56 protein-coding genes (2 of these 56 only partly in view) are annotated in these 54,520 nt (G+C 71.3%); 20 read left to right on the top strand and 36 right to left on the bottom strand.

Annotated elements, in window-relative coordinates; translation table 11 throughout:
- A protein-coding gene (locus ABD169_RS02210) for a TIM barrel protein (protein ID WP_344028724.1) crosses the window boundary here: on the bottom strand, positions 1 to 841 show its 5' portion. The gene continues 80 nt to the left of window position 1, outside the view; only the first 841 of its 921 coding nucleotides appear in the window; the start codon lies at positions 839 to 841; its stop codon lies off the left edge, out of view.
- A gap of 156 nt (positions 842 to 997) precedes the next feature.
- Between ABD169_RS02210 and ABD169_RS02205 the strand changes: the two genes are divergently transcribed.
- Positions 998 to 1,597 carry a TetR/AcrR family transcriptional regulator gene (locus ABD169_RS02205; RefSeq protein WP_344028721.1) on the top strand — a complete coding sequence of 200 codons (600 nt, stop codon included), beginning with the start codon at positions 998 to 1,000 and terminating at the stop codon, positions 1,595 to 1,597.
- Positions 1,594 to 3,399 carry an alpha/beta fold hydrolase gene (locus tag ABD169_RS02200; RefSeq protein ID WP_344028719.1) on the top strand — a complete coding sequence of 602 codons (1,806 nt, stop codon included), beginning with the start codon at positions 1,594 to 1,596 and terminating at the stop codon, positions 3,397 to 3,399. Before ABD169_RS02205 ends, ABD169_RS02200 begins: the two co-directional genes overlap by 4 nt.
- Here the strand turns inward: ABD169_RS02200 and iolD are convergent.
- The 4 genes from iolD to iolC are packed head-to-tail and all read right to left on the bottom strand — an operon-like array spanning position 3,396 to position 8,276.
- Positions 3,396 to 5,321, bottom strand: a complete 1,926-nt coding sequence (gene iolD / locus ABD169_RS02195) for a 3D-(3,5/4)-trihydroxycyclohexane-1,2-dione acylhydrolase (decyclizing) (protein ID WP_344028717.1) — start codon at positions 5,319 to 5,321, stop codon at positions 3,396 to 3,398. The two genes, ABD169_RS02200 and iolD, sit on opposite strands and share 4 nt — an antisense overlap.
- The gene (gene iolB / locus ABD169_RS02190; RefSeq protein WP_344028715.1) at positions 5,318 to 6,292 is read right to left on the bottom strand and encodes a 5-deoxy-glucuronate isomerase; all 975 of its coding nucleotides are present in this window, start codon (positions 6,290 to 6,292) and stop codon (positions 5,318 to 5,320) included. The genes iolD and iolB overlap by 4 nt, the downstream gene beginning before the upstream one ends.
- On the bottom strand, positions 6,289 to 7,230 hold the full coding sequence (locus tag ABD169_RS02185) for a Cgl0159 family (beta/alpha)8-fold protein (RefSeq protein ID WP_344028713.1): 942 nt from the start codon (positions 7,228 to 7,230) through the stop codon (positions 6,289 to 6,291). Before ABD169_RS02185 ends, iolB begins: the two co-directional genes overlap by 4 nt.
- Positions 7,227 to 8,276: a 5-dehydro-2-deoxygluconokinase gene (gene iolC / locus ABD169_RS02180; RefSeq protein ID WP_344028711.1), complete on the bottom strand. Its 1,050-nt coding sequence runs from the start codon at positions 8,274 to 8,276 to the stop codon at positions 7,227 to 7,229. Before iolC ends, ABD169_RS02185 begins: the two co-directional genes overlap by 4 nt.
- A 175-nt stretch (positions 8,277 to 8,451) precedes the next feature.
- Between iolC and ABD169_RS02175 the strand changes: the two genes are divergently transcribed.
- Complete coding sequence (locus ABD169_RS02175) at positions 8,452 to 9,210, top strand: GntR family transcriptional regulator (protein WP_344028709.1); 759 nt, start codon at positions 8,452 to 8,454, stop codon at positions 9,208 to 9,210.
- Between the two features lie 29 nt (positions 9,211 to 9,239).
- Entirely contained in the window at positions 9,240 to 10,019 is a 780-nt protein-coding gene (locus ABD169_RS02170) for a hypothetical protein (RefSeq protein WP_344028707.1), read from the top strand.
- A 209-nt stretch (positions 10,020 to 10,228) separates the two neighbouring features.
- Here ABD169_RS02170 and ABD169_RS02165 read toward each other — a convergent pair whose 3' ends face one another.
- From ABD169_RS02165 to ABD169_RS02130, 8 genes are all read right to left on the bottom strand, one after another.
- Positions 10,229 to 11,737 carry a CoA-acylating methylmalonate-semialdehyde dehydrogenase gene (locus tag ABD169_RS02165; protein ID WP_344028705.1) on the bottom strand — a complete coding sequence of 503 codons (1,509 nt, stop codon included), beginning with the start codon at positions 11,735 to 11,737 and terminating at the stop codon, positions 10,229 to 10,231.
- 259 nt (positions 11,738 to 11,996) lie between these two features.
- Positions 11,997 to 13,244 carry a glycosyltransferase gene (locus ABD169_RS02160; RefSeq protein WP_344028702.1) on the bottom strand — a complete coding sequence of 416 codons (1,248 nt, stop codon included), beginning with the start codon at positions 13,242 to 13,244 and terminating at the stop codon, positions 11,997 to 11,999.
- 105 nt (positions 13,245 to 13,349) lie between these two features.
- Positions 13,350 to 14,114, bottom strand: a complete 765-nt coding sequence (locus ABD169_RS02155) for an ABC transporter permease (protein ID WP_344028700.1) — start codon at positions 14,112 to 14,114, stop codon at positions 13,350 to 13,352.
- The gene (locus ABD169_RS02150) at positions 14,111 to 14,920 is read right to left on the bottom strand and encodes an ABC transporter ATP-binding protein (protein WP_344028698.1); all 810 of its coding nucleotides are present in this window, start codon (positions 14,918 to 14,920) and stop codon (positions 14,111 to 14,113) included. Before ABD169_RS02150 ends, ABD169_RS02155 begins: the two co-directional genes overlap by 4 nt.
- 2 nt (positions 14,921 to 14,922) lie before the next feature.
- Complete coding sequence (locus tag ABD169_RS02145) at positions 14,923 to 15,288, bottom strand: DUF1048 domain-containing protein (RefSeq protein ID WP_046454877.1); 366 nt, start codon at positions 15,286 to 15,288, stop codon at positions 14,923 to 14,925.
- Position 15,289: 1 nt separating this feature from the next.
- On the bottom strand, positions 15,290 to 15,673 hold the full coding sequence (locus ABD169_RS02140) for a PadR family transcriptional regulator (RefSeq protein ID WP_344028695.1): 384 nt from the start codon (positions 15,671 to 15,673) through the stop codon (positions 15,290 to 15,292).
- Between the two features lie 184 nt (positions 15,674 to 15,857).
- Positions 15,858 to 16,721, bottom strand: coding sequence for a pentapeptide repeat-containing protein (locus tag ABD169_RS02135; RefSeq protein ID WP_344028691.1), 864 nt, complete (start codon positions 16,719 to 16,721; stop codon positions 15,858 to 15,860).
- A gap of 23 nt (positions 16,722 to 16,744) precedes the next feature.
- Positions 16,745 to 17,074: a PadR family transcriptional regulator gene (locus ABD169_RS02130; RefSeq protein ID WP_046454880.1), complete on the bottom strand. Its 330-nt coding sequence runs from the start codon at positions 17,072 to 17,074 to the stop codon at positions 16,745 to 16,747.
- A 266-nt stretch (positions 17,075 to 17,340) separates the two neighbouring features.
- Between ABD169_RS02130 and ABD169_RS02125 the strand changes: the two genes are divergently transcribed.
- From ABD169_RS02125 to ABD169_RS02100, 6 genes are all read left to right on the top strand, one after another.
- Positions 17,341 to 17,571: a heavy-metal-associated domain-containing protein gene (locus tag ABD169_RS02125; protein WP_046454881.1), complete on the top strand. Its 231-nt coding sequence runs from the start codon at positions 17,341 to 17,343 to the stop codon at positions 17,569 to 17,571.
- An 80-nt stretch (positions 17,572 to 17,651) separates the two neighbouring features.
- Positions 17,652 to 20,093, top strand: coding sequence for a heavy metal translocating P-type ATPase (locus ABD169_RS02120; RefSeq protein ID WP_344028687.1), 2,442 nt, complete (start codon positions 17,652 to 17,654; stop codon positions 20,091 to 20,093).
- 247 nt (positions 20,094 to 20,340) lie between these two features.
- A complete protein-coding gene (gene katG / locus ABD169_RS02115; protein ID WP_344028685.1) occupies positions 20,341 to 22,542 on the top strand; it encodes a catalase/peroxidase HPI in 2,202 nt (733 codons plus the stop codon).
- A gap of 195 nt (positions 22,543 to 22,737) precedes the next feature.
- Entirely contained in the window at positions 22,738 to 23,382 is a 645-nt protein-coding gene (locus ABD169_RS02110) for an MIP/aquaporin family protein (protein WP_046454993.1), read from the top strand.
- 189 nt (positions 23,383 to 23,571) lie between these two features.
- Positions 23,572 to 24,966, top strand: a complete 1,395-nt coding sequence (mtnC, locus tag ABD169_RS02105; protein WP_344028682.1) for an acireductone synthase — start codon at positions 23,572 to 23,574, stop codon at positions 24,964 to 24,966.
- Between the two features lie 58 nt (positions 24,967 to 25,024).
- Positions 25,025 to 25,612, top strand: a complete 588-nt coding sequence (locus ABD169_RS02100) for a 1,2-dihydroxy-3-keto-5-methylthiopentene dioxygenase (RefSeq protein WP_344028680.1) — start codon at positions 25,025 to 25,027, stop codon at positions 25,610 to 25,612.
- Positions 25,613 to 25,719: 107 nt separating this feature from the next.
- Here the strand turns inward: ABD169_RS02100 and ABD169_RS02095 are convergent, their stop codons facing one another.
- The 6 genes from ABD169_RS02095 to ABD169_RS02070 form a co-directional block, all read right to left on the bottom strand.
- Entirely contained in the window at positions 25,720 to 26,118 is a 399-nt protein-coding gene (locus ABD169_RS02095; protein WP_046454991.1) for a hypothetical protein, read from the bottom strand.
- 31 nt (positions 26,119 to 26,149) lie between these two features.
- Positions 26,150 to 27,508, bottom strand: coding sequence for a dihydrolipoamide acetyltransferase family protein (locus tag ABD169_RS02090; protein WP_046454990.1), 1,359 nt, complete (start codon positions 27,506 to 27,508; stop codon positions 26,150 to 26,152).
- Positions 27,509 to 27,519: 11 nt separating this feature from the next.
- Entirely contained in the window at positions 27,520 to 28,521 is a 1,002-nt protein-coding gene (locus ABD169_RS02085) for an alpha-ketoacid dehydrogenase subunit beta (protein WP_344028677.1), read from the bottom strand.
- A complete protein-coding gene (locus tag ABD169_RS02080) occupies positions 28,518 to 29,705 on the bottom strand; it encodes a thiamine pyrophosphate-dependent enzyme (protein WP_344028674.1) in 1,188 nt (395 codons plus the stop codon). Before ABD169_RS02080 ends, ABD169_RS02085 begins: the two co-directional genes overlap by 4 nt.
- A gap of 67 nt (positions 29,706 to 29,772) precedes the next feature.
- Positions 29,773 to 30,879, bottom strand: a complete 1,107-nt coding sequence (locus ABD169_RS02075) for a histidinol-phosphate transaminase (protein ID WP_344028671.1) — start codon at positions 30,877 to 30,879, stop codon at positions 29,773 to 29,775.
- 9 nt (positions 30,880 to 30,888) lie between these two features.
- Positions 30,889 to 32,298, bottom strand: a complete 1,410-nt coding sequence (locus ABD169_RS02070; protein ID WP_344028668.1) for a tetratricopeptide repeat protein — start codon at positions 32,296 to 32,298, stop codon at positions 30,889 to 30,891.
- Positions 32,299 to 32,390: 92 nt separating this feature from the next.
- Between ABD169_RS02070 and ABD169_RS02065 the strand changes: the two genes are divergently transcribed.
- A complete protein-coding gene (locus ABD169_RS02065) occupies positions 32,391 to 32,804 on the top strand; it encodes a phage holin family protein (protein WP_046454986.1) in 414 nt (137 codons plus the stop codon).
- A gap of 4 nt (positions 32,805 to 32,808) precedes the next feature.
- A complete protein-coding gene (locus ABD169_RS02060) occupies positions 32,809 to 33,336 on the top strand; it encodes a low molecular weight protein-tyrosine-phosphatase (protein WP_344028665.1) in 528 nt (175 codons plus the stop codon).
- Here ABD169_RS02060 and ABD169_RS02055 read toward each other — a convergent pair.
- Positions 33,258 to 33,926: a GNAT family N-acetyltransferase gene (locus ABD169_RS02055; RefSeq protein ID WP_344028662.1), complete on the bottom strand. Its 669-nt coding sequence runs from the start codon at positions 33,924 to 33,926 to the stop codon at positions 33,258 to 33,260. The genes ABD169_RS02060 and ABD169_RS02055 overlap by 79 nt on opposite strands.
- Before the next feature lie 89 nt (positions 33,927 to 34,015).
- Between ABD169_RS02055 and ABD169_RS02050 the strand changes: the two genes are divergently transcribed.
- The 5 genes from ABD169_RS02050 to ABD169_RS02030 all read left to right on the top strand — a co-directional run bounded on the left by ABD169_RS02050 (position 34,016) and on the right by ABD169_RS02030 (position 38,543).
- A complete protein-coding gene (locus ABD169_RS02050; RefSeq protein ID WP_344028659.1) occupies positions 34,016 to 34,606 on the top strand; it encodes a hypothetical protein in 591 nt (196 codons plus the stop codon).
- A gap of 105 nt (positions 34,607 to 34,711) precedes the next feature.
- Complete coding sequence (gene purB / locus ABD169_RS02045; protein ID WP_344028657.1) at positions 34,712 to 36,097, top strand: adenylosuccinate lyase; 1,386 nt, start codon at positions 34,712 to 34,714, stop codon at positions 36,095 to 36,097.
- 4 nt (positions 36,098 to 36,101) lie between these two features.
- Positions 36,102 to 37,016: an LssY C-terminal domain-containing protein gene (locus ABD169_RS02040; RefSeq protein WP_344028654.1), complete on the top strand. Its 915-nt coding sequence runs from the start codon at positions 36,102 to 36,104 to the stop codon at positions 37,014 to 37,016.
- Positions 37,003 to 37,590, top strand: a complete 588-nt coding sequence (locus ABD169_RS02035) for a hypothetical protein (protein WP_344028651.1) — start codon at positions 37,003 to 37,005, stop codon at positions 37,588 to 37,590. The genes ABD169_RS02040 and ABD169_RS02035 overlap by 14 nt, the downstream gene beginning before the upstream one ends.
- A gap of 89 nt (positions 37,591 to 37,679) precedes the next feature.
- The gene (locus tag ABD169_RS02030) at positions 37,680 to 38,543 is read left to right on the top strand and encodes a siderophore-interacting protein (protein WP_344028648.1); all 864 of its coding nucleotides are present in this window, start codon (positions 37,680 to 37,682) and stop codon (positions 38,541 to 38,543) included.
- A gap of 38 nt (positions 38,544 to 38,581) precedes the next feature.
- Here the strand turns inward: ABD169_RS02030 and ABD169_RS02025 are convergent, their stop codons facing one another.
- From ABD169_RS02025 to ABD169_RS01980, 10 genes are all read right to left on the bottom strand, one after another.
- On the bottom strand, positions 38,582 to 38,863 hold the full coding sequence (locus ABD169_RS02025) for a hypothetical protein (protein ID WP_046454980.1): 282 nt from the start codon (positions 38,861 to 38,863) through the stop codon (positions 38,582 to 38,584).
- On the bottom strand, positions 38,860 to 39,405 hold the full coding sequence (locus tag ABD169_RS02020; RefSeq protein WP_231580822.1) for a hypothetical protein: 546 nt from the start codon (positions 39,403 to 39,405) through the stop codon (positions 38,860 to 38,862). Before ABD169_RS02020 ends, ABD169_RS02025 begins: the two co-directional genes overlap by 4 nt.
- A gap of 184 nt (positions 39,406 to 39,589) precedes the next feature.
- Complete coding sequence (gene dnaB, locus ABD169_RS02015) at positions 39,590 to 40,969, bottom strand: replicative DNA helicase (RefSeq protein WP_046454979.1); 1,380 nt, start codon at positions 40,967 to 40,969, stop codon at positions 39,590 to 39,592.
- Between the two features lie 521 nt (positions 40,970 to 41,490).
- The gene (gene rplI, locus ABD169_RS02010) at positions 41,491 to 41,940 is read right to left on the bottom strand and encodes a 50S ribosomal protein L9 (protein ID WP_344028643.1); all 450 of its coding nucleotides are present in this window, start codon (positions 41,938 to 41,940) and stop codon (positions 41,491 to 41,493) included.
- 11 nt (positions 41,941 to 41,951) lie between these two features.
- Positions 41,952 to 42,212, bottom strand: a complete 261-nt coding sequence (rpsR, locus tag ABD169_RS02005; RefSeq protein WP_046454977.1) for a 30S ribosomal protein S18 — start codon at positions 42,210 to 42,212, stop codon at positions 41,952 to 41,954.
- An 84-nt stretch (positions 42,213 to 42,296) separates the two neighbouring features.
- Entirely contained in the window at positions 42,297 to 42,845 is a 549-nt protein-coding gene (gene ssb / locus ABD169_RS02000) for a single-stranded DNA-binding protein (protein ID WP_344028640.1), read from the bottom strand.
- A gap of 3 nt (positions 42,846 to 42,848) precedes the next feature.
- Positions 42,849 to 43,208: a 30S ribosomal protein S6 gene (rpsF, locus tag ABD169_RS01995; RefSeq protein ID WP_046454975.1), complete on the bottom strand. Its 360-nt coding sequence runs from the start codon at positions 43,206 to 43,208 to the stop codon at positions 42,849 to 42,851.
- Positions 43,209 to 43,352: 144 nt separating this feature from the next.
- Positions 43,353 to 44,228, bottom strand: coding sequence for a hypothetical protein (locus ABD169_RS01990; RefSeq protein WP_344028636.1), 876 nt, complete (start codon positions 44,226 to 44,228; stop codon positions 43,353 to 43,355).
- A gap of 75 nt (positions 44,229 to 44,303) precedes the next feature.
- The gene (locus ABD169_RS01985) at positions 44,304 to 45,101 is read right to left on the bottom strand and encodes a PIG-L family deacetylase (protein WP_344028633.1); all 798 of its coding nucleotides are present in this window, start codon (positions 45,099 to 45,101) and stop codon (positions 44,304 to 44,306) included.
- Positions 45,098 to 46,525: a CCA tRNA nucleotidyltransferase gene (locus ABD169_RS01980; protein WP_344028631.1), complete on the bottom strand. Its 1,428-nt coding sequence runs from the start codon at positions 46,523 to 46,525 to the stop codon at positions 45,098 to 45,100. The genes ABD169_RS01985 and ABD169_RS01980 overlap by 4 nt, the downstream gene beginning before the upstream one ends.
- Positions 46,526 to 46,601: 76 nt before the next feature.
- Between ABD169_RS01980 and ABD169_RS01975 the strand changes: the two genes are divergently transcribed.
- Genes ABD169_RS01975 through trxA form a run of 3 tightly spaced genes read left to right on the top strand, consistent with a single transcriptional unit; the run spans position 46,602 to position 50,203 of the window.
- The gene (locus ABD169_RS01975) at positions 46,602 to 48,911 is read left to right on the top strand and encodes a DUF6049 family protein (protein ID WP_344028628.1); all 2,310 of its coding nucleotides are present in this window, start codon (positions 46,602 to 46,604) and stop codon (positions 48,909 to 48,911) included.
- Between the two features lie 7 nt (positions 48,912 to 48,918).
- Complete coding sequence (trxB, locus tag ABD169_RS01970; RefSeq protein WP_046454969.1) at positions 48,919 to 49,845, top strand: thioredoxin-disulfide reductase; 927 nt, start codon at positions 48,919 to 48,921, stop codon at positions 49,843 to 49,845.
- 34 nt (positions 49,846 to 49,879) lie between these two features.
- Entirely contained in the window at positions 49,880 to 50,203 is a 324-nt protein-coding gene (trxA, locus tag ABD169_RS01965) for a thioredoxin (RefSeq protein ID WP_344028625.1), read from the top strand.
- A 91-nt stretch (positions 50,204 to 50,294) separates the two neighbouring features.
- Here the strand turns inward: trxA and ABD169_RS01960 are convergent, their stop codons facing one another.
- The 6 genes from ABD169_RS01960 to yidC all read right to left on the bottom strand — a co-directional run.
- Positions 50,295 to 50,765, bottom strand: coding sequence for an SRPBCC family protein (locus ABD169_RS01960; RefSeq protein WP_344028622.1), 471 nt, complete (start codon positions 50,763 to 50,765; stop codon positions 50,295 to 50,297).
- A gap of 68 nt (positions 50,766 to 50,833) precedes the next feature.
- Positions 50,834 to 51,937, bottom strand: a complete 1,104-nt coding sequence (locus ABD169_RS01955) for a ParB/RepB/Spo0J family partition protein (protein WP_344028618.1) — start codon at positions 51,935 to 51,937, stop codon at positions 50,834 to 50,836.
- Positions 51,937 to 52,842 carry a ParA family protein gene (locus ABD169_RS01950; protein WP_046455001.1) on the bottom strand — a complete coding sequence of 302 codons (906 nt, stop codon included), beginning with the start codon at positions 52,840 to 52,842 and terminating at the stop codon, positions 51,937 to 51,939. The genes ABD169_RS01955 and ABD169_RS01950 overlap by 1 nt, the downstream gene beginning before the upstream one ends.
- Positions 52,843 to 52,888: 46 nt before the next feature.
- On the bottom strand, positions 52,889 to 53,578 hold the full coding sequence (rsmG, locus tag ABD169_RS01945) for a 16S rRNA (guanine(527)-N(7))-methyltransferase RsmG (RefSeq protein ID WP_344031610.1): 690 nt from the start codon (positions 53,576 to 53,578) through the stop codon (positions 52,889 to 52,891).
- Positions 53,579 to 53,606: 28 nt separating this feature from the next.
- Positions 53,607 to 54,107, bottom strand: a complete 501-nt coding sequence (locus tag ABD169_RS01940; RefSeq protein WP_046454965.1) for a Jag family protein — start codon at positions 54,105 to 54,107, stop codon at positions 53,607 to 53,609.
- A gap of 13 nt (positions 54,108 to 54,120) precedes the next feature.
- Positions 54,121 to 54,520: the 3' portion of a membrane protein insertase YidC gene (gene yidC / locus ABD169_RS01935; RefSeq protein ID WP_344028613.1), read on the bottom strand. Its footprint extends 548 nt past the window's final position; only the last 400 of its 948 coding nucleotides appear in the window; the start codon falls outside the window, past its right edge; it ends in the stop codon at positions 54,121 to 54,123.

Here is a 54,520-nt window from a genome sequence, read left to right as displayed (position 1 = left end):
CGGCCTCGGGCAGCACGTCCTGCTCGACGACGATCCACCCGGCGTAGCCCGCCCGATCCATGGCGTCCATGATGGTCGCGAGGTCGATGTCGCCGTCGCCGAACGCCGCGAAGGCGCCCGAGCTCCAGACCTCGACCATGCCTCCGCCCGCGTCGATGACCCGGGCGAGCTCGGCGCGATCCACGTCCTTCAGGTGGAGGTGGTTGATGCGGGGAGCCCAGCGCTCGACCACGGCGGCGGGGTCGCCGCCGCCGAGCAGCAGGTGCCCGGTGTCGAAGGTGAGGCCGACGTCGACCCGGTCGAGGAACCGCTCGACCTCGTCGGGCGACTCGACGAACGTGCCCGCGTGGTGGTGGAAGGTCGGCTCGAGCCCGGCCGCGCGAACGCGCTCGGCCGCGCGGGCGGCGTTCGCGGCGAGCCGGTCCCAGCCGGCGGCGTCGAGCGGATCGACCGCGAGGCCGGGTCGCGCCTGGCGCGCTTCGGAGCCGGAGTCGGCGAGCGTCGGCTTGGGGCGGAACGCGGCGGGCCCGCCGAGCGCTGCGGCCGCGTCGGCGAACACCGTGATCGCCGCGTCGAGCTCGGGCAGTGCGGCCTCGAACGCGTCGTCGTCGCTCATGGGCAGCTGCACCCAGCCGCCGGCGAGGCCGAAGTCGTGCGCGCGCAGGCGGGAGATCAGCGCTTCCCCCTCGCCGAGGTACCCGGCGGGGCCGAGGTCGATGCCGGCGTAGCCGGTCTCGTCGAGGATCTCGAGCATCTGATCGGGGGCGATGGTGTCGGCTCCCTCGGGGGTGAGCTCGAACACTCCGAAGCTCACCGGGGCACCGGCGACTCGTGCGTCCATGCGTGCGCCTCCTTGCGCTGTTCGATCGCTCGGGCGGCCTTGCCCGAGGCTTTGATAAGACAATAGGGCATTTCGGGAATGCTCGCCATCCGCACCCGCCCGAACGCACTCCATAGCATTTGTCCACAATATGTAGACCGGTCTATTATTTGGCGTATGACCTCCAAAGGCGACCTCACACGGGCCCGGCTCGCGGCTTCCATGCTCGAACTCATCCAGACCAGCGGCTACGCCGGCACCGGCCTGAACGCGGTCATCGAGCACGCCGCCGCCCCCAAGGGATCCATCTACTTCCACTTCCCGGACGGGAAGGAGGGCCTCGGTGTGGCAGCCGTCGAGCTGGCTGAGGCCCAGTTCGCGGCGCTGATCGCCGAGGTCGCCGAGACGGCCGGCAGCGCGGCCGGTGCCGCGCGAGCCGCGATCGAGGCCCTGGCCGCTATCGTCGGCGAGAGCGACTTCCGGCTGGGCTGCCCCGTCTCCGTCGTCACCCTCGAAATGGGCGCCGAGAGCGAGCGGCTGCGGCAGGCCTGCGCGGCCGCCTTCGCATCGTGGATCACCCCGACCACCGAGTTGCTCGTGGGCAGCGGACTCGCCGAGTCCGAGGCCCGCTCGCTCGCGACCGTCGTCGTCTCGATGATCGAGGGCGCGGTCATCGTGTCCCGCGCCACCCGGAGCACCGAGCCCCTGCACGCGGCCGCCGACGTCGTGGCCGAGCTCATCGAGGGGCGCGTCGCTCAGGTCGGGGGCGCCCGATGAGCGCGGAGCTGTCCACCCGCAACGCGCTGGTCTTCGGGGCCTCTGGCCTCGTCGGCCGCACCCTCATCCGCTCCCTCGTCGCGGCGAGAGCGGACGTCACCGCCGCCGTGCGCAGCGTGGAGTCGGGTATCCGGCTCGTGCGCTGGTTGCAGGAACGAGGCGTGACGCAGAGCATCTCCGTCGTGCTCGTCGACTTCGAGACGCCCGAGCTCCTGCCGGGCGGACCTGCGGCTTTCGCGCACATCACCGAGATCCACAACTGCGCCGGGTCGTTCCGATTCGGCATGTCGGCGGAGGAGGCGCGCCGCGCCAACGTCGGCATCGTCGAGAAGCTCGTCGACTTCGCCGCCGAACTCCCCCGGTTGCAGCGTCTGCTGCACATCTCCGGCTACCGCGTGGGCGGCCAGGACCCCGCAGCGGTGCCGTGGTCCGACGAGCACCGGGCGGCGGTGTACGCGGAGCTCGGCGGCTACGAGGCGTCGAAGGTGGAGTCCGACGCGATCTTCCAGGCCCGGGCCGCCGAGCGGGGCGTCCCCTGGACGATTATCAACCCGGCCACCGTGATCGGCGACAGCGTCACCGGGGAATCCGACCAGCACATCGGCATCGCGAGCACGATCGAGCAGGTGTGGGCGGGCACCGCCACCGCGCTGCCCGCGGGGAGCTCCACGTTTGTACCCGTGCTCACCGTCGATTACATGACGTCGTTCATGGCCGCGGCGGCGATCGATCCCGACGCCGCGGGGCAGGCGTACTGGATCCTGGACGACCGGACGCCGCCGCTCACGGAGCTGCTCGTGCACGCCGGCCGGCACCTCGGAGCGCAAGTCCCGAAGCTCCGGATCCCCGTCGGCGTGATCAAGCGCCTCCCGCAGTGGGTCACGGGGGCGGACCCCGAGACCCTCGGCTTCCTCTCCTCCGACCGCTACCCGACCGGTCCCGCCGTCGCGCTCGCCGCGCGGCACGGCGTCACCATGCCCGACGTGCGCACCTCGCTCGAACGGTGGGTCGATTACATGGCCGCGCACCGGTTCGGCACCGCGAAGGGCGGCGACCGCCGGTTCATCGACGCCGGAGGCGTGCGGACCTTCGAGCTGGGCGCCTCCGACGCACGGCGACTGATCCTGCCCGGGCTGCCGGTCAACGCCGACACCTGGGCCGATGTCGCGGCGGGCATCGGGGCGCGTGCGGTCGACCTGCCCGGGCTCGGGCTGAGCGGCGGCATGGGCATCCGCGACTGGGGGCGCTGGCTGCCCGCGGTCCTGGGCGAGGAGCCCGCCGAGATCATCGGCCACTCGATCGGCGCGGCCGCGGCGGTCACCGCTGCCGACCGGTTCCCCGAGCGGGTCGAGTCGCTCACCCTGGTCGCGCCGTTCTTCCTGCAGTCTCCGGCGGGCGCCGGGACTCGCCTGCGACCGCTCGTGCGCGGCGTGCTGCGCCGCGCGAGCGCGAGCGCGCTGTCGCGCCGCCTCACCGGTTCGGAGGCGAGCGCCGACCGGCTCACGAGCAGCGCCCAGGACCTGCGGCGGGGTCGTGCCAGGGCCGTGGCCGAGCACCTCGCGCAGGCGGGCTCGGAGCGCTGGCGCGCCGAGCTCCGCGAGGCGCTCGGCCGGTACGACGGACCCGTCCGCATCGTCACCGGAAGCGATGACCCGCTCGATCCGCGTCTCGCCGCGGCGCTCGCGGCACGGCCGAACGTCGAGATCGTGACGGTGCCGGGCGCCGGGCATCATCCGCAGCTCACCCATCGCGAGGCGCTCGTCGGGCAGTTCGCCGGGTCGAGGGCGGCCCTGCCCGGTTAGCCCAGCAGCGGCCGCTGGGCGCGCACGTGCTCCTCGTACTCGGCGCGGGCGCGCTGCGTCGATTCCAGATCCGAGACCTCGGCCACCGGCACGTCCCACCAGCCCTCGCCGTCGGGCGCGTAGACGAGCGGGTCGCTGTTGATGTGGATCACGGTCGAGCGCGGCGACGCCTTCGCCGCGACCACGGCCTCGCGCAGCGCCTCGGCGGCACCCGGCGCGACCGGGATCTCGACCACGTCGACGCCGTAGCTGCGCGCGTTCATCGCGAGATCGACGGGCAGCACCTCGTCTCCCTGGAAGTTGCGGGCCTCGGCGTCGTAGCGCCGGTACTTCGTGCCGAAGCGCTCCGAGCCGACCGTCTCCGACAGGTGCCCGATCGAGGCGTAGCCGTGATTCTGCACGATCACCACGACGAGTTTGATCCCCTCGGCCACGGCCGTCGCGAGCTCGGTGCTGAGCATCAGGTACGAGCCGTCGCCGACCATGACGATCACGTCGCGGTCGTCGCCCGCCGCGTCGAGCCCGCGCTTCGCGCCGAGTCCGCCCGCGATCTCGTAGCCCATGCACGAGTACGCGTACTCGACGTGGTACCCGAGCGGATCGCGCACGCGCCACAGCTTGTGCAGATCGCCCGGCAGGGATCCCGCGGCCTGCACGATCACGTCGCGCGGGTCGCTCGCCGCGTGCACCGCGCCGATGATCTCGGACTGTCCGGGCAGCTCCGCACCGGTCGGCGCGAGGGCCGCGTCGACGACGCCATCCCACTCGCCCTTCTCGCGGGCCAGGCGCTCGGCCGAGTCGGCGCCGAGCCGCCAGTCCGCGAGCAGCGGCGCGAGCTCGAGCAGCGTCTCGCGGGCGTCGGCCACGACGGGCAGCTGCGATCCGTGCTTGACCGCGTCGAACGCGGCGACGTTGATGTTCACGAAGCGCACGCCCGGCTCCTGGAACGCGGTGCGCGACGCCGTCGTGAAGTCGCTGTACCGGGTGCCGATGCCGATCACGAGGTCGGCCTCGGCCGCGAGCCGGTTCGCGGCGGTGGTGCCCGTGGCTCCGACGCCGCCGAGGTACTGCGGGTGGTCCCAGGGCAGCGATCCGCCGCCGGCCTGCGTCGTGCCGACCGGGATCCCTGTCGCCTCGACGAGCTCCCGCAGCGCGTCCTCGGCACCCGAGTAGATGACGCCGCCGCCGGCGACGATGAACGGGCGCTTCGCGGATCGAATCGCCGCGACCGCGGCGGCGAGCGCATCGCGCTCGGGGCGCGGGCGCCGGATCCGCCACTCGCGCGGCTGCAGGAACTCGGCGGGCACGTCGAACGCCTCGGCCTGCACGTCCTCGGGCAGCGAGATGGTCACGGCGCCGGTCTCCGCCGGATCCGTGAGCACCCGCATCGCGCCGAGCGCGATCGAGAACAGCTGCTCGGGCCGCTGCACCCGGTCGAAGAAGCGCGAGAGCGGCCGGAAGGCGTCGTTCACGGTCAGCCCGATGTCGTGCGGCTGCTCGAGCTGCTGCAGCACGGGATCGGCGACGCGGGTCGCGAAGGTGTCGCTCGGCAGCAGCAGGGCGGGCAGGCGGTTCGTCGTGGCGAGCGCCGCGCCCGTGAGCAGGTTCGTGGCGCCGGGCCCCACGGAGGCGGCGGCCGCGAAGGTGCCGCGCCGGCGGTGCATGCGGGCGTAGCCGACGGCCTGATGCACCATGGCCTGCTCGTTGCGGGCCTGGTAGTAGGGCATCAGCGCGGGATCCTGCGCGTTGAGCTGCTGCAGCGCCTGGCCGACGCCGGCCACGTTGCCGTGCCCGAAGATCCCGAACACGCCGGGCACGGTGCGCTCGCGGATCTCGGCGCCGGAGGCGTCCCGGTCGACGGTCCACTGGTTCGCCAGGAACTCGATCAGCGCCTGGCCGACGGTCATGCGTCGCGCGGTCATCGTGCGGTCTCCTCGGTGTCGGGCGCGGGCTGCGCGTCGGGGGCGAAGGGCAGGCGGGCGTCGATGCCGAGCCCGTCCCAGGTACTGCGCACCCAGCCGTGCGCGGGATCGTCGCTGATCAGCCAGACCCGCTCGGGGTCCGGGCCGGCCATGACGTTCAGGTAGTAGAGGTCGTAGCCCGGAGCCGCCACGGCGGGGCCGTGGTAGCCGAAGGGGATCAGCGCGACGTCGCCCGTGCGCACCATCGCGTCGATCTCGATGTCGCCCGCGGGCGACGAATAGGTGCTGAACATGCCGAAGGCGTGCGCTTCGCTGGCCTCGGCGGCGGCGCCGCGCGCCGGGGCGGACTCGAAGTAGTAGATCTCCTCGAGCCGCGACTCGTGCCCGGGCACGTGCTCGTCGTGCTTGTGCGGCGGGTACGACGACCAGTTCTCGGCCGGGGTGATCACCTCGCAGACGATGAAGCGGGAGGCGTCGAGCGCCTGCGGGGTGCCGAAGTTGTGCACCTGGCGGCTCGACGCGCCCCCGCCGCGCAGCTCGACCGGCACCTCGTCGGCGCCGATGCGCCGGCTCGGCAGCACGCGGTCGGTGGGCGAGGTCGCGACGGCGAACCGACCGGGCCCGCCGACCGCCTCGACCGATGCGGTCTCGACCGCGGCCGAGAGGTAGAGCACGTCGGTGGGACCGTCGAACACGGACGCACGGCCCGCGAGCTCGATCGTTGCAGCGCCGTCGGCGGCTCCCGGTTCGGTGCGCGTCACCGCGAAGGATCCCGAGAGCGGCACGATGAGCCGTTCAACGCCCGCACCCTCGAGCGCGATCCGTTCGCCGGCCTCGAGCCGCGCGACCCGGAGGCCCGTGTGCGCCCAACCCGGCGTCCGCTCGTCGACGACGGTCTCCCAACCGTCCGCGCCGAGCGCTCCCCGCCGATGGAACCAGCGCTCGCCGGATCCGTTCGCCTCCGCGGTCATGCCGCCCCCTCCGTCGCCGTGGTCGTCGCCGTGGTCGTCAGATCACCGTGCACCAGTCGCGCGGCCGTGTCCACCGCGGCGGTCACGTCGCCGTCCTGCGGGTAGAGCAGGGTGCGCCCGACCGTGAGGCCGCGCACGCCGGGCAGCGCGAGCGCCCGCTCCCACGCGGCGAACGCGGCGTCGGGATCCCCGCCGCCCTCGCCGCCGAGCAGCAGGGTCGGCATGGTCGTCGCCTCCATCACCCGCTCCATCTCGTCGACCACGGGGAGCTTCATCCAGGTGTAGGCGCTGGAGCGGCCGAGACCCGCTGCGATCGCGATCGAGAGGATCACGGCCTCGGGGCTCAGATCGTTGACGACGCGGCCCGTGCCGGCGTCGCGGCCGGAGAGGAAGGGTTCGAGCATGATCGGGAGCCGCGCGTCGGCGGCCGCGTCGACGGCGCGCGCCGTGGCTTCGAGCGTGGGGGCGGTGCCCGGGTCGTCGAGGTCGACGCGGATCAGCGTCTTCGCGAAGTCGAGCCGCTGGGCGACCATCGCGGGGACGTCGTACGCGGTGTAGCGGTCGTCCATCTCGAAGGAGGCGCCGCGCAGGCCGCCGCGGTTCATGGATCCGACGACGATCTTGCCGTCGAGCAGGCCGAGGGCCGCGAGGTCATCGATCACGTCGGGGGTGCCGAGCACCCCGTCGACCCCGGGGCGGCTGAGGGCGTGGGCCAGGCGGTCGATGAGCTCGCCGCGGTTGCCCATCGCGGTGGCGTCGCCGCCGGCGGCGAGCGCACCGCGCGCGGGGTGGTCGGCGGCGACGATGAAGAGGCGCCCGTCGCCCGCGAGCAGCTCGCGCCGTTCGCGGGTGGCGAGGTACTCGCCGATCGCCTCGGGATGTTCAGCGCGCACGGCGCGGAGCCGGGCGAGGTCGGCGTCGCTCAGTCGCAGGTTCATCGGACCGCGCCTTCCGCTGCGAGACGGGCCGCGTCGCGCGCCTCGGCGTCGCGCGCCTCGGCGTCGCGCACGGCGTCCGCCGATCCGCCGGCGAGCACGGCCTCGACCTCGGCGGCGCTCGGCATGGCCGTGGAGCACTCGCGGCGGGTGGCGACGATCGCGCCGGCCGCGTTCGCGTACTGCAGGATCCGTTCGAGCCCCCAGCCCTCGAGCAGGCCGTGGCAGAGGGCACCGCCGAACGCGTCGCCCGAGCCGAGGCCGTTCACGACCTCGACGAAGTGCGGCGGCACCTCGACGGTCTCATCGGCGGTCTTCGCGAGCACGCCCTTGGGGCCCTGCTTCACGATGGCGAGACGCACGCCGCGTTCGAGCAGCGCGTCGGCGGCGCGCAGCGGCTCGGTCTCGCCGACGGCGACCTCGCACTCCTCGCGGTTGCCGACGGCGACGGTCGCGTGCGCGATGGCGCGGGCCACCTGGGCGCTCGCCTCGGCGGGATCCGGCCAGAACATCGGGCGGTAGTCGAGGTCGAGCACCGTGTGCTGCGCCGTCGGCGCGGGCGCTGCGCTGCGCGCCTCGAGCGCCGCGTGGTGGGCGGCCCGGCTCGGTTCCTGGCTCAGTCCGGTGACGGTGAGCCAGAGGATCCGGGCGGCCCGGATCGCGTCGAGGTCGAGATCCTGCGGGGCGATCTCGAGGTCGGGCGCCTTGGGCTCCCGGTAGAAGTAGAGCGGGAAGTCGTCGGGCGGGAAGATCTCGCAGAAGGTGACGGGCGTCGCGTAGCGCGGGTCGACGCGCACCTCGCGCGGGTCGACGCCGAGGCGGGCGAGCTCCGCGAGGAGGTAGCGGCCGAAGGGGTCGTCGCCGACACGCGAGACGAGGGCGCTCGCGTGCCCGTAGCGCGCCGCGGCCACGGCCACGTTCGCGGCGGATCCGCCGAGGTACTTGCCGAAGCTCGTGACCTCCTCGAGCCCGACGCCGTCCTGCAGCGGATACACATCGACGCCGAGGCGGCCCATCACCAGCGCGTCATCGGGATCCCGGTCAGCCATCGCCGACCTCCTCTCGGGGCATCTTTGCCGTCATGTTTGTCCTAACAATATCACTTTCCCGGGGTCCGTCCAGATCCGCAGCCGCCGGAATCCACCGCGGGGCTCACCCGAATCGGCGTAGGGTGGACTCACGTCTGGTTGTCCGCACAAAGTGCGGAAGGGGGAGGAGGGCGAGATGAGCGCAGAACCGGTGTGGCCCGAAGAGCTGTTCGTCGACCTCGACCGCAACGGCCCCGTGCCCCTCTACTACCAGGTGTCGTCCCGCCTCGAGGAGGCGATCCGCTCGGGCCGCATCCCCGCCGGAGCCCGCCTCGAGAATGAGATCTCGATCGGCGAGCGCCTCGGACTCTCGCGCCCGACCGTGCGCCGCGCGATCCAGGAGCTCGTCGACAAGGGCATGCTCGTGCGCCGGCGAGGGATCGGCACCCAGGTCGTGCAGGGCCGCGTCAGCCGCCCCGTCGAGCTCACGAGCCTGAACGAGGACCTGAGCCGCACCGGCCACGCCCCCACCACCGAGGTGCTGGAGGTCGTGCGCGAGCCCGCGAGCGACGAGATCGCCGCGCAGCTCGGCGTCGAGCCCGGCACCGAGGTGACCCGGATCCGCCGCCTGCGCCGGGCCGACGGCACCCCCATGGCCGTCCTCGTGAACTACCTGCCGCCCGAGTTCGCCGACCTCACCGCCGAACAGCTCTCGGAGCGCGGGCTCTACGAGATCCTGCGCGCCCGCGGCATCGCGATCCGCATCGCCAACCAGACGATCGGTGCGCGCCGCACGCACGGCGACGAGGCCGAGCTGCTCGACATCGCGAAGGGCAGCCCGCTGCTCACCATGGACCGGGTCGCGTTCGACCACTCGGGCCGCGCGATCGAGGCCGGCCACCACTGCTACCGGCCCGACCTCTACTCGTTCGAGACCACGGTCGTCGCCCGCTAGGCCCGGCCGGAGCCCGGAAGGATCCTCGGATGAGCACCACCGATCCCGTCGCCGAGCGCCGTCGCCGGGAGGCCGCGAAGCTGGGCGCGCCCCGGTACGCCGTCGCGCTCGTCATCAGCGGCGCGGTGATCGCGGCCGGCGCGGGAGTGCTCGCCGCCATGCTGCTCTCGTTCGGCGCCCTGGACGAGTTCACCGAGGCCGCCCCGTTCCCCTGGCCCGGGCTCGGCATGGTCATCGGGCTCCCCGCGATCATCTTCGGCATGCTCGCCCACACCGGCTTCGCACGCAAGTACACCGGGCGACTGCTGGCCTACCCCCTCGTCGGCCCGCTCACGCTCATGCTCGGCGGCGGCGCGATCGGCGGCTGGCTCGGCTGGTTCGGTTGGCCCGCGCCCTCCGGTTCCCGCCCGGGCGGACTCTGGTGGCTCCTCCCCGCCGGCCTCACCGTGCTGGCCGTGCTCTCGCTCGTCGCCGGGGCTCGCGGCAGGATCCGCACGCGCGCCGGACGACGCGCCCTGGCCGGCGTCCTCACCACCGGCCGTATCACCGCGGGCGAGATCACCGCGATCCCCGAGATCGGCCCCGAGTCCGGCGGACTCCTCGGCGAGATGGTCGTGCGCTTCGTCGACGACGCCGGAACGGAGCGCTGGGTGCAGCGGCTCGGGCAGTGGAAGCGCCACGAGCTGCCGAAGACGGGCGACACCGTCGCCGTCCTCTTCGACCCGACGGCTCCCGGCGACACGAAGCGGATCTGGATCGGTCCCGCCGACGCCCGCACCGCCGAGGACTTCTCGCGCTGGAGCCTGTGAGTTCCGGCATCCGCTACCGCCATCAAATTCCTCGCCCAAAGAAGGAGATCCGGGCTCACAAGGAGGGCTTCGCGAACCTCAGTCCTTCTGAAGCCGGATCTCCTGCGCAAGGTCATGTCCGCAGCGGCCGGAAACGCCGAACGGGCGGGCGGTCCGAGGACCGCCCGCCCGTTCGCGGAGCTCACCGGCGCGAAGCCGGCGGACGCAGACTAGTCGTTCTGCGGGAAGCCGAGGTTGATGCCGCCGTGGGTGGCGGGATCGAGCCAGCGGCTGGTGATCGCCTTCTCGCGGGTGAAGAACTCGAAGCCGTGCACGCCGTACGCCTTCGCATCGCCGAACAGCGAGGCCTTCCAGCCGCCGAAGGAGTGGTAGGCGACCGGCACGGGGATCGGCACGTTGATGCCGATCATGCCGACCTGGATCTCGCGCTGGAAGCGGCGGGCCGCCCCGCCGTCGTTCGTGAAGATCGCGGTGCCGTTGCCGAACTGGCCCGAGTTGATGAGCTCGACGCCCTCGTCGAAGGACTTCACGCGCACGACCTCGAGCACCGGGCCGAAGATCTCCTCGGTGTAGGCGCGCGACGTGGTCGGGATGTTGTCGATCAGGGTGGGGCCGACGAAGAAGCCCTCCTCGTGACCCTCGACCGCGAAGCCGCGACCGTCGACCACGATGGTCGCGCCGTCCGCCTCGGCGATGTCGATGTAGCCCGTGATCTTGTCGCGGTGCACGTCGGTGATGACCGGGCCCATGTCGGGCTCGGGGCTCGACGCGCCGTTGCCGATGTTGAGCTTGCCGATGCGCTCCACGATCTTCGCGATGAGCTCGTCGGCGACGGGCTCGACCGCGAGCACGACCGAGATGGCCATGCAGCGCTCGCCCGCGGCGCCGTAGCCCGCGTTGATCGCCTGGTCCGCGACGAGGTCGAGGTCGGCGTCGGGCAGCACCAGCATGTGGTTCTTGGCACCGCCGAGGGCCTGCACGCGCTTGCCGTTCTTCGACGCGGTCTCGTAGATGTACTGCGCGATCGGGGTCGAGCCGACGAACGAGATCGACTGCACCTCGGGGGCGTTCAGCAGGCCGTCGACGGCGAGCTTGTCGCCGTTGAGCACGGTGAAGACGCCATCGGGAAGACCGGCCTCCTTCCAGAGCTCGGCCATCCAGAGCGCGGCCGACGGATCCTTCTCGCTCGGCTTCACGACGACCGAGTTGCCCGCGGCGATCGCGATGGGGAAGAACCACATCGGCACCATGGCGGGGAAGTTGAAGGGCGAGATGATGCCGACGACGCCGAGGGGCTGCTTGATCGAGTAGACGTCGATACCGGTCGAGGCGTTCTCCGAGAAGGCGCCCTTGATGAGGTGCGGGAACCCGGTGGCGAGCTCGACGACCTCCTGGCCGCGGAGGATCTCGCCCATGGCGTCCGAGACGACCTTGCCGTGCTCGGCGGTGATGATCTTCGCCAGCTCGGGCTTGCGCGCGTTGAGCAGCTCGCGGAAGTTGAAGAGGACGGTCTGGCGCTTCGCGATGGAGTACTCGCTCCAGATCTCGTAGCCGCGCTGCGCCGAGGCGATGGCCTCGTCGATCTCGGCCTGGTCGGCGAGGGCGACCTGCGCCTGCACCTGGCCGGTGGCGGGGTTGTAGACGGGTGCGGTGCGGCCGCTGGTCGAGGGGCGGCGTGCGCCATCGATCCAGTGCGGGATCACGGTGGTCTCGGTCATCGCTGTGCTTCCTTCGCGTGCATCGTTGGGTGCGGCTGTTCGTGCGTCGCGCGGCCGGCGCGGCGCATCGTGGGGTCGCGGGAGAACCGCGAGCTCCGACGAGTTCGAGCGTAGATCAGTCGGCCCGCTCGCGCAGGGGGCGCGGGGCGGTCTCACGGGGTTTCGCGCCGACTTCCTGACACGGTGTCCGACCGCTTCGGAGTGGCCGAACACTCTGGTGCGGATCGCTTACCAGGAGCGGGATCCGCACGAAGTGACGTCAGGGACAGTTTGTCCGGTCGAGCAGGGTGCGGTACGCGGCGAGCAGGTGCTCGGCCGAGCGGTCCCAGCCGTGCGCGAGGGCGAATCGGCGCGCTTCCTCACCCATCCGCTCCAGCCGCACGCGATCCCGCAGCAGCACCTCGATCTCGTCGGCCCAGGCCTCGGCACTGGCGCCGTCGGGCAGCAGCACGCCCGTCACGCCGTCGCGTACGGCCTCGCGCAGCCCGCCCACCTCGCGGGCGATCACGGGGACCCCCGACGCGGCGGCTTCGAGCGCCACGAGCCCGAAGGTCTCGGTGTGCGAGGGCACGAGCATCAGGTCGGCCTGCCGGATCCGCTCGGCCAGCTCGGTGCGGCGCAGCGCACCGTCGAACGCGGTCGTCGAGACCATGCCCGCGTCGACGACGGCGGCGTGCAGGGCGCGCGCGTAGTCGTCGCCGTCGGGCGGCGGAGCCCCGACGATGCGGAGCACCGGGCGCCGCTCGGCCGCGATGAGCGAGATCGCGGCGACGGCGAGGTCGAAGCCCTTGAGCGGGTGCAGCCGACCGACGACGATCACCTCGGGGCGTCCGCCCCGCTCGATCCAGTCGCGCTGCTCGGCGCACTCCGCGGTCTCGCAGGGGTGGAAGCGCTCGGTATCGACGCCGAGCGGCACGACCGCGATGCGCTCGGGATCGCCGCCGAGGCGACGCTCGATGGTGCGCCGCTCAGCCTCGCTCACGGCGAGCAGCAGGTCCGCCTCGCGGGCGAGCCGCTGCTCCCCCGCCTCGCGGCCGGGCGACTCGGCCCGCTCGCCGTCGCCGAGCGGGCTCTCGTGCGGTGCCGCGATGGAGTGGTAGCTCTGCACGAGAGGGATGCCCGTCGCGCGGGCCACGGGCAGGGCGGCGATGCCCGAGAACCAGTGCTCGGCGTGCAGCAGATCGGCGGGGTGCTCGGCCAGTTCAGCGGCGAGCGCCCGACCGAAGTCGTCCATGACGGCCTCGTGGTCGCCCTTGGCGAGCAGGCGCGCGGGCCCGGCGTCGAGGTGCACGACCGTCAGGTTCGCGCGCGTCTCGACGCGGGCGGGCACCTCGGGGTCGGCGCGCCGGGTCAGGATCCGGACCTCGTGGCCGGCGTCGGCCAGCGCCTCGGCCTGGGCCCGCACGGCGACGTTCATGCCGCCGGCGTCCTTCGTACCCGGGACGTCGAGGGGGGAGGTGTGCAGCATCACGAACGCGATGCGGAGCACGGGCAGGCCTGAGATCACCCTCCGAGGGTATCGGCCCCGCACCACGGGTGAACACGTCGAGCCCCCATCCGATCCGGATGAGGGTTCGACGCGTTCACTCGCGCGGGTCGGCTGGCTCCCGCACTACGAGATCTTCTTGCGGTAGATGACGATCGCGAAGGCGTAGGCCAGCACGAGGATCCCCAGCATCCAGGCGAGCGCGATCCAGATGCTCCCGCCCACCGGTTGCCCGGCGAACAGGTCGCGGATCGTGTTCACGATCGAGGTGACGGGCTGGTTCTCGGCGAACCAGGCGACCGGCCCCGGCATGGAGGAGGTCGGCACGAACGCCGAGCTGATGAACGGGAGGAAGATCAGCGGGTAGCTGAACGCGCTCGCGCCGTCGACCGTCTTGGCCGAGAGCCCGGCGATCACCGCGAGCCAGGTGAGCGACAGGGTGAACAGCACCAGGATCCCGGTGACCGCCAACCAGGCCCCGACGGAGGCTCCGGTGCGGAACCCCATCGCGAACGCGACACCGACGACGATCGCGACCGAGACGATGTTCGCGACGAGCGAGGTGAGCACGTGCGCCCAGAGCACGCTCGATCGGGCGATCGGCATGGACTGGAAGCGTTCGAAGATGCCGCCCTGCAGGTCGAGGAACAGCCGGTACGAGGTGTACGCGATGCCCGACGCGATGGTGATGAGCAGGATCCCGGGGAGCATGTAGTTGATGTACGACTCGGAGGATCCGGTGCGGATCGCGCCGCCGAGCACGTAGACGAACAGCAGCATGAGCGCGATCGGGGTCACCGCGGTGGTGATGATCGTGTCGGGGCTGCGCAGGATGTGACGCAGCGAGCGCCCGGTGAGCACGCGGGTGTCGCTGAGGACGTGAGCGGTCATCTCGATCCCTCCTTCTCGGTCTTCTCGGCGCCGGTCGCGGATGCGACCGACGGGCCGACCAGCGCGAGGAAGACCTCCTCGAGCGTCGGCTGCTTCTCGACGTACTCGACCTTCGCCTGCGGCAGCAGCCGCTTCAGCTCGGCGAGCGTGCCGTTCTGGATGATGGTGCCCTCGTGCAGGATCGCGATCCGGTCGGCCAGCTGCTCGGCCTCGTCGAGGTACTGCGTGGTGAGCAGCACCGTGGTGCCGCTGTCGGCGAGCGCCTGCACGGTCTGCCAGACCTCGATGCGCGCCTGCGGGTCGAGCCCGGTGGTGGGCTCGTCGAGGAAGATGATCGGCGGGTCGCCGATCAGGCTCATCGCGATGTCGAGCCGGCGGCGCATGCCGCCGGAGTAGGTGCCGGCCCGGCGCCCGCCGGCCTCGGCGAGCGAGAACCGCTCGAGCAGCTCGTCGGCGATCCCGCCCGGATTCGGCAGGTGCCGGAGCTTCGCGACGAGCACCAGGTTCTCCCGACCGGTGAGGATCTCGTCGACCGCGGCGAACTGACCCGTGAGGCTGATCGCCTCGCGTACCTCGCCGGGCGACGTCGCGACGTCGACCCCGTGGACGGTGGCGGATCCGCCATCGGCTTTCAGCAGGGTGGACAGGATCCGCACCAGGGTGGTCTTGCCCGCTCCGTTCGAGCCGAGCAGGGCGAAGATGCTGCCCCGCTCGACCTCGAGGTCGACCCCGCGCAGGACCTGCAGGTCCCCGTAGGCCTTCGTGACGCCTCGCACGCTGATGGCGGGGGCGGTCGTGGTGGTCATGATCAGCGCTCCTTCCCGGCGGCCTCGTCGATCGACTTCGCGAGGCGCGCCCGCTCCTTGTCGATCCACTGCGTGCCGCCGTACGCCTGGGCGAAGGTCTCGGCGAACTCGACGGGATCCTGTCCGACGATGTCGCGGACGGGGGTGCCGTCGGCGGCCGCGCGCTCCCAGAGGTCGGCGAGGTCGTCGAACATCTGCACCAGTGTGTCCCCGTCGGTGACGCCGCCGTAGTACATGAGGTACCGGTGGCAGGCGTTCGCGGCGACGCGGTAGGACTCGGGCAGCGCTTCGATGCGCGCCTTCGCCTGCTTGTACTGCTTCTTCTGCTCGAGCGAGCCCGTGAGGGCTTCGATCCATTTGGCGGCCATGTCAGGCTCCTTCGTTCTCGTTCGTGTCGGTGGTTCGGTGCGCGGCGGCGGGTGCCGTCGCGTCGCTGCGGTGGAGCTGATCGATGCGCTCCGTGAGGAAGCTCCAGGTCTCCCAGAAGTCGGCGAGCTGCGCCCGCCCCTGCGCGTTGAGGGAGAACACCTTGCGCGGCGGCCCCTTCTCGGACGGGACCTTCTCGACGTCGACGAAGCCTCGCTGCTCGATCCGCACGAGGAGCGCGTAGATCGTGCCCTCCGCGATGTCGGCGAAGCCCTGCTCGCGCAGCCGTGTCGTGATCTCGTACCCGTATGCCGAGCGCTCGGCCAGGATCGCCAGGACGATCCCCTCGAGCGTGCCCTTGAGCATCTCGGTCATCTGACTCGCCATCGTTCGCCTCCCTCTCTACTCTGTGTCGCTGACTACCACTACAAAGTAACACTGAGTACCGGTAGATAGCAACACTGAGTACCAACCTTTTTTCGCGGCCATTCGGCCCGCGAGAGATCCCGGCCGAAAACACGAAGCGCGTGCCGGAGCACTGCTCCGGCACGCGCTGCATGAGACACGTTCCCTATTCGACGACGACGCCCGCGAGGTCCGCGCCGAGGCCCTTGAGCCCCGCGTAGGTGAGCTTGTCCATGCGCGCCCCCGAGAAGTCGACCTTGCGGAAGCCCGTGCGGTACTTGCGGCTCCAGCCGCGGAACGAGACGTCGCGCAGCGTGGCCCCGGCGAACGAGGCGCCCGCGAGGCCGGCGTTGTCGAAGCGCACGCTCGTGAACCGTGCGCCGCCGAAGTCGACGCCGCTGACGTCCGAATAGCTGAAGTCGACCCCCACGAAGCTGCAGCCGTCGAACTCCACGCCCGTGAGGTCGGCCCGCTTGAACTTCACGTCGGTCAGCTCCGATCCCCCGAAGCGCGTCCGCTTCAGCGAAGAGGTGCTGAAGTTCGTGCGGACGAGGATCGCGCCGACGAGACTCACGCCGTCGAGGTCGCTCGTGGTGAGCACGGCATCGGTCAGGTTCGCGCGGTCGAAGGTCGCGCCGGCGAGGTCACTGCTGCGGAAGGCGCTGCCGGTGAGATCGGCGTCGGTGAAGTCGGAGTCCTTCATGGCGCTGGCCGAGAAGGATCCCTTGCGCACGGTCACGCCGGCGAAGTCGCTGCCGGTCAGTTCGCTCGCGGTGAACCGGGTCGCCATCTGGCGCTCCAGGGTGATGGTCATGTCGCTCATCTCTTTCACGGTCTCCTCGATGTCGCCGATGCTGTCGAAGGTCTCCTCGAGCGCCTCGGCCTCGCTCCTGCCCGAATCGACGAGCTCGCGGAAGCGGTCCTGCAGGTCCGCGTGCAGGTCGGATTTCAGTTCTTCGATGCTCTTCGCGCCCTCGTGGGCGGCGAAGAGGCTGTTCACGTGCTCGGTGATCTTGTCGTTGGTGCTCATTGCGTTTCCCGCTCCCGTCCGGTTCACAGCAGCCGGTCGAGCACGCGCTTCGCGTGCTGCCAGTTGCTCTTGTTCTGCTCGTAGGTGCCGCGTCCCTGGTCGGTGATGCGGAAGTACTTGCGACGGCCGCCCTGCGACTCGTCGCCCCAGTACCAGGTGATGTCGCCGTCCTGCTCGAGTCGGCGCACGCTGGAGTACATGGTCGCCTCCTTCAACTCGTACTCCCCGCCCGACCGTTCGGCGATCATCTTGACGATCTCGTAGCCGTACCGGTCGGCGTCGAGGAGCTGCCGCAGGATCATCGTGTCCGCGTGCCCTCGCAGGAGGTCCGAGGTGACTGCGCCCGTTGCCATGGTCGCTCCTTCCATTCATGAAGAATGTACGTCCAAGTACTGTGGCTGTCAAGGTAGTTGATCCGGGAAGGATCCTCCTCCCCGATTGCTCGCGAAAAACTTCGGTCCACAGGGTTGCGGACGATACCCCTCGGGGGTATGGTTGCGTTCAGATACCCCCACTGGGTATTGCGTCGACACGGTCGGTTCCACGTGAAACACGGATCCGAGACCGTCCCGTCGCCAGAATTCCGGCCCAGCGCCGGTCCACTCCGAGGAGCACTCCGATGAGCACCACCGCCGACACCACCACCCGCGCCGAGTTCGCCGTCACCGGCATGAGCTGCGGGCACTGCGAGGGCGCGATCACGCGCGAGGTGAGCGGGATCCCCGGCGTCACGGACGTCGAGGTCAGCGCTCAGACCGGTCGCCTCTCCGTGACCGCCCAGGGCCCCGTCGATACCGCGGCCGTGCTGACCGCGGTCGACGAGGCCGGATACTCGGCCGCCACGGCCTGACCGACACGAATCGTCGCGGGGCGCCGCAGTCGACGCCCCGCGATCCCGGCACAGCACCAGAGCAGAAAGCGAGCAGCAGCATGACCCCCACCCCGGACCCGCTGGTCTTGGACATCGGCGGAATGACCTGCGCTTCGTGCGCCAACCGCATCGAGAAGAAGCTCGGCAAGATCGACGGTGTCGAGGCCAGCGTCAACTACGCCACCGAGCGCGCGACCATCCGCCCCGCGGCGGACGCCGACCCGGCGGCGAGCGCCGAACTGCTCGCGGATCCCGCGCGGTTCGTGAGCACCGTCGAGGATCTCGGGTACCGGGCCACGGTGCGGCCGTCGGTCGCCGAGCGCACGCGGGCCGCATCGCGCGAAGCGCACGCTCAGACCCCCTCCGAGCACGGGGGGATGCACGCCGGCCACGGCATGAGCGAGCACGACATGGGCGGGCACTCGGGCGGCGACATGGCCGGACACGACCACGGATTCTCGTTCGCCGATGGCGCGAAGGAGGCCGACGACGCCGAGCTCCGCGACCTGAAGCACCGCCTCATCGGATCCGTGATCCTCTCGGTCCCCGTGATCCTCATGGCGATGATCCCTGCGCTGCAATTCACCAACTGGCAGTGGCTCTCGCTCGCGCTCGCGGCACCCGTGATCACCTGGGCGGCCTGGCCGTTCCACCGCGGCACTTGGATCAACCTCAAGCACGGCGCCGCGACCATGGACACCCTCGTGTCGGTCGGCACGGGCGCCGCGTTCCTGTGGTCGCTCTACGCGCTGTTCTTCGGTACCGCAGGTCACCCGGGCATGACCCACGGCTTCGAGCTGACCGTGAACCCGGGCAGCGTCGACGGCGCGGGCAACATCTACCTCGAGGTCGCCGCGGGCGTGATCATGTTCATCCTCGCGGGCCGCTACTTCGAGAAGCGATCGAAGAAGCAGTCGGGCGCCGCGCTCCGCGCGCTCATGGAGCTCGGGGCCAAGGAGGTCACGGTGCTGCGCGGCGACGCCTCGGGCGATGCGCCCGCGACCGAGGCGCGAATCCCCATCGGGGAGCTGCGCGTCGGCGACCGATTCGTGGTGCGCCCCGGCGAGAAGATCGCGACCGACGGCGTCGTGGAGTCGGGCGCGAGCGCGGTCGACGCCTCGATGCTGACGGGCGAGTCGGTGCCCGTCGAGGTCGCCCCGGGCGATCCCGTCACGGGAGCGACCGTCAACGCCAGCGGGCGCCTCGTGGTGCGCGCCAGCCGCGTCGGATCCGACACGCAGCTCGCGCAGATGGCGCGGCTCGTCGAGGACGCGCAGTCGAGCAAGGCGGCCGCGCAGCGGCTCGCCGACCGCATCTCGGGCGTCTTCGTGCCGATCGTGATCCTCATCGCCATCGGCACCCTCGTCACCTGGCTGCTGATCGGCGCCTCTCCCGCCGCCGCGTTCACCGCCGCCGTCGCGGTGCTGATCATCGCCTGCCCGTGCGCCCTGGGCCTCGCGACGCCGACCGCACTGCTGGTCGGCACCGGTCGCGGCGCCCAGCTCGGGATCCTGATCTCGGGGCCCGAGATCCTCGAGTCGACGCGCAAGGTCGACACGATCGTGCTCGACAAGACCGGCACCGTGACGAGCGGGCGCATGGCGCTCGCCGAGGCGATCCCCGCCGCGGGCGAGGATCGTGCCGAACTGCTGCGGATCGCCGGAGCGCTCGAGGCGGGTTCGGAGCATCCGATCGCGCAGGCCATCGCGGCCGGGGCGCGCGAGTCGGATCCCGCGCTGCCCGAGGTCGAGTCGTTCCGGAACGCGCCGGGAACGGGCGCGAGCGGCGTCGTCGACGGCCGCGCCGTGCTCGTCGGGCGCGAGGCGCTGCTCGGCGACTGGGCGGTGACGATCCCCGCGGAGCTCGCGGCGGCGAAGGCCGCCGAGGAGGCGAAGGGCCGCACCGCGGTGCTCGTCGCGTGGGACGGCGTCGCGCGCGGCGTCGTCTCGGTCTCCGACCGGGTGAAGCCGACGAGCGCCGAGGCGATCCGGCAGCTGCGCGAGCTCGGGCTCGAGCCCGTGCTGCTCACCGGCGACCACGAGACGGTGGCCCGCGAGGTGGCCCGCGAGGTCGGCATCGACCGCGTCATCGCCGGCGTCATGCCGGCCGACAAGGTCGAGGTCGTGCGCGGCCTGCAGGCCGAGGGCAAGCGGGTCGCGATGGTCGGCGACGGCGTCAACGACGCCGCGGCGCTCGCGCAGGCCGACCTGGGTCTCGCGATGGGCACCGGCACCGACGCTGCGATCGCGGCGGCCGACATCACGCTCGTGCGCGGCGACCTGATGGGCGCGGTCGACGCGATCCGGCTGTCGCGCCGCACCCTCGGCACCATCTACGGCAACCTGTTCTGGGCCTTCGCCTACAACGTGGCCGCGATCCCGCTGGCAGCGCTCGGGCTCCTGACCCCCATGATCGCGGGCGCCGCGATGGCGTTCTCGAGCGTGTTTGTGGTCGGCAACAGCCTGCGGCTGCGCCGCTTCCGCAGCGTGACGAAGGGCTAGGGCGGCCCGGCCACCGGCCGTTCCCGCCGGCGCCGAGGTGCCCCGTGCTGGGTTTCTGAGCGATCGGAACCCCAGCACGGGGCACCTCGCTGCGCGGCCCTCCAGTAGGCCGTCCGGGCTCCCGGACGATCGGCGCGCCCGGGTCCTGCGCCCGGATCCTTACGCCTCCGTAAGGAAGTCGGGCGGGTGTCAGACCCCCGTGCAAGACTGCGCACGACCCCGGTAGACACCCTCGAAAGGATCCGAAATGACCGACACCGCCGGCCAGTGCCCCGTCCCCCACGGCGCCCCCTCCGCCTCGCGCACGGCACCCACCAACGCCTCCTGGTGGCCCGACCGCCTGAACCTCAAGATCCTGGCGAAGAACCCGGCGGTCGCGAATCCGCAGGGCGCCGACTTCGACTACCGCGCGGCGTTCGAGACCCTCGACCTGGCCGAGGTGAAGGCCGACATCGCCCGCCTGCTCACCGAGTCGCAGCCCTGGTGGCCCGCCGACTTCGGCAACTACGGCCCGCTGATGATCCGCATGGCCTGGCACTCCGCGGGCACCTATCGCGTGTTCGACGGCCGCGGCGGCGGCGGAACCGGGCAGCAGCGCTTCGCCCCGCTCAACAGCTGGCCCGACAACGTCGGCCTCGACAAAGCGCGCCGCCTGCTCTGGCCGGTGAAGAAGAAGTACGGCCGCTCGCTGTCGTGGGGCGACCTGATGATCCTGGCCGGCAACGTCGCGCACGAGCAGATGGGCATGCCCGTCTTCGGCTTCGCCGGCGGCCGACCGGACGTGTGGGAGCCCGACGACGACGTCTACTGGGGCTCGGAATCGACCTGGCTGGGCGACGAGGGCCGCCTCGGCGCGGACGGCGCGCAGGAGCTCTCGAAGCCCCTCGGTGCGACCATGATGGGCCTCATCTACGTGAATCCCGAGGGTCCGCGCGGCAGCGGCGACCCGATCGCCGCGGCGCACCAGATCCGCGAGACCTTCGGGCGCATGGCCATGAACGACGAGGAGACGGTCGCACTGATCGCGGGCGGCCACACCTTCGGCAAGACCCACGGCGCAGCCCCCGAGGAGGGCAACGTCGGCGAGTCGCCCGAGGGCGCCCCGATGGAGCAGATGGGCCTCGGCTGGAAGAGCGGCCACGGCTCGGGCAGCGGCAACGACGCGATCGGCTCGGGCCTCGAGGTCACCTGGACCTACCACCCAACCCGCTGGGACAACGAGTTCTTCCACATCCTCTTCGCCTACGAGTGGGAGCTCGTGACGGGCGAGGGCGGCCACACCCACTGGCGGCCGAAGGACGACGGCGGATCCGACATGGTGCCCATGGCGCAGGGCGACGGGCGCCGCGAACCGCGCATGCTCACGACCGACATCTCGCTGCGCGAGGATCCGGTCTACCGCGAGATCTCGCTGCGCTTCAAGAACGATCAGGACGCCTTCACCGAGGCCTACCGCCGGGCCTGGTTCAAGCTGACCCACCGCGATCTCGGCCCGAAGTCCCGCTACCTGGGCTCGGAGGTCCCGGCGGAGGACCTGCTCTGGCAGGACCCGCTGCCGGAGCCCGCCGGCGCACCGCTCGCCGCTGCCGACGTCGCCGCGCTCGCGCAGCGGATCGCCGACGCCGGCCTCCCCGTCGCCGATCTGGTCGGCGCCGCGTGGGCGGCGAGCGCGTCGTTCCGCGGCAGCGACAAGCGCGGCGGTGCGAACGGCGGCCGCATCCGCCTCGAGCCGCAGCGCAGCTGGGAGGCCAACCGGCCCGAGCAGCTCGGCCGCGTGCTCGACGCGCTCGAGGCGATCAAGGCCGAGTCCGACGCCGAGGGCGGTGCCGAGGTCTCGATCGCCGACCTGGTGGTGCTCGCGGGCAACGTCGGCGTGCAGCAGGCGGCGGCCGCGGCGGGCCACGACGTCGAGATCCCCTTCCTGCCCGGCCGCACCGACGCCGCGCAGGAGCAGACGGACGTCGAGTCCTTCGGGTTCCTCGAGCCCGCGGCGGACGGCTTCCGCAACTACGAGAGCGCACGGGCCCTCGGCATCCCGGCCGAGCACCTGCTGCTCGACCGCGCCAACCTGCTGACCCTCTCGGCACCCGAGATGACGGTGCTGCTCGGCGGCCTCCGGGTCATCGGCACCAACTGGGACGGCTCGCAGCACGGCGTGCTCACCGACCGCCCCGGCGCACTGACGAACGACTTCTTCGTCAACCTGCTCGACCTCGACACGCAGTGGCGCGCCCTCGATCCGCAGCAGCGCGCGTTCGAGGGCGTCGACGAGTCGAGCGGCGAGCGGCGCTGGACGGGCACCCGCGCCGACCTCGTGTTCGGCTCGAACTCCGAACTGCGCGCCATCGCCGAGGTGTACGCGAGCGACGACGCCGAAGCGCAGTTCGTGCGCGACTTCGTCGCCGCCTGGGTCAAGGTCTCGAACCTCGACCGCTTCGACGCGCACTGACCCGCAACCGAAGCGCAACCGAACCGCAACTCAGCCGCGGTCGAAGCGCCTGACCAGGGGCCGTTTCCGAACATTCGGAGGCGGCCCCTGGTCGTCGGTGACAGTTCTGCGTCGATTTCGCCTCGAAATGCTCAGGTTTTGCCATAATGAACACAAACCTGGGGGAAACCTCTCGATTCCATGAAAGAGAGCACAATGACTGGCGTCCTTCGCAACGCAGTTTCTGAAGCACTCGCGACCCTGCTGTTCGTCTTCACGATCATCGGCGCGATCAACAACGGCGGCGACTTCACGCCGCTCATCATCGGCTTCACCCTGATGGTGCTGGTCTACGCGACCGGCCACATCTCGGGTGCGCACCTCAACCCGGCCGTCTCGCTCGGCGCGCTCATCCGCGGCGCGCTCAGCGTCGGCGATTTCGTCGTCTACATCGTCGCCCAGTTCGTCGGCGGCGTGCTCGGCGCCCTGCTCGCCTCCGCCCTGTGGAAGCGCCCGGACGCCGCGGTCAAGATCGAGACCGGCCCGGCGTTCATCGCCGAGCTCGTCTTCACCTTCGTGCTCGTCTTCGTCGTGCTCAACGTGGCCACCTCGAAGGACAACGAGGGCAACTCGTTCTACGGCCTCGCCATCGGCACCACCGTGTTCCTCGGCGCCTCGACCGTCGGCCCGATCTCGGGCGGCGGCTTCAACCCGGCAGTGGCCCTCGGCCTCGCGGTCAACGGCAACTTCGACTGGGCCAACATCTGGCTCTACATCCTCGCGCCGGCCGTCGGCGCGGTGCTCGCGGGCCTCGCGTTCCGCCTGCTCAACGCGCACGACCTGAAGAAGGTCGACGCCTAAGCACCGGCACCCGGCATCGCTCACCGCGGTGCGCAGAGGGCCCGCACCGGTTCGCCGGAGCGGGCCCTCTGCCGTTCCGCCCCGGCGCCGCAATGCGACGTAATCCGGCGGGACCGCGGCCCGCGCCGCGCTTAGCATTGGCGGAGTTCCGGACCCGGCCGCGACGGCCACCGATCCCCAGGAGAGCGCATGACCGCCCCCACCCCGGTGACCGCCGACGCCGTCGTCGTCGACCTCGAGGGCACGACGAGCGCCGCAGGATTCATCCTCGGCGACCTCTACGACTACGCCCGGCCCCGGCTCGACGCCGTGCTCGGCCGCGCGGACGACGTCGTGCAGCAGGCCCGCGCTCAGGTGATCGTCGAAGCCGGCCTGCACGCCGACGCCTCCGACGCCGAGGTCGCGGACGCGCTCCGCCGCCTGATGGACTCCGACATCAAGTCGACGCCGCTGAAGACGATCCAGGGCGTGATCTGGGCCGAGGGCTTCGCCGCCGGCGAGATCACCTCGCACTTCTTCGACGACGTGCCCCCGCGGCTGCGCGACTGGCATGAACGTGGGATCCGCATCGCGGTCTACTCCTCGGGCTCCGTCGCCTCGCAGCAGCCCTGGTTCCGCAACGCCCCGCAGGGCGACCTCTCGGGCCTGGTCGAAGCCTGGTTCGACACGGTGAACGCCGGCCCCAAGAAGGATCCGGCCTCCTACGCGCGGATCGCCGACGCCCTCGGCACCGATCCGGGGCGCACCCTGTTCCTCACCGACCACCCCGAGGAGGTCGACGCGGCGCTCGACGCCGGCTGGCGGGTCGTCGCGCTCGACCGCGCGGGCGAGCCGTGGGCGGGCGCCGACTTCTCAGCCCCCGCGGTGCCGCACTTCGACCGCATCGAGGTCGTCCTGGCGGACGCACCCGCGGACGCCGACGCCGCTCCTACGGCGGGCGCAGGCGCCCCGCTCGTCCCCGCGGAGCGCCTGCGCGAGGCGGGCCGCGTGCTCGCCGCGGAGGCCTCCCGCTTCGCCGACTTCGGCTGGATGCGCGGCACGGCGGGCAACCTCTCGGCCGTGGTGCACCGTGATCCCCTGCTGCTGGCGGTGACCGCGTCGGGCCTCGACAAGTCCGAGCTCACGGAGCGCGACGTCGTGCTCGTCGACGCCGCCGGTCGCAGCGCCGATCCCGCGGACGCACGCAAGCCCTCCGCCGAGTCCGGCCTGCACGCCCACATCGCCGCACGCACCGGCGCCGAGGCCGTGTTCCACGTACACGCGCTCGACGCCGTGCTCGCCGGTCAGCTGTGGCCCCAGGGCGTCGAGATCCGCGACCTCGAGATGCTGAAGGGCATCGGGCACCCGGCCCACGACGCGACCGTGCGGATCCCCGTGATCGCGAACCACCAGGACATGGCCGTCGAGGCCGCGCGCTTCGACGAGGTGTACGCGCCCGCGACGGACGGAACCCCCGAGGTGCCCGCGCTCATCGTGGCGGGGCACGGCATGTACGCCTGGGGCCGCACGGCGACCGCCGCACGGCACCACCTCGAGATCGTCGAGTGGCTGCTGCGCCACGCGGTCGCCGCCCGAGGCCTGTGACGGCGCCCCGCCCGGGGCGCCGCGGAACCCGAGACACCCGAACCCCGAGGAGGGACCGATGACGCTGCTCACGATCTGGAACGAGACCGATCCCGCGGCCCCCGTGGTCGAGACCACCGATGAGACGGAGATCCGCACGGCGCTGAACGCGCTCGGTGCGCGCTTCTTCCGCTGGGAGGTCAAGGACTTCGCCGACGACGCGAGCCTCGACGAGATCCTCGCGCTCTACGCCGACGAGGTCGAGCAGGTGAAGCGGTCGGAGGGCTACACCCTCGTCGACATCGTCGGCCTCAGCCCCGCGCAGGCGAACTACGACGAGGTCAAGGGCCCGTCGCGCGAGAAGTTCCTGTCGGAGCACCAGCACGACGACGACGAGGACCGCTTCTTCGCCAAGGGCGCGGGCGTGTTCTACCTGCACGTGAACGGGAAGGTGCATGCGCTCTACTGCGAGGCGGGCGACCTCGTCTCGGTGCCGGCGAACACCACGCACTGGTTCGACATGGGCACCGCGCCCGAGTTCACCTCGATCCGCTTCTTCCACGATGAGGACGGCTGGGTCGGCCACTTCACGGGCAACCCGATCGCCGAGACCTTCGCGACCTTCGATCAGCTGCATGCGCGCCGAGCGGAGCTCGCCGCGGTCTGATCCGGCGGATCGCCGCACGGCGCCGCGGCCCCGAGGACCGTTGCCGCAACGGGTCCGTCTCCGGTTCACCGGAGACGGACCCGTTCGCGTTCCGTCGGGTCAGAAAGTCAGAGGATCATCGAGAAGAGCACCGAGAACCCGAGCAGGAATCCGGGCAGGCAGAGCACGGCGGCGACGATCCCCCACCACATCGCGCCCCATCGGCGCACCATTCCGGCCCAGATCGCCCCGAGCAGCGCGGACGGGAACAGCAGCAGGCAGGCGAGCCACATCCCGGCGAGCCAGCCGAGCCCGGCCCAGTTGTCGACGTTCACCAGCGCGCCGATCCAGCAGACCGCGAGCACCGCGTAGGGCAGGCCCACCATCCAGGAAGCGGCGGCGCCTCGGCGCAGCCGGCCTTCCGTCGCGTCGCGGGGAGGTTCCCACGACGCGTTCCAGCGGGTGCGCCGCCCGCGGCTCAGCCGCTCGCGGTACTCGGGCGGCAGCGGTGGCTGCTCCCAGGTCACGGGCCCGTCTCCGATCCGCCGATTCCGCCGGTCAGTCCAGCAGCAGTGCGGGCTCTTCGAGCACCGACGCGACATCGGCGACGAAGCGCGAGATCACGTCGCCGTCGACGATGCGGTGGTCGAAGGATCCGCCGACCGTGGTGACCATGCGCGGGCGCACCTCGCCGTCGACCACCCACGGCTTCTCGCGGATGGTGCCCATCGCCATGATCCCGCACTCGCCCGGGTTGAGGATCGGGGTGCCGAAGTCCATGCCGAACACGCCGATGTTCGTGATCGTGATCGTGCCGTGCTGCATCTCGGCGGGCTGCGTGCGCCCGTCGCGCGCGGTGATCGTGAGCTGCTCGATGGCCTTGGCCAGGTCGAGCAGGCTGAGGTCCTGCGCGTCCTTGATGTTCGGCACGACGAGGCCGCGCGGCGTCGCAGCGGCGATGCCGAGGTTCACGAAGTGGTGGCGGATGATCTCGGTCTCGGTGAACGTCGAGTTGACCTGCGGATTGCGGCGGATCGCCCACAGCATCGCCTTCGCGAAGATGAGCAGCGGCGAGACCTTGACCCCCGCGAAGTCGGGCGACGTCTTGAGCCGCTTCACGAACTCCATGGTGCGGGTCGCGTCGACGTCGGTGAAGACGCTCACGTGGGGTGCCTCGAACGCGCTCTCGACCATCGCCTTCGCGATCTGCTTGCGCATGCCCTTCAGCGGGATCCGCTCCTCGCGCGCCTCGGCGGGCTCCGGCGTCGAGAGGTTGCGGAACAGGCTCGCCTGCGAGGCCTGGCGCACGACGTCGTCGCGCAGGATCTCGCCCGCGATCCCCGTGCCGTGCACCTCGGCGAGGTCGACGCCGAGATCCTTCGCGAGCTTGCGGATCGGCGGCTTCGCGATCACCGGGGCCGCGGCGGCGACCGGGATCGGAGCGGCGTTCACCGGAGCGGCGCCCGCGAGCAGCGGCTCACCGCCGCGGCGACGCCGCGACTTCACGGTGCCGGCGGTGCCGTAGCCGACGAGCACGGCCCCCCCGGCGTCCTCCTCGTGCTGCACGCTCGCGGCGGCGTCCGCCACCGCGTCGCGGGTCTCGTCCGAGTCAGCGGGCGCGGGCGATGCCGCCGGAGCCGCGGCGGGAGCGTCCGGTGCGGACGGATCCGCCGCGTCGCCCGAGCGCACGCGCAGGATCGGGTCGCCGACGGGCACCGTCTGCCCGACCTCGGCCAGCAGTTCGGTGACCTCGCCGGCGAACGGCGAAGGGAGCTCGACGAGCGACTTCGCCGTCTCGATCTCGCAGATCACCTGGTTCAGCTCGACGCGGTCGCCCGGGGCGACGTGCCACGTCACAATCTCGGCCTCGGTGAGGCCCTCGCCGACGTCGGGAAGGGGGAAGATCTGCTCGCTCATCGGGGATTCTCCTAGTAGTGCATCGTGCGATCGACGGCTTCGAGCACGCGATCGGCATCCGGCAGATAGATTCCTTCGAGGCGCGCGGGCGGGAACGGCACGTCGTATCCCGAGACGCGGAGCACGGGCGCCTGCAGCGAGTAGAAGCACTGCTCGGCCACGGTCGCGGCGATCTCGCTGCCGACGCTCGCGTTGCCCTGGGCTTCCTGGGCGACGACGAGACGACCGGTCTTGCGCACCGAGGCGAGCAGCGGCTCGTAGTCGATGGGCGACACGGAGCGCAGGTCGACGACCTCGAGGCTCGTCCCCTCGGCGGCGGCCACGTCGGCGGCCTGCAGCAGCGTGGTCACCATGGCGCCGAAGCCGACCACGGTGCAATCGGTGCCGGTGCGGGCGACGCGGGAACGATGCAGCTCGCCCGGGGCACCGGTCGGATCGACCTCGCCCTTCTGCCAGTACTTCGCCTTGGGCTCGAAGAACAGCACCGGGTCGTTCGACGCGATGGCCTGCTGGATCATCCAGTAGGCGTCGTTCGGGGTGGAGGGCGCGACCACGCGCAGGCCCGGAGTGTGCGCGAAGTACGCCTCGGGGCTCTCCTGGTGGTGCTCGACCGCGCCGATGTGCCCGCCGTAGGGCACCCGGATCACGACGGGCATGGGGACGGCGCCCCCCTGGCGGCTCGTGAGCTTCGCCAGCTGCGTGACGATCTGGTTGAACCCGGGGAAGATGAACGCCTCGAACTGGATCTCGATCACGGGACGGTACCCGGCCATGGCCAGACCGATCGCGCTGCCGATGATGCCGGCCTCGGCGAGCGGCGTGTCGAGCACGCGAGCCGACCCGAACTCGGCCTGCAGCTTGTCGGTGACGCGGAACACGCCGCCGAGCGGGCCGATGTCCTCGCCCATCAGCAGCACGCGCTCGTCGGCGACCATCGCGGCCCGCAAGCCCTCGTTGATCGCGCGGACCATGGGCAGCGTCTGCCGCTCCGCCAGCGTCTGCACGGCGCTCATGCGGTGCCCTCCTCGAACGATGCCTCATAGCGCGCGAGCCAGTCGCGCTGCTCCTCGATCCGCGGATGCGGTTCGGAGTAGACGTGGGCGAACATGTCGTCGGCGTCCGGCGCCGGCAGATTCAGGATCGCGTCGCGCACCCGCTTCGCCTCGGCGTCCGCCTCGGCAGCGGTGCGCTCGACGAAGGCGTCGTCGATGAGGCCGCGATCGCGCAGGTAGCGCTCGAAGCGCTCGATCGGGTCGCGCTGCTGCCAGGCGGCGAGCTCGGCGTCCTCGCGGTACCGGGTCGGATCGTCGCTCGTGGTGTGGGCGCCGATGCGGTAGGTGAGCGCCTCGATGTAGCCGGGGCCGCCGCCCGTGCGCGCCTCGCGCAGGTAGCGGCGTCCGACCGCGTAGGCGGCGAGCGGGTCGTTGCCGTCGATCTGCACGGCGCGCAGGCCGAACCCGAGCGCGCGGCGGTAGAGCGGGGTGCGCGACTGGCGCTCGACGGGCACCGAGATCGCCCAGCGGTTGTTCTGGACGACGAACACGACGGGGGCCTGGTAGCTCGCGGCGAAGATCATCGCCTCGTTGGCGTCGCCCTGGCTGGTCGTGCCGTCGCCGTAGAAGGTGAGGCTCGCGGCGTCCGTCGCGGTGCCGGGCTCTCCCGGTTCCATGTCGGTCGTGCCCGCGCGGCGCTTCGCATCGAGCAGCTGCCCGATGGCGTGGCCGGTCGCGTGCTGCGCCTGCGCGCCGAGCACGAGCGTGTAGAGGTGGAAGTTGCCGTTGGCGGGATCGGTGACGTCCCAGCCGCCGTGGGTGAGCCCCCGGAACTGCGCGGCGAGCTGCAGGAATCCGACGCCGCGGATCCGGGCGATCGCGTGCTCGCGGTAGGCGGGGAAGAAGTGGTCCTGGGGTTCCGCGGCGCGCGCGATTCCCACCTGGCAACCCTCCTGGCCGACGCTCGGCACCCAGAGCGCCAGTTGTCCCTGCCGCTGCAGGTGCGTGCACTCGGTGTCGAAGGTGCGGGTGGCGACCATGTCGACGTACCACTGCCGGAGCTCGTCGTCGGTGACGCCTTCGAGCTCGGCGGCGTACTCCGCCGCGGTTTCGGACGGCGCGAACCGTCCGTCCTCGTCGAGGAATCGGATCGGTTCCGGGTCGGCTCCGCTGTGCAGCGGGCTCGCGCTGATCTGTTCGGCCATCGTTCCGAGTGTAACGAGGCCGCATGACGAATCGCGGATATGTTCGGGGCGTCCCGCGAGCCCGCGCCTACCCGGCCGCGAGGAACTCGCGTACGATCCCGATCACCACGGGCAGGCTCTCGGCCTCCGCGACCGTGATGCGCACGCCCGCGCCCGGGAACGGGCGCACCAGGGTGCCCTCGGCGGCGAAGGCGGCGGCGAGCGCGGCCGCGCTCTCGACCCCGCCGGGCCCCTCGGGGATCCAGACGAAGTTGCCCTGCGCCTCGGGGATCGCAAGACCCAGCTCGCGCAGACCCGCGACGAGCTCGGCGCGACGGGCGACGAGCACCTCGATGCGGGCGGCGAGCTCGGCGCGGGCGCTCGGCTGCAGCGACGCGAGCGCGGCCGCCTCGGCGACGCCCGTGACCGAGAGCGGGATCGCGGTGACCTGCGCGGCGGCGAGGATCGCCGGGGCGCCGACGGCGTAGCCGATGCGCAGACCGGCGAGACCGTACGCCTTGGAGAAGGTGCGCAGCACGACCAGGTTGGGGTGGTTCGCGAGCACCTCTTCACCGCGAACCGCCTCCGGGTCGGTGACGAACTCGCGGTAGGCCTCGTCGAGCACCACGAGGGTGTCGGCGGGCACACGCTGCATGAAGCGCTCGAAGTCGGCGCGGCGGATCGTCGGACCGGTCGGGTTGTTGGGCGTGCAGAGCAGCACGATTCGGGTGCGCTCGGTGATCGCGTCCGCCATCGCGTCGAGGTCGTGCTCGGCGTCCGCGGTGAGCGGCACGGGGACCGAGACGGCGCCCGAGCTCAGGCCGAGCGAGGGGTACGCCTCGAAGCTGGGCCAGGCGTGCAGCACTTCGTCGCCGGGGGCCGCTGCCGCGGCGACGAGCTGGAACAGGATCGCGACGGATCCGGCGGCGAGGTGCACGCCGTCGAGCGAGACGCCGAACTCGGCGGCGAGCGCGGCGCGCAGCTCGGGCATCGCGGCGGCGGCGTAGCGGTTGACCGCGGCGGGGTCGGAGAGCACGTCGACGACGGCCTGCAGCGGCGGGAACGGGTTCTCGTTGCTCGACAGCTTGAACCCGGGCCGGGTGGGTGCCGCGCCCTGGCGGTAGGGCGGCACGGCGAGCACGTCGGCCCGCAGGCGGACCGGGGGACGGGGGGCTGCGGACGCGGCTTCGCTCATCCCCTCAGTTTAGCGAGCGAGGACGACGCCGACCCCGGCGACGAGCGCAGCGGTCGCGGCGACCGCGATCGCGGTCGCCGCGAGCAGTCGAGCCGCGCGGATCGCGCCCGCGACGGGCAGGCCTTCGGCGGTCAGGCGCCGCTCTTTCGCCTGCACCAGCGCGACGAGGGTCGGGCCGGCGAACACGGCTGCCAGCCCGAACGCCACGCCGATCGCGACCACGGCTCCTCCGGCGCCCTCGCCGGAATAGACGGTCCATGCGACGATCACCGAGCCGATGGCGGCCAGGCCGGTGAGCGCGGCGATGCCGGCGACGGTGAGCCGTCCCCATCCGGTGTTCGCCTCCTCCCGCTTGATCCGGGCGATGTGGCGCAGCGTCGACGCGGAGTGCAGGCCCTCGAGCCGGCGTTCGTCGGCGCGACCGGCGAACAGGATCGCGAGTTCGGCGACGAGCAGGCCGAGGAACGGGATCCCGGCGCCGGCCCCACCGGTCGCCACGGCCCACAGCGGCCAGGGCAGGCACGCGAGCGCGAGCGGCACCGCGAAGCGCAGGTGCGGTGCCTGCTCCCAGCTGCGCCGGTACTCGCCTCGGGGGCTCGCGGCGCGCAGCCCGCCGAACAGGATGACGAGGTTCTTGATCATCAGCACGACCACGACCACGCACGCCAGTGGGAAGAGGAGGGCGACGGCGCTCCAGATCGCGAACGCCGGGATCAGGCGCCGACGGGTCCAGATGGTCTCACGGAGGGCCCACGCCGTCGCGGAGTCCGTCGGGTCCTCGGCGAGCACCGCACGGATCAGCCGGGTCGCGCCGGCATCGGTGCGCGCGCCGTAGTCGGCCTGCTGCAGCAGCAGGCCGGAGTCGGCGGGAGCGATCGCCAGGCCGCGGCGCACCAGGCGCGCGGCTTCCGCGCGATCACCGGCCCGGCCCATGACCGATGCGGCGGAGCTGAGCACCGCCGCATCGTTCGGAGCGAGCGACACCGCGATCTGCGCGTGCTGACGCGCCAGGTGGAACGCTCCGGGCTGCTGCCGGCCCACACCCGCTTCGGCATGCGCGAGCAGTAGGTTCGCCGCCGGGACCTCGGGCTGCTTCGCCACCATCCATCGGGCGAGGTCCCGCGCCTCCTCGAAGCGCTCCCGGTCGATCAGGATCAGCACGAGCGTCATCGGCAGCAGGTCGTTCTCGGGGTCGAGCCCGACCGCGGTGCGCGCCGCGTGCTCGGCGGCGGCGAAGTTCTCGCGGGCCAGCTCGATCTCGGAGAGCAGGTCCCAGAGCCGCGGATCCTCCGGGAAGCTCGCGAGCCCGGTCCCGCACTCCTCCGCGGCCTCGTCGAGGCGACCGAACCCCTGCAGCGTCTCGACGCGCCTCGCGACGTCGCTCGCAGTCGTTCCGCGCTCGCCCATCGGGTCCTGCATGCGGCGGCGATCCTCTCGTGGTCCTCGGGCCAGGATAGGAGGCTCGCGGGATTCCCGGGCGGTTCCGCGGCCCTGGTGCGAGAATCGATGGCATGAGGATCATCGTCCGCATTATCGTCTGCGCGTTCGCGCTGTGGCTCACCACGCTGATCGTGGGCGGCAGCGGCGACCACGGCGTCTGGGTCGAGCCCTACGGCGACGACTCGAGCGCCCGGATCATGAGCTTCCTGCTCATCGCGCTCATCTTCGGCATCGTGAACGCCACGCTCGGCACCGTGATCCGCATCGTGTCGATCCCGCTCCGGATCCTGACCCTCGGCCTGTTCGGCCTGATCATCAACGGCTTCCTGCTGCTCGTGGTCGCCTGGTTCGCGAACGCGCTCGGCTGGGGCCTGCACGTCGACACGTTCTGGTGGGGCGTGCTCGGGGCGCTGGTGCTCTCGATCCTGTCGGGCATCATGAACGGGATCCTCGGCACCGGCAAGCGCGCGGACCGGGATCGCTGATCCGATGGCCGGGTCGACGACCGGGGCGTCCGTCGCCGCACCCCTGCTCGTCTGCTTCGTCTGCACGGGCAACATCTGCCGCTCGCCTATGGCCGACGTGGTGTTCCGCGCCCTCGCCGAGCGGGCGGGATCGGGCGACCGCTTCGCCGTGACCTCGCGCGGAACGGGCGACTGGCACGTCGGCCAGCAGGCCGATGCGCGCGGGCGCGACGCCATGCGCCGGGCCGGCTACGACGGCGAGGCGCACCGGGCCGCGCAGCTGAGCGACGCCGACATCGCGGGCAACGACCTGCTGGTGGCGCTCGACCGCGGTCACGCGGACGCGCTGCGCGAGCGCGGAGCGGATCCCGACCGGATCGTGCTGCTGACCGAGTTCGATCCCGAGCACCCCGAGGATCCCGACGTGTTCGACCCCTATTACTCCGAGCAGCCCGTGTACGACCGGGTGCTCGCTCAGGTAGAGCGGAGCTGCGCCGTGCTGCTGGAGCGGCTCTCGGCGCGCGACGCGGCGGGTTCCGCGGGTCCCGCGTAGCTCGCCACGGGCAGCAGATCGCTCCAGCCGAGTTCGAGATAGAGGCGCCGGCCGGCCGGCGAGGCGATGAGCACGCCCGTGTCGGCGCCCCGATCCATCGCCCACCCGGTGAGCGCCGCGACCACGCGACGCCCCAGGCCGCGCCGGCGGAATCGCTCGTCGGTCGAGATCCGGTCGAGGACCACGGAGCCCGCGGCGAGCGCCGCGATGCCGCGCGCCGCCTCGACGCCGTCGATCTCGAAGGACGCCCGGACCACGTCGCCGTCCTCAGCCAGGATCGCGTCGCCGTCGTGCGGCTCCGCCGTGAGGCGCACCGTCATCATCGTCTCGACCTGCGAGACCGTCAGCAGGCCTGCGAGCGCCGTCGCGGCGGCCGGCTCCAGGTTGCCGAGCACGGTCAGCCACCGCCGCGGGCCCGAGGCGAGCGCGGCGAGGCGCGCCGCCTCCGCGGGCGACGGATCCTCGACCACGAACTCGAGGTCGCGATGCTCGTCGCCGACCCGCACCAGCCAGGCGTCGCCGTCGCGCTCGAGCGGCTTCGCCCGGCACGCGGCCCAGCCCTCGGCCCATCGATCGACCATCAGCGACATCGCTGCTCCCCTCGCTCCCCTGCCCCGAGCCTACGCGCCGCAGGTTCGGACGACCCGGACCCGTTCAACCCTACGGATATGCTCGAGTCATGGCCGCACCCGAATCGCACCGCCGTCCCCCGCGATCCGCGACGCGGACCGCCGCACTGCTCGGCGGCATCGCCCTCGCTCTCGCGGCGTCCCTGACCGCGTGCTTCCCCCTGCAGCTCCCGCCGAAGCCCGCGCCGAGCACCTCGGCGGCTCCGGAGTCCTCCAGGCCGAGCGAGTCCAAGCCGAGCCCGAACGACTCCGAACCGGACGACTCGCAAGACGATGACGAGCGGGTCTTCGGCCCCGAGGATCCCGAGATCGACGGGTCCGGCCCGGTGGCACCGCGCCTGGAGGCCCTCGGCGACCGCTACCGGCAGATGCACGACGACGGGTCGCTGTGGAAGAAGATTCCGCAGACGAAGGAGAACGAGGGGGCGTACCTGGCCTTCCAGATCATCCTCACCGACATGCGCTCGGCGACCCGCTTCGGCGTCGACGATGCGACGCAGACCCAGTACGCGAAGCGTGCGAAGCACGCCGAGACCCTCCTGCTCGCCCAGAAGCCGCTCGGCACCAGCGTGAAGTACACGCTGAAGGACGGTCGCACCTTCCGCTACGACGGCGACACGGGCGAGGTCGGTCTCGACTAGGCCGGCGTCCGGATTCTGCCCGCTCCGCGCGATCCCGCTCCCCGCCCGGACGCATGGGAGAATGATCGGAGCAGCGCACGCCACCGACTCGGGAGAACGCCGAACATGACCTCGCTTCCCACGCAGCCCATCAGCCCGCTCGACGGCCGCTACCGCTCCGCGGTCGCCGGTCTCGGCGACTTCCTCTCGGAGGCGGGCCTCAACAAGGCCCGCGTGCACGTCGAGGTCGAGTGGCTCGTCTACCTCACCGAGCACTCGCTGCTCGGCGCCTCCCCCCTGAGCCCCGCCGAGGTCGCCGAGCTGCGCGCCTGGGCCGCGGACTTCGGCCAGGCCGAGATCGACCAGCTCGCCGAGACCGAGCGCACCACCCAGCACGACGTCAAGGCCGTCGAATACCTGGTGCGCGGCAAGCTCGACGAGATGGATCTGGGCCGCCTGGCCGAGCTGACCCACGTCTGCTGCACGAGCGAGGACATCAACAACCTCTCGTACGCCATCACGGTCAAGCAGGCCGTCGCCGAGGTGTGGCGTCCGAAGCTCGAGTCGGTCATCGTCGAGCTGGCGCGCCAGGCCGAGCAGTACCGCGAGCTCCCCATGATGAGCCGCACGCACGGCCAGCCGGCCACCCCGACCACGCTCGGCAAGGAGATCGCGGTGTTCGTGCACCGCCTCTCGCGCCAGGTCGCGCAGCTCGACCAGATCGAGTACCTGGGCAAGTTCTCGGGCGCCACGGGCACCTGGGCGGCGCACCTCGCCGCCGATCCCGACGCCGACTGGCTCGCGATCTCGCGCGAGTTCGTCGAGGGTCTCGACCTCGACTGGAACCCGATCACCACGCAGATCGAGTCGCACGACTGGCAGGCCGAGCTCTACAGCCGGATCGCCCACGTCAACCGGATCCTGCACAACCTGGCGACCGACATCTGGAGTTACATCTCCATCGGCTACTTCCGCCAGATCCCCGTCGAGGGCGCCACGGGCTCCTCGACCATGCCGCACAAGGTCAACCCGATCCGCTTCGAGAACGCCGAGGCCAACCTCGAGCTCTCGAACGCGATCCTCGACTCGCTCGCCGAGACCCTCGTGACGAGCCGCTGGCAGCGCGACCTCACCGATTCGTCGGCGCAGCGCAACATCGGCGTCGGCCTGGGCCACTCGGTGCTCGCGCTCGACAATATCCTCAAGGGCCTCGGCCAGATCGACGCGGCGCCCGAGGCGCTGGCCGCCGACCTCGACGCCAACTGGGAGGTGCTCGGCGAGGCGATCCAGACCGTGATCCGCGCCGAGGTGACCGCCGGCCGCTCCACCATCAAGGATCCCTACGCGGCGCTCAAGGAGCTGACCCGCGGCCGCCGCATCGGCCAGGCCGAGCTCGTCGAGTTCATCGCGGGCCTCGAGATCGGCGACGCGGCCAAGCAGCGCCTGCTCGCGCTGACCCCCGCCACCTACACGGGCGCCGCCGCGCAGCTGCTCGACCTGCTCCGCGGGTGACGCGATGACGGCGGGCACGGAGAACGGGGCGCCCCGGCGCCGCAGGTTCTCCCTGCTCGCCGTCGCCGACGAGTTCTTCTTCATCTTCGCCGGGATCGCGGCGTTCTGGCTCGCCTGGCTGCTGCTCTCCGAGAGCTTCCACCTGGGCTGGTGGGGCATCCTCGTCTTCGTGGTGTTCTGGGGCATGCTCGCCTACCTGGTGCTCCCCCGGATCCACCGCGTGCTCACCACGATCTACGTGCCCGACTACTTCATCGGGCGCACGCGCACGAGCGACGGCCTGCTCGGCGACCCGGTCAACCTCGCACTGCAGGGCGAGGAGGCGCAGCTGCACGCCGCGATGCTCGCGGCGGGCTGGACCCGCGCCGATCCGGTGACCGCGCGCAGCTCGCTGCGCATCGTCACCTCGACGCTGAGCCGCCGGAGCTATCACGAAGCCCCGGTCAGCCCGCTGTTCCTGTTCGGGCGGATCCAGGACTTCGCGTACCAGCAGGAGGTCGAAGGCAACCCGGCCAAGCGGCACCACGTGCGGTTCTGGCGCACGCCCGACGACTGGCTGCTGCCGGGCGGCGCCCGGGTCGGGTGGCTCGCCGCGGGCACCTTCGACCGGGCCGTCGGGTTCTCGCTGTTCACCTTCCAGGTGACCCACCGCATCGATGCCGACATCGACATCGAGCGCGACTTCATCGTGGACTCGCTGCACGGTGTGTCCCCGACGATCGAGCTCGAGATCCTGCGCGATTTCTCCACCGGCTACCACTCGCGCAACGGCGGCGGCGACAGCGTCCGCACCGACGGCCACCTGCCGGTGGTCGACCTGCGCGGGTTCGACGCGGAGGGGTTCGACGCCGACGGATCCGACACCGGTGATCGCGAAACCACCGGCATCGAGGGAGGTCCGGCCGATGCACCGCGATGAACCGCGCAAGCGCTCGTCCGTCGAGTCCCCCGCGCCGCTGCTCGCGCACGAGACGGCCGTCTCGCCGCAGGCCAGGCGCCCCGGCACCACGGCCCTCGGGGCCGGGCTGACCTTCGCCCGCGCCCTCGTCGGAGCCTTCTGGCTCGGCGCGTACGCCCTCGTCTGGCGCGAGATGGGCGCCGAGATGGACCTCGACGTCGACGAGTCCCGCATCGCTCTCTGGCTCGTGCTGTTCTTCGGCGGCATCGGCGTGCTCGTGCTCCTCGTGCTCGCCTGGATGATCTGGCGGGGCAGCAACTTCGCCCGCGTCGTGACGATGGCGGGGCTCACCTTCAGCATCATCACGGCCGCGATCGGCTACTTCCGGGCCGGCCAGGAGATCACGATCAACACGTCGCTGCTGACGGTCGCCCTCGACATCCTGGTGCTGCTGGCGCTGTCCAGCCGCGAAGCGCGCGCCTGGGCGCGCGGCTCGCGGGTCCGGCGCCGCCTGCGCCGGGAGTCCCGCCGCAGCGCCCGGTCCGCTCGGCGCACCGGCTCGGCCGCGCGCGGATCCGTCGTGGGAGGATCCTGAGAAGCTCCCGCCCGACTTCATCAGATGATTGCTTCCGGCGCTATCCGTACGACAAGCTGGAGGCACATCGCCGAAAGGATCTGCTGCACATGTCGGAGTCCCAGGACACCACCGCTCCCGCTCGCTTCACCCGCGAGGGCACGCGCCACCGCTTCACCGCCCGCACCGGCACTGTCACGGCCGTGAGCCGACCGGTGGAGGCGTACGTGCGGGTGACGCTGACCGGCCCGGACTTCGCCGACTTCGTCTCCAACGGCCCCGGCGACCACGCCCGCGTGTTCTTCCCCAACCCTGCCACGGGCGAATACCTCGCGCCGACGCCCGCGGGTCCCGGCGAGGACGGCATCGTGCGGCCCGACGGCCCGATGTTCGCCCGCGATTTCACGCCGCTGAACGTGCGTCGCGATCCCGAGACGGGCGAGGTCTCGGTCGACCTCGACTTCCTGCGGCACCAGGATCCCGGCCCCGCGGCTGCCTGGGCCGAGGCCGCCGAGGTCGGCGACTCGATCGTCGTGGTCGGCCCCCGCGGTTCGCACGGCCTGCCCCACGGCGTGCGCCGCGTCGTGATCGTGGCCGACGGCTCGGCGCTGCCCGCCGCAGCCCGCTGGGCGGCGGAACTGCCCGCGGACGTCGAGATCGAGGTCATCGCCGACGTGCCGCCGGCCGACCTGGAGTGGGTCGACGAGTACCTGCGCCTGCAGGGCGGCCGCGAGGTGCTGGTCAGCGAGGTGTTCGGCGGCCTCGACGACGCCGTGCGCGATACCGGGGTCGATGCCGAGACCTTCGTGTTCGGCGCGGGCGAGGCATCCCGCCTCGTGCCGCTGCGCCGCTTCCTCAAGTACGAGCTGCAGCTGCCGCGCGAGCAGTACGCGCTGAGCGGCTACTGGAAACGCGGCACGGTCGCGTTCGACCACCACGCGCCCATCGATCCAGAGGATCCCGACGAGGAGTGAGTCCGGCGCGGCGGCCTTCGGGCCGCCGTTCCCGCTTCCTAGTGCCAGACGTCGTCGGGGTGCTGCAGGTCCTTGCGCGCGGCCTCGTCCTCGGCGCTCGGCTTGCCGCCCAAGCCGACGAGCGCCACGACCATGACGGTCACGATGAACGCCGCACCCGCGAAGATGCCCGCCAGGGCGATCTCGCGCGTCGCCATGAGGACCACGAGCCCGGCGAACACCGAGAGCACCACGGCGAAGCCGATGAGCTCGAGCGGCTTCAGCCGATCGCGACGAGACGGGTCGACGGGTTGCTTCGAAGAGGATTCGGGCTGGGTCATGCTGTGGGTCCTTGCGTGAGGGCGTCCGCGGGTGCTCCGTCTGCTGCGGCCCCGCGCGAGTCGAATGCCGAGATGCCGAGGAACACGCCGCAGACGACGGCGTACCCCCCGAAGAAGCCGATCACCGCGACCGCATCGTCACGAGAGAGGAGGACGACGACCGCGAGCAGGGCCGAGAGCAGGACGGCGGGGAGGCCCGCCGCCCGGGTCTGCGTGCCGCGGAGCACGGTCGTGAGCTGGAGCAGCGCGACGAGGATCGCCCACGCGGTGACCACGAGCGACATCGCGAGCGTCTGGTCGGCGAACGGCAGCACCGCGAGCACCAGCGCCGCGGCGATCGCCGTGCCGGACTGCAGTACGGCGGTGCGCGCCAGCGCGGGATTCTGTCGCGATGCGGCGGCCTCGCAGGCCCACACCGCACCGAGCACGACGAGCGCGGCCACGACGAGCCAGCGGTCGAACGCCGCCTGCTCGTGCAGGGTCGCGCTGAACGCGATCGCGAAGCCAATGACGAGCAGCACGCTCGCGCGGACGAACCGCACGGCGCGGAGGCTTCGATCGGCCGTCTCCGCTTGGAGGTCTCCCTCGTTCACCGCAGCTGCCACGCGTTCTTCCCGCCTTTCAGGTCCGATCCAGTCTACCGCCCGGTGCTGGGAGCCGAGCACGCTCGTGCGGGCTCCCGCAGGAACCGCCGATGCGTGCGCGACTCGAGCCGCGCGGCGCGCGTTACATGCCGCTCGGCATGTCCTGGAAGCGCGAGTAGTGGCCCTGGAACGCGACCGTGACGGTGCCCGTGGGACCGTTACGCTGCTTGGCCAGGATGAGGTCGGCCTCGCCCGCGCGCGGGTTGTCCTTCTCGTAGCTGGACTCGCGGTGCAGCAGGATCACCATGTCGGCGTCCTGCTCGAGCGAACCCGACTCGCGCAGGTCGCTGATGGCGGGCATCTTGTCGGCGCGCTGCTCGGACGCACGGTTCAGCTGCGACAGCGCGATGACCGGCACGTCGAGCTCCTTCGAGAGCAGCTTGAGCGCACGGGAGAACTCGCTGACCTCCTGCTGACGGCTCTCGGACTTCTTGCCGCTCGAGAGCAGCTGGAGGTAGTCGATCACGACCATGCGGAGCCCGTGCCGCTGCTTCAGACGTCGGCACTTCGCCCGGATCTCGACCAGCGTGAGGTTGGGGCTGTCGTCGATGAACAGCGGGGCGTCGTTGATGCGCGCCTGCGTCGCGGCGAGCTTCTGGAAGTCGCGACTGTCGAGCGCTCCCTTGCGGAGGGTCTGCATGGGGATCGTGGCCTCGGCCGAGAGCAGACGCATGGCGATCTCGGCGCGGCCCATTTCGAGCGAGAAGAAGACGGTGCAGGCGTTGGCGTGCACGGACGCGGAACGGGCGACGTCGAGCGCGAGCGTCGACTTACCCATGGCGGGACGCGCGGCGATGATGATCATCTGGCCGCCGGCGAAGCCGTTCGTCTTCTCGTCGAGCTCGGAGAAGCCGGTCGGCACGCCCATCATGCCGCCCTCCTGGTTCTGCGCCTTCTCGATCTCCTCGACGGCGGCGAGCACGGCGTCGGAGAGCGGGACGTAGTCGTCGGCCTGGGCCGCGCCGGTCACCGAGTAGATCTCGGACTGCGCCTGGTTGACCAGATCGACCGCTTCGCCCTCGGCCGCGTACCCCATCTGGGCGATGCGGGTGCCGGCCTCGACGAGTCGGCGCAGCAGCGCCTTCTCGGAGACGATGTCGGCGTAGAAGCTCGCGTTGGCCGCCGTCGGCACGATGCTCGTGACGGTGTGCAGGTACTCGGCGCCGCCGGCGCGCTGCAGATCGCCCGTCTTGGTGAGCTGGTCGGTGACGGTGATCGCGTCGGTGGGCTCGCCGTGGGAGTAGAGCGCGAGGATCGCCTCGTAGATGACCTCGTGCTTGGGGACGTAGAAGTCCTTGCCCGTGAGCAGACCGGTGACGTCGGCGACCGCGTCCTTCGACAGCAGCATGCCGCCCAGCACGCTCTGCTCGGCGAGCAGGTCGTAGGGCGGGGTGCGCTCGGTGCCGCGACCCCCCTCGTCGTCCATGAGGGGATCGGGGATGCCGAGGTGGGCGATCGACACTCGTGTGCTCCTTCGTGCTGGCCGGGGAGGGTGTTCACCCATCAGACACCGGGCCACCGACATTCACGGTAGAGGGGTGCCGCGTGACCCACAAGGCGAGCGATTTCAAGCCTGTGGATAACTCGGTGGAGAAGTCGCGGAAACCTCCCGCGTGTTATCCCCAGGCTTGTGGATAACGTGTGGATGAGTGGTGGGATCTGGCTCACCGCAGGCCCAGGATCAGGAGTTTTCCGAAATCTCGCCTGTGGAATGCGGGAACCCTCATTCGAGAGTTGAATGTTGCCGCTCGCGTCCCGATTGTGGAGAGCAGATGCCCCGCCGGAGCGCCGCGATCCCGTTTCGGAGGCATCGACGCGGGCGGGTCCTCCGCTCGGGCCGGTTCGGACGAGCGGGCGCCGGGTGCCGTCCCGGTGAACGAGCGGCGAACGCGCCGCAGAATGCACTGGGGCGGCGGTTCCGAAGAACCGCCGCCCCAGTGCGTGCTCCCACCGCTCGCCGAGCGAGCGGTGGCGCGTCAGCGACTAGCGCTGAGCGATGATCTGCAGCGTGATGTCCGCGTCGACACCCTCGAAGAGGTGGATCGTCGCGCGGTACTCGCCGGTCGCCTTGATGGTCGGGAGCGTGATCTTGCGCTTGTCGATCTGGCCGATGCCGGCCTCGGCGACTGCGTCTGCCACGTTCGCGGGCTTGATCGAACCGAAGAGACGGCCCTCAGCACCGGTCTTCGCGAACAGGCGGATCTTGCCCTCCTGGAGCTTCGCCTTGAGCGCCTGAGCGTCCTCGGCGGAAGCGTGCGCGCGCGCCTCGCGGGCGGCGCGGATCTGCGCGACCTGAGCCTCGCCACCGCGGGTCCAGTTCACCGCGTAGCCCTGGGGCACGAGGTAGTTGCGCGCGTAGCCGTTCTTGACCTCGACCACGTCACCCGCGGACCCGAGACCCTGAACCTCGTTCGTGAGAATCACCTTTGCCATGATTCGCCTCCTTAGCGGCCGGAGCCGGAGTAGGGGAGGAGCGCCATCTCGCGGGCGTTCTTCACGGCCTTCGCGATGAGACGCTGCTCCTGAACCGACACACCGGTGATGCGGCGGGCGCGGATCTTGCCGCGCTCAGAAATGAACTTGCGGAGGGTAGCGACATCCTTGTAGTCGATGACGCCGACCGTCTGCTTCTTCGCGGGCGCGGCGGCCTTCGCGTTCTTGCCGCGGCCCGGCTTGCGGCCTGCGCCGCTTGACTTGCCAGCCATATTGATCTCTTTTCGTGATCCGCCCCCGAGGGGGCAAAAGTGTAGTGAGAGGGTGCTCGCCCGAGGGCGAGCGTCCGAGCCCTGTTAGAAGGGCTGCTCGTCGTCGAAGCCGGAGCCGAAGTCGCCTGCCGACCCGCCCTGACCGCCGTTGCCCGAGTTCGCCCACGGGTTGTCCCCGCTGCGCTGGGCCGGCGCCGGCGCGGCCGACTGACCCCAACCGGGCTGCCCGGCGGGCTGTCCGCCACCGAAGCCGCCGCCCTGACCGCGCGACTGACCGCGGGTCACCTGGGTCGATGCCCAGCGGAGCGTGGGGCCGACCTCTTCGACCTCGAGGTCGAGTGAGGTGCGCTGCTGCCCCTGGTTGTCGGTGTAGCTGCGCTGGGTGAGACGGCCCTGGACGATCACTCGCGTGCCCTTGGTGAGCGACGCGGCGATGTTGTCCGCGTACTCGCCGAAGGCGCGGCAGCCGAGGAACAGCGCCTCGCCGTCCGACCAGTCGCCCGACTGACGGTCGCGCACGCGCGGCGTCGAGGCGATCCGGAACGTCACCCAGGACTTACCGGCCTGGCTGACGCGCGGTTCGGGGTCGGCAACCAGGTTCCCGACGACGGTGATCAGCGGCTCGCCGGCCATGACTTATGCGCCCTGCTTCGCGGCGCGAGCGGCCTTGGCCTGGTCGCGCTTCGACTGAGCGGCACGCTGAGCGATGAGCTCGTCGGCACGGAGGACCTTGGTGCGCAGCACGGCCTCGCTGAGGCCCAGCTGACGATCCAGCTCGTTCGTGGCCTCGGGCGTAGCGGTGAAGTTCACCACGACGTAGATGCCCTCGGACTGCTTCTTGATCTCGTAGGCGAGACGGCGCTTGCCCCAGATGTCGACGTTCTCGATCTCGCCGCCCGCGTTGCGGATGACCCCGAGGAACTTGTCCATGCTGGGGGCCACGGTGCGCTCGTCGATACCGGGATCGAGGATCACCATCAGTTCGTACGGATGCATTACTGACCCACCTCCTTCGGACTTCACGGCCACAGGATTTCTGTGACAGGAGGGTGTTTGTGCATTGTGTCCGTGGGCAGCGCGGATCGCGACGCGCACAGACAACCGTCACAGCCTATCAGTTCGAACGATTTCGCGCAGGCCTCACCGCTCGGTGATCGAAAGCCCCTGGAGCGCCGGATCCCCGAAGGTCCGCGCCGCCCAGCTCGGGCAGTCGACCTGCGCCATCAGCGCGCTGTTCGCGGGGGTGAACGCACGCAGCAGGATCGTGCGCTCCCGTTCGCCGTCGGCCGTCTGGTACCGGCTCGTGAGCCGGAGCATCTCGACGCTGCCTCCGCCGTCCAGGGGAACCGAGACCGTGCTGTCCGGCTCCACCTCCGGGCTCCCGGTGGCCCCGGTCCACGGCAGCCCGATCCTCAGCGCGGCCTCGATCGTGTCGCCCGTCGCAGCGCGGTCGCTCGCCATCGACGCCTTCGGATCCCCGGCCCCCTGGTAGGTCATGAGCACGCAGCTCGTCCGCTCGTTGCGGATCCGGTTGACCCCCTGCTGGTCGAGGATCTCGGCCGTCCAGCCGTTCGCGGAGTCGATCGTCATCGACCAGAAGGGGCCCGCCGCGAAGTCGACCCGGGTGTCGAGCGAGTTCCCGGAGCCCGCGCCGCCATCGGACGGAGCGGTCTCGCTCGGCGTGGGGGAGGGAGCGGATCCCGCCGTCGACGATCGCGGCTGCGCGCCGAGCACCCCGGCGACGAGGAACACCCCGAGGGCGATCACCAGCAGGAGCACGAGCGCCCCCGCGCCGATCCCGATCCAGGCGCCGACGGGCAGCCGACGGGCGGCGGAGGGCGGCGGTCCGTAGGGGGAGGCGGGCGGCCCGACCTGCGGGACCGGCGCCTGCGGCGGCGCGTACTGCGGGGAAGCGTACTGCGGCGGCGGCGCGTAGCGGGGCGCATCCGCGGGCGCAGGGTCCACCGGCGCGCCGCTCTGCGGGTCCGGTGCCCCCGGGAACTGCTGATCGGACATGGCGGCTCCGTTCGCTGCGAATCGCTTGCGCCTCACGATACCCGGCGCTGGGGCGCACGGACGGAATACCCCGGGTCAGCCCTCGAGCGGCACGTGCGGGACCCGGCGGAAGCGCTCGACCCGCGCGATCGGCTCCCGCTGGCCGCCGACGTGCACGATGTCGTCGCCGTCGACCGTCAGCTGCGTGCCGTGGGCGCGCAGCGCGGCGACCTTGCGCTCCATCCAGTCCGAGACGTCGTGCGCCTCGACACGATCCTCGTCGCCGGTCGCGTCGGAGGCGGTGTTCGCGTCGGAGGCGGTGATCGCCCAGAACGGCAGGCCCAGCGCCTGCGCGACCGCGCGGGACAGCCGGTGCGTCAGCACGTGGTCCGGGTGGCCGTAGCCCCCGTCGTCGTCGTAGCTCACGATCGCGGAGGCGCCCGCCTGATAGGCCGCGGCGAGCAGATCGTTCAGCGCCTCGACCGCCGGCACGCTGGTCAGCGCGTCGCGGCTCGCGTCGCCCGCGGCGATCGCGCGACCGTCCGGCCCCCAGGCCATGCCCGAGTCCTCGTAGATGGTGGGGGAGAGCTCGTCGGCACGGGCCGGGGGCACCCCGAGGAAGGCGTGCCGCTGCACCCCGAGGAAGGCGAGCGCCGCCGCCAGCTCCTGCTGCCGGTGCGGGGCGAGCCCGTCGGTCCCCTCGAGCGCCGCGAACGGCCCGGGCGTCACCTCGCCGCGCTCACCGCGGGTGAGCGTGACGAGCAGGGGCTCGCGCCCCGCCTCGGCGAGCCCCGCGAGGGTGCCGCCGGTCGTGATGGTCTCGTCGTCGGGGTGCGCGTGGACGAACATGACGCGCGCCGCCCCGTCGAACCAGTCGTGCGGATCCGTGATCATGCGAGCTCCTTCGCGGCCCATTCCCTCAGGCGCTCCTCGGCGGCCTCGGGCCCGATGGGGCCCTCGTCGAGGCGCACCTCGAGCAGATATTTGTATGCGCGCCCGACGAGCGGCCCGGGCGGCACGCCGAGCACGGCCATGATCCGCTCGCCGTCGAGCTCGGGGCGCACGGCGGCGAGCTCCTCGGCCTCGGCCAGCTCGTCGATGCGGCGCTCGATGTCGTCGTAGGCGTGCTCCAGGCGCTCCGCCTTGCGCCGGTTGCGCGTGGTCACGTCGGCGCGGGTGAGGATGTGCAGGCGCTCGAGCTCCTCGCCGGCGTCGCGCACGTAGCGGCGCACCGCCGAGTCGGTCCACTGCTGGTCGCTGTAGCCGAAGAACCGCAGGTGGAGCTCCACCAGTCGGGCCACCCGCTTGACCGTGCTGTTGTCGAAGCGGAGCGCGCGCAGCCGCTTCTTGACGAGCTTCGCCCCGACGATGTCGTGGTGGTGGAAGGTCACGCCGCCGCGCTCGAAGCGGCGAGTGGCCGGCTTGCCGATGTCGTGCAGCAGCGCGGCGAGGCGCAGCACCGTGTCCGGGGCCTCGCCCGGGTGGCGCTCGCCCTCGAGCGCGATCGCCTGCTGCAGCACGGTCAGGCTGTGCTCGTAGACGTCCTTGTGGCGTCCGTGGTCGTCCTGCGTGGCGACGAGCGCGGTCAGCTCGGGCAGGAACCGCTCGGCGAGACCCGTGTCGACCAGCAGCCGGAGGCCGGGTGCCGGATCCGCGGCAGAGAGCAGCTTCACCAGTTCGTCGCGGATCCGTTCGGCCGAGATGATGTCGAGCCGCTCCGCGAACTCGACCATCGCCTCGCGCGTCTCGGACGCGACGTCGAATCCGAGCTGGGAGGCGAAGCGCGCGGCGCGCAGCATGCGCAGCGGGTCGTCGGTGAACGACGCCTCGGCGGAGCCCGGCGTGGAGATGCGCCCGGCGAGCAGATCCTCGACTCCGCCCGAGACGTCGACGAGGCGCATCTCGGGGAGCATGAGTGCGAGCGCGTTGATCGTGAAGTCCCGCCGCACGAGGTCACCCTCGATCGTGTCGCCGTAACTGACCTCGGGCTTGCGGGAGTCGTCCCGGTAGACCTCCGCGCGGTAGGTCGTGATCTCGACGGTCTCGCCGTGGACCTTCGCGGCGATCGTGCCGAAGTCCCGGCCGACGTCCCAGGTCTGCGTACCGAGGTCGTCGAGGATCCGCTGCGTCTGCTCGGGACGGGCCGAGGTCGTGAAGTCGAGGTCGGTGACCGAGCGGCCGAGCAGGGCGTCGCGCACGGGCCCACCGACGATCGCGAACTCGTGCCCCGCGGCGGCGAACGCCTCGGCGAGCTCGCGGACGGGCCGCGAGTCGGCGATCGCACGCAGGTCGGCCATGGAATCGGCAAGGGGACGCATGGCTCCAGGGTACCGAGTGCGGCTGTGCGGCCCGCGCCTCAGGCCGCTCACGAGCCCGAGACTCTACACTGGGCGCATGCCCTGCCCGCCCGCCGCGCGCCGTCGAACGCGCCCCCGATCCGGCGCGCTCGCGCGGCTCGTCCGCGCGAGCGCCGCGGTGCTCGGGGTGACGATCGCGCTGATCGGCGGCCCCGCCTCGGGCCTCCCGCTCGGCGGCCCGGCGGGCGCGTCGGCGCATGCCGACGAGACCTCCGACTCGACGAGCGATGCGACGTCGGCCGCGAAGCCGGAGCTCGTGGTCGCACCGGCGGAACCGGTCATCCGCGACGACGCCGCGTCGGTGGTGTTCCACGTGCTCGTGCGCAACGCGACGCAGCAGGATCTGCCCGCGGGCGGTCTCGAGCTCCGGATCGATCCGAAACGGATCGCCTCGGCCGGCGCACTGGCCGACGGCCTCGCACCGCCGAAGGGCAGCGGGACCGCTCAGGCGGAGGCGGTTCCCGGCTCGGTACTCGCGACCCAGCGCATCGATCCGACGAGCGCGGGCAACGAGCAGACCGTCTCGGTGACGGTGCGCCGGTCCGATCTCGCGATCCTGCTGGGGCAGGTCCCCGGCGTCTTCGCGGTGCACGCCTCGTTCACCCCCGACTCGGCCGGGACCGGTGTCTCGCCTTCGCCGTCGCCCTCCGCGTCCCCGCTGGATCCCTCGACCGCATCGGGCGGATCGCTCGCGGACCGCCTCGACGCGAGCGCTCCCGTCGTCTGGCGCGGCGTCGCGGCGAAGCACCGCACCGCGCTCACGGTGATCGTCCCGTTCCTGCTGCCCAGCGCGGTCACGGGCATGCCCACCCGCGGCCAGCTCGGCGACGCGGCCGCCCGGCTCACGCCCCTGCTCGACGCCGCCGAGCGGCACCAGTCGACCCTGGCGATCGATCCCCGGCTCATCGCCGCGATCCGCGGCCTCGGGTCCCAGGCGCCCCAGTCCGCGCGCGAGCTGCTCGCGCGCCTCGAGGCGTCGACGCTCCCGCAGTTCCTGCTCCAGTTCGCCGACGCCGACCCGGCCGCGCAGGCCGCCCTCGGATCGGATCGCCTGCTCGAACCCAACGGGCTCGGCTACTACACCGCCACCGCACCGAGCACCGGCAGCGAGGACTCCTCCGGCCAGGATCAGAGCAGCGGCGACACTGCGCCGACCGCGGACCCTGCTGCCGCCCCCACGCTCGACGAACTCGTCGCCTGGCCGAACGGCTCCGCGCGGGCCTGGCCCGCCGACGGCCAGGCGGACGCCTCGACGCTCGCGCTGCTGCAGCACAGCGGCTCAGAGTCCGTCGTACTCGACTCGTCCAACGTCTCGCTGACGGGCGGCCCCGCCGCCCGCATCGACGGGATGCAGTCGCTCGTGGCGGATGCGCAGCTGGGCGCCTCGGTGCGCGGCGGTCTCGCGGCGACCACCGAGGCCGAACGGGGCGCCGACACCGCGGAAGCCGCCGCCCGCCTCGCCCTCCTCGCAGCACCCGACGGCACCGCGGGCAGCACCGTGCTCGCGCTCGACCGCCGCACCATGGCCGACGACGATCACCCCGAAGAGGTGTTCGAGGTGCTCGACACGCTCTCCTGGGTCTCGCCGGTACGCGAGACCGCGCAGGTGACCGGCACCGCGACGTTGCGCCCCCAAAAGCCGGCGCAGGATCGCCTCGATCTGCTGAAGGACGCCATCTCCCGCGAGTCCGCTGTGACCGACCTCGCTCCGTTGCTCGTACGCCCCGAGAGCCTCGGCGAGTACCAGCGGGTCCGCCTGCTCGCGCTGCTCTCGACCTCGGGGGCCTCGCCGGAGGCGGACTTCGCGAAGACGGCCTCCGACTACCGGGCGCGCGACGCGAAGCTACTGAACGGCGTCACCGCGATCCGCAACGACCACACCCAGCTGGTGGGCGCCTCCACACGAGTTCCCGTGCTGCTGCGCAACGACCTGCCGTTCGACGCGGTCGTCACCGTCGCCGCGTCCCCGGCCTCCGCGGCCATCTCGGTCCCGACCCGATCCTTCCCGCGCGTCGAGATCCCCGCGAACAGCGGTCGCACCATGCTCATCCCGGTCGACAGCCGCATCTCGTCGGGGGAGTCCGGTCTCATCGTCGACATCTCGCCCGTCGGCGGCTCCGAGGTGACGTTCACCGGCACGCTGCCGCTCACCATCCGGAGCGTCGTCGAGACGGTCGCCCTGAGCGTGCTCGGCGGCCTCGCCGCGCTCCTGCTCGGCTTCGGCATCTGGCGCAGCATCCGCCGCCGCAGGCGGGCCGGAATATCCGAGGCCCCCGAAGAGTTTCACCCCCTGAACCCTGACCCGGAGTCGGAGAACCCGACGGATCAGGGCCGTCCACACCCCTAGGAGTGTCATGCACCAGATCATCATCATCGGCTCCGGCCCCGCCGGCTTCACCGCGGCCATCTACGCGGCGCGCGCCGGCCTCGAACCCGTGCTCATCGCGAGCTCGGTCGAACCCGGTGGCGAACTGATGAACACCACCGAGGTCGAGAACTTCCCGGGCTTCCCCGAGGGGATCCAGGGCCCCGAGCTGATGGAGAAGATGCAGGCGCAGGCCGAGCGCTTCGGCACCAAGGTCGTGTACGACGACGTCACCGCGGTCGAGCTCGCGGGCGACGTGAAGCGGATCAGCACGGGCGACGGCTCCGTGCACGAGGCGAAGTCGGTCATCTTCGCCACCGGCTCGGCCTACCGCAAGCTGGGCCTCGCCGACGAGGAGCGCCTCTCGGGCCACGGCGTCTCGTGGTGCGCCACCTGCGACGGCTTCTTCTTCCGCGAGAAGACGATCGCCGTCATCGGCGGCGGCGACTCGGCGATGGAGGAGGCGACGTTCCTCACGCGCTTCGCGTCGAAGGTCTACGTGGTGCACCGTCGCGAGGAGCTCAAGGCGTCGAAGATCATGCAGCAGCGCGCCTTCGACAACGAGAAGATCGAGTTCATCTGGAACAGCGAGGTCGCGGCGATCCAGGGCGAGACCGAGGTCACCGGCCTGACCCTGCGCAGCACCGTCGACGGCACCGAGCAGGAGCTGCCGATCGAGGGCCTGTTCATCGCCATCGGCAACGACCCCCGCGTGCACCTCGTGCACGGCCAGCTGGAGCTCACCGAGGACGGCACCATCGCCGTCGAGGGCCGCAGCTCGAAGACCGGGATCCCCGGCGTCTTCGCGGCGGGAGACGTGATCGATCCCAGCTACCGCCAGGCCATCACCGCCGCTGCGTCGGGCACGGTCGCCGCCCTCGACGCCGAGCACTACCTCGCCGCGCTCGAATCCTGAGCGCCCCGAACACTCACAGAAACAAGGAGTCAGCATGTCCCAGGCACTCGCAGTCACCGAGTCCACCTTCATCGACGAGGTCCTGAAGAGCGAGACCCCCGTGCTCGTCGACTTCTGGGCCGAGTGGTGCGGCCCGTGCCGCGCCGTCGCGCCGATCCTCGACCAGATCGCCGCGGAGCACGCGGGCAAGATCCGCATCGTCAAGGTGAACGTCGACGAGAACCCGGGCCTCGCGGCCCAGTACCGGATCACCTCCATCCCCGCGATGAAGGTGTTCAAGGCTGGCGAGGAGGTGCGCGAGATCATCGGCGCCATGCCGAAGCCGATGATCGAGGAGCACCTGAACGGCATCATCTGAGCCGTTCGTCCCCCGAACGCGTGAGGGCCCGGATCCGAGTCGGATCCGGGCCCTCACGCGTCGCTAGCGACGCATCGCCGCGACGGGCCGCTCAGCTCGCGCTGCGCTCGGCGGCCTCGGTCTCGGCGAGCGCGGTCAGCCGATCGAGCGAAGCCTGCAGGTTCTCCGCGGTGGTCGCGCGTGCGCGCTCCTGCCGCTTCGGATCCTCCAGCTCGGTCCAGTCGTACGTGTGCCGCACGAGCGTGCCGCCCTCGACGGGGGAGAGCTCCCAGCGCCACAGGTGACCCGGCTCGGCCTCCCCTTCGGGGGCCGGCTTCCACGCGATGCGGCGGCCCTCCTCGAACTCGACGATGCGGTTGAGGCGCACGGCGCCGGCCTTGGTCAGAGCCATGCGGAAAACATCGCCCACGGCGTGCACGCGCTGGCCGGGGGCGGCCTCGGAGAGGTTGTCGTTGCCGTCCCAGCGGGGCTGCTGGGACGGGTCGGCGATCAGTTCGAACAGCACCTCGGCCGGGGCCTTGGTGGAGCCGACTGCGGAGACGATGCGCTGCTCTTCAGACATGCCGTCAGTCAATCATGCCGGGCTGAGCCCGGCATTCACCGGGCTCACAGCGGGTGCGTGGCCGAGGCCTATCCGAACCCGGGGTCGTCGATCTCGGCGAGGATCCGCTTCAGGTCCTGGATCGTCGCGAAGTCGATGATGATCTGCCCCTTCTTGGCCCCCAGCTTCACCGAGACGCGGGTGTCGAGACGGTCGCCCAGGCGATCCGCGATCTCCTCCAGCTGACCCTGGCGCCCGCCCGCACGCGGCTTCGGAGCCTTGCGCTTCGGCTCCTCCGAGGCGACGGCCTCGGCGGCGCGCACCGAGAGCCCCTCGTTCACGATCTTGTCCGCGAGATGGAGCATCGCGTCCGCGTCCCCGTCGAGCGAGAGGATCGCGCGAGCGTGCCCAGCGGTCAGCACGCCGGCCGCGACCCGGGCCTGCACGGCCTCGGGCAGCTTGAGCAGGCGGATCGTGTTGGAGATCTGGGGCCGGGAGCGGCCGATGCGCTCGGCGAGCTGCTCCTGCGTGATGCCGAAGTCCGCGAGCAGCTGCTGGTAGGCCGACGCCTCTTCGAGCGGGTTGAGCTGGGCGCGGTGCAGGTTCTCGAGCAGCGCATCGCGCAGCATGTGCTCGTCGGCGGTGGTGCGCACGATCGCGGGGATGCTGTCGAGCCCCGCACGCTTCGAGGCGCGGAGCCGGCGCTCGCCCATGATGAGCTCGTACTTCGGTCCCTCGGCGGGAGCCGGCTCGATCGCGCGGACGACGATCGGCTGGAAGACGCCGAATTCGCGCACGCTGTGCGTGAGCTCATCGAGCGCCTGCTCGTCGAATTCGGTGCGCGGCTGCACGTGGTTGGGGACGATGTCCTCGACGGCGAGGCGCGTGAGCGTCGCGCCGGGCACGGCCTGCAGCTCGGGCTCCGGCTCAGCGGGGGTGCTCGCGGCCTTCGCCTGTGCGCGCGTGCGCGGCTTGGCCGCCGTCGTGCCCGCGGCTTCGGTGCCTGCGGCCGGAGCTTCGGAATCGGAGCCGGAGCCGTCCCAGGCCTCGTCGAGCTCGGTGTCGTTCGCCGGCGCCTCGGTCACGGTGCGGGCGGGGAAGAACACGTCGACGGGACGATCGCCCTCGGTCGTCGACTGGGGGATCAGGGCTCCGATCCCGCGTCCGAGACCGCTGCGCTTCTTCGTAGCCATCAGGCTCCTTCGTTGCTGGTGTTGACGGCGGGGGCCCCGCGCTCGGCCATCTCGGCCGCGGCCTCGAGGTAGGCGAGCGCTCCGATGGAGGCCGGGTCGTAGGCGAGCACGGTCTGGCCGTAGCTGGGCGCCTCCGAGATGCGCACCGAGCGCGGCACCGCGACGCGCAGGGTCTGGGTGGGGAAGTGCTCGCGCACCTCGGCCGCGACCTCGTGCGCGAGGTTGGTGCGGGCATCGAACATCGTGAGCAGGATCGTCGAGACGTTCAAGGTCGGGTTGAGGTGCTTCTGGATCAGCTGGATGTTGCCGAGCAGCTGGCTCAGACCCTCCAGCGCGTAGTACTCGCACTGGATCGGGATCAGCACCTCCTGCGCCGCGACGAACGCGTTGACCGTGAGGAGGCCGAGCGAGGGCGGGCAATCGATGAAGACGTAGTGGAACTCGCGCTCGGAGCGCTCGAGGAACGAGACGACGGCGCTGCGGAGCCGCTGCTCGCGTGCGACGAGCGAGACGAGTTCGATCTCGGCGCCGGCGAGGTTGATGGTCGACGGCACGCAGAACAGGTTCTCGTTGTCGGTGGTCGGCTGGATCGCCTCTTCGATCTCGCTGTCGCCGAGCAGCACCTCGTAGACGCTGGTGATCTCGGACTGGTGCGGAACCCCGAGCGCGGTGGACGCGTTGCCCTGGGGATCGAGGTCGATGACCAGCACGTTGGCCCCGCGGCGCGCGAGCGCCGAAGCGAGGTTGACGGTCGTGGTGGTCTTGCCCACCCCGCCCTTCTGGTTGGAGACGGTGATGATGCGCGGCTCAGTGGGCAACGGAGATTTGGTCCTCTCGAGTTTGCGTCGACGCCTGATCTTGTCCACCAGGTGGTCGCCCACCGGGGTGTTGTTCGTTGCAGTCATGGCATCCTCGTGCGTCATCGAATCATCGGCGGAGGAGCCGGCCCGCTCACTCCGCCCGCGAGCCACGTTCTACTGTAGCCCGGAAGACCCGGGTCGTTTCGGCGAGCAGGCCCGTGCCGAGCTCCTCGACCAAGGCACCGGTCACGCGGTGCTTGCGCAGCACCTTCTCGGCGGCCCGGATCTCGGCCTCGACCGAGGTGCCCTTGAGGAACAGCATCTCGCCGCCGTCGCGCAGCAGGGGAGCGGTGATCGGCACGAGGGTGCGCAGCGCCGTGACCGCGCGGGCCGTGACCTGGTCGACCTCGAACGCGTCGTGGTACTCCTCGGCACGGCCGCGCCGGACCTCGACGTTCTCGAGCCCGAGGTGTTCGATCTGCTCGGACAGCCACGCGCAGCGGCGCTCCATGGGTTCGATCAGCAGGAACCGCGCGTCGGGCCGGACGATCGCGAGCACGAGCCCGGGCATCCCGCCGCCGGTGCCGATATCGGCCACGCGCGCACCGGAGGTGATGAGCGGCGCCAGGATCGCGCTGTTGAGCACGTGCCGGGTCCAGAGCCTCGGGGGTTCGAGGGGCCCGATGAGTCCGAGCGGCTCACCGCGCTCCGCGAGATCCGCGGTGAAAGCGCGCAGCACATCGATCCGGTCGCCCGCGATCTGCGCGGCCGATGCCGGTTCCGGCTCGACGGGAGCGGCCGGCTCGGCCTCGACGGACTCGGGGGCGTCGACCGGATCGATCGGGGTGCCGCGTTTCACGTGAAACCCCTTATGCCTGCGAGATGACGAGACGGCGGTCGCGGCCCTCGCCCCGCGACTCCGAGTGGTAGCCGCGCTCGGCGACGATGTCGTGCACGAGCTTGCGCTCGTACGACGACATCGGCTCGAGCTCGACCTCGGTGCGACCGGCGGCGAGCTGCGCCACCGCCGCATCGACGAGGCGTCCGAGCTCGGCTGCGCGTGCATCCCGCGAGCCGCCGATGTCGAGGATGAGCCGCGAGAAGCGGCCGGTGCCGCCCTGCACCGCGAGGCGGGTCAGGTCCTGGAGCGCCTGCACGGTATCGGGCATCGCGAGGCGATCGAGGTCCTCACCGCCACCCGTCACCGAGACGTAGGCGCGACCGCTCGCGACCGAGATGTCGAGATCCCCGTCGAGGTCCGCGATGTCGAGGAAGCCCTCGATGTAATCCGCGGCGAGATCGCCCTCCGCCTCGAGCTCCTCGAGGGTGGGGTCTTCATTCGTCACCACGGCGCCGTTGCTTTCGGTCATGATCCGCTCCTGCCTACTTCTTCTTCTTGGCGCGCTTGGCGCTCATCGGCTGCTGACGCTGACCCTGGGCCTCGCCGGTGCCCTCGATGCGATCGATCTCGGCGGCCTCCTCCTCGGTCAGCTTGCCCTTGGCCTTCAGGCGGGCCTGGCGCTGGCGCCACGCCTCGCTGCCGGGGGTCGGCATGTTCTTGATGACGATGTACTGCTGGCCCATGGTCCACAGGTTCGAGGTGAACCAGTAGATGTTGAGCGCGAGCGGGAAGGTCACGCCCGAGAAGATGAAGGCGAAGGGGATGATGTAGAGCAGGATCCGCTGCTGACGGTACATCGGCGAGCTCTTCGTCTCGTCCGAGACGTTCTTCGACATGATCTGCAGCTGGGTGAAGAACTGCGAGGCGATCATGAGGATCATG

Source organism: Leucobacter iarius, assembly GCF_039530105.1.
GTDB classification, from domain to species: Bacteria; Actinomycetota; Actinomycetes; order Actinomycetales; family Microbacteriaceae; genus Leucobacter; species Leucobacter iarius.
Note: the sequence above shows the minus strand (reverse complement) of the source record. Positions and strands in the feature narration are given on the sequence as shown.

Excerpts from the sequence above, each read along its gene's own strand:
- ABD169_RS02205 (WP_344028721.1), top strand. The coding sequence starts at position 998 with ATGACCTCCAAAGGCGACCTCACACGGGCCCGGCTCGCGGCTTCCATG.
- ABD169_RS02200 (WP_344028719.1), top strand. The coding sequence starts at position 1,594 with ATGAGCGCGGAGCTGTCCACCCGCAACGCGCTGGTCTTCGGGGCCTCT.
- iolD (WP_344028717.1), bottom strand. The coding sequence starts at position 5,321 with ATGACCGCGCGACGCATGACCGTCGGCCAGGCGCTGATCGAGTTCCTG.
- iolB (WP_344028715.1), bottom strand. The coding sequence starts at position 6,292 with ATGACCGCGGAGGCGAACGGATCCGGCGAGCGCTGGTTCCATCGGCGG.
- ABD169_RS02185 (WP_344028713.1), bottom strand. The coding sequence starts at position 7,230 with ATGAACCTGCGACTGAGCGACGCCGACCTCGCCCGGCTCCGCGCCGTG.
- iolC (WP_344028711.1), bottom strand. The coding sequence starts at position 8,276 with ATGGCTGACCGGGATCCCGATGACGCGCTGGTGATGGGCCGCCTCGGC.
- ABD169_RS02175 (WP_344028709.1), top strand. The coding sequence starts at position 8,452 with ATGAGCGCAGAACCGGTGTGGCCCGAAGAGCTGTTCGTCGACCTCGAC.
- ABD169_RS02170 (WP_344028707.1), top strand. The coding sequence starts at position 9,240 with ATGAGCACCACCGATCCCGTCGCCGAGCGCCGTCGCCGGGAGGCCGCG.
- ABD169_RS02165 (WP_344028705.1), bottom strand. The coding sequence starts at position 11,737 with ATGACCGAGACCACCGTGATCCCGCACTGGATCGATGGCGCACGCCGC.
- ABD169_RS02155 (WP_344028700.1), bottom strand. The coding sequence starts at position 14,114 with ATGACCGCTCACGTCCTCAGCGACACCCGCGTGCTCACCGGGCGCTCG.
- ABD169_RS02150 (WP_344028698.1), bottom strand. The coding sequence starts at position 14,920 with ATGACCACCACGACCGCCCCCGCCATCAGCGTGCGAGGCGTCACGAAG.
- ABD169_RS02145 (WP_046454877.1), bottom strand. The coding sequence starts at position 15,288 with ATGGCCGCCAAATGGATCGAAGCCCTCACGGGCTCGCTCGAGCAGAAG.
- ABD169_RS02140 (WP_344028695.1), bottom strand. The coding sequence starts at position 15,673 with ATGGCGAGTCAGATGACCGAGATGCTCAAGGGCACGCTCGAGGGGATC.
- ABD169_RS02135 (WP_344028691.1), bottom strand. The coding sequence starts at position 16,721 with ATGAGCACCAACGACAAGATCACCGAGCACGTGAACAGCCTCTTCGCC.
- ABD169_RS02130 (WP_046454880.1), bottom strand. The coding sequence starts at position 17,074 with ATGGCAACGGGCGCAGTCACCTCGGACCTCCTGCGAGGGCACGCGGAC.
- ABD169_RS02125 (WP_046454881.1), top strand. The coding sequence starts at position 17,341 with ATGAGCACCACCGCCGACACCACCACCCGCGCCGAGTTCGCCGTCACC.
- ABD169_RS02120 (WP_344028687.1), top strand. The coding sequence starts at position 17,652 with ATGACCCCCACCCCGGACCCGCTGGTCTTGGACATCGGCGGAATGACC.
- katG (WP_344028685.1), top strand. The coding sequence starts at position 20,341 with ATGACCGACACCGCCGGCCAGTGCCCCGTCCCCCACGGCGCCCCCTCC.
- ABD169_RS02110 (WP_046454993.1), top strand. The coding sequence starts at position 22,738 with ATGACTGGCGTCCTTCGCAACGCAGTTTCTGAAGCACTCGCGACCCTG.
- mtnC (WP_344028682.1), top strand. The coding sequence starts at position 23,572 with ATGACCGCCCCCACCCCGGTGACCGCCGACGCCGTCGTCGTCGACCTC.
- ABD169_RS02100 (WP_344028680.1), top strand. The coding sequence starts at position 25,025 with ATGACGCTGCTCACGATCTGGAACGAGACCGATCCCGCGGCCCCCGTG.
- ABD169_RS02090 (WP_046454990.1), bottom strand. The coding sequence starts at position 27,508 with ATGAGCGAGCAGATCTTCCCCCTTCCCGACGTCGGCGAGGGCCTCACC.
- ABD169_RS02085 (WP_344028677.1), bottom strand. The coding sequence starts at position 28,521 with ATGAGCGCCGTGCAGACGCTGGCGGAGCGGCAGACGCTGCCCATGGTC.
- ABD169_RS02080 (WP_344028674.1), bottom strand. The coding sequence starts at position 29,705 with ATGGCCGAACAGATCAGCGCGAGCCCGCTGCACAGCGGAGCCGACCCG.
- ABD169_RS02075 (WP_344028671.1), bottom strand. The coding sequence starts at position 30,879 with ATGAGCGAAGCCGCGTCCGCAGCCCCCCGTCCCCCGGTCCGCCTGCGG.
- ABD169_RS02070 (WP_344028668.1), bottom strand. The coding sequence starts at position 32,298 with ATGCAGGACCCGATGGGCGAGCGCGGAACGACTGCGAGCGACGTCGCG.
- ABD169_RS02065 (WP_046454986.1), top strand. The coding sequence starts at position 32,391 with ATGAGGATCATCGTCCGCATTATCGTCTGCGCGTTCGCGCTGTGGCTC.
- ABD169_RS02060 (WP_344028665.1), top strand. The coding sequence starts at position 32,809 with ATGGCCGGGTCGACGACCGGGGCGTCCGTCGCCGCACCCCTGCTCGTC.
- ABD169_RS02055 (WP_344028662.1), bottom strand. The coding sequence starts at position 33,926 with ATGTCGCTGATGGTCGATCGATGGGCCGAGGGCTGGGCCGCGTGCCGG.
- ABD169_RS02050 (WP_344028659.1), top strand. The coding sequence starts at position 34,016 with ATGGCCGCACCCGAATCGCACCGCCGTCCCCCGCGATCCGCGACGCGG.
- purB (WP_344028657.1), top strand. The coding sequence starts at position 34,712 with ATGACCTCGCTTCCCACGCAGCCCATCAGCCCGCTCGACGGCCGCTAC.
- ABD169_RS02040 (WP_344028654.1), top strand. The coding sequence starts at position 36,102 with ATGACGGCGGGCACGGAGAACGGGGCGCCCCGGCGCCGCAGGTTCTCC.
- ABD169_RS02035 (WP_344028651.1), top strand. The coding sequence starts at position 37,003 with ATGCACCGCGATGAACCGCGCAAGCGCTCGTCCGTCGAGTCCCCCGCG.
- ABD169_RS02030 (WP_344028648.1), top strand. The coding sequence starts at position 37,680 with ATGTCGGAGTCCCAGGACACCACCGCTCCCGCTCGCTTCACCCGCGAG.
- ABD169_RS02025 (WP_046454980.1), bottom strand. The coding sequence starts at position 38,863 with ATGACCCAGCCCGAATCCTCTTCGAAGCAACCCGTCGACCCGTCTCGT.
- rplI (WP_344028643.1), bottom strand. The coding sequence starts at position 41,940 with ATGGCAAAGGTGATTCTCACGAACGAGGTTCAGGGTCTCGGGTCCGCG.
- rpsR (WP_046454977.1), bottom strand. The coding sequence starts at position 42,212 with ATGGCTGGCAAGTCAAGCGGCGCAGGCCGCAAGCCGGGCCGCGGCAAG.
- ssb (WP_344028640.1), bottom strand. The coding sequence starts at position 42,845 with ATGGCCGGCGAGCCGCTGATCACCGTCGTCGGGAACCTGGTTGCCGAC.
- rpsF (WP_046454975.1), bottom strand. The coding sequence starts at position 43,208 with ATGCATCCGTACGAACTGATGGTGATCCTCGATCCCGGTATCGACGAG.
- ABD169_RS01990 (WP_344028636.1), bottom strand. The coding sequence starts at position 44,228 with ATGTCCGATCAGCAGTTCCCGGGGGCACCGGACCCGCAGAGCGGCGCG.
- ABD169_RS01985 (WP_344028633.1), bottom strand. The coding sequence starts at position 45,101 with ATGATCACGGATCCGCACGACTGGTTCGACGGGGCGGCGCGCGTCATG.
- ABD169_RS01980 (WP_344028631.1), bottom strand. The coding sequence starts at position 46,525 with ATGCGTCCCCTTGCCGATTCCATGGCCGACCTGCGTGCGATCGCCGAC.
- ABD169_RS01975 (WP_344028628.1), top strand. The coding sequence starts at position 46,602 with ATGCCCTGCCCGCCCGCCGCGCGCCGTCGAACGCGCCCCCGATCCGGC.
- trxB (WP_046454969.1), top strand. The coding sequence starts at position 48,919 with ATGCACCAGATCATCATCATCGGCTCCGGCCCCGCCGGCTTCACCGCG.
- trxA (WP_344028625.1), top strand. The coding sequence starts at position 49,880 with ATGTCCCAGGCACTCGCAGTCACCGAGTCCACCTTCATCGACGAGGTC.
- ABD169_RS01960 (WP_344028622.1), bottom strand. The coding sequence starts at position 50,765 with ATGTCTGAAGAGCAGCGCATCGTCTCCGCAGTCGGCTCCACCAAGGCC.
- ABD169_RS01955 (WP_344028618.1), bottom strand. The coding sequence starts at position 51,937 with ATGGCTACGAAGAAGCGCAGCGGTCTCGGACGCGGGATCGGAGCCCTG.
- ABD169_RS01950 (WP_046455001.1), bottom strand. The coding sequence starts at position 52,842 with ATGACTGCAACGAACAACACCCCGGTGGGCGACCACCTGGTGGACAAG.
- ABD169_RS01940 (WP_046454965.1), bottom strand. The coding sequence starts at position 54,107 with ATGACCGAAAGCAACGGCGCCGTGGTGACGAATGAAGACCCCACCCTC.